The sequence below is a fragment of the Terribacillus aidingensis genome (assembly GCF_900215625.1).
Classification (GTDB): Bacteria; Bacillota; Bacilli; order Bacillales; family Amphibacillaceae; genus Terribacillus; species Terribacillus aidingensis.
In genome coordinates this window covers 56,684-113,049 of the sequence record NZ_OBEK01000005.1, presented here as the reverse complement: position 1 = coordinate 113,049, position 56,366 = coordinate 56,684, and the positions used below count along the sequence as shown (strand labels likewise).

Annotated in this window: 63 protein-coding genes, 1 pseudogene and 4 riboswitches (1 of these 68 cut by a window edge); of the genes and pseudogenes, 47 read left to right on the top strand and 17 right to left on the bottom strand. The window is 44.0% G+C overall.

The window, feature by feature from the left end:
• Nucleotides 1-80: the start of a pyridoxamine 5'-phosphate oxidase family protein gene (locus CRO17_RS15005; RefSeq protein ID WP_097043293.1), read on the bottom strand. 343 nt of this gene lie to the left of the window's left edge; only the first 80 of its 423 coding nucleotides appear in the window; its start codon is at nt 78-80; the stop codon falls past the left edge of the window.
• A 128-nt stretch (nt 81-208) separates the two neighbouring features.
• Here CRO17_RS15005 and CRO17_RS15000 point away from each other — a divergent pair, with 128 nt between their 5' ends.
• Entirely contained in the window at nt 209-1,066 is an 858-nt protein-coding gene (locus tag CRO17_RS15000) for a dimethylarginine dimethylaminohydrolase family protein (protein WP_097043292.1), read from the top strand.
• 81 nt (nt 1,067-1,147) lie between these two features.
• Nucleotides 1,148-2,314: an iron-containing alcohol dehydrogenase gene (locus CRO17_RS14995; RefSeq protein ID WP_097043291.1), complete on the top strand. Its 1,167-nt coding sequence runs from the start codon at nt 1,148-1,150 to the stop codon at nt 2,312-2,314.
• Between the two features lie 41 nt (nt 2,315-2,355).
• Here the strand turns inward: CRO17_RS14995 and CRO17_RS14990 are convergent, their stop codons facing one another.
• Nucleotides 2,356-3,258: an SDR family oxidoreductase gene (locus CRO17_RS14990; protein WP_097043290.1), complete on the bottom strand. Its 903-nt coding sequence runs from the start codon at nt 3,256-3,258 to the stop codon at nt 2,356-2,358.
• Nucleotides 3,259-3,400: 142 nt separating this feature from the next.
• Between CRO17_RS14990 and CRO17_RS14985 the strand changes: the two genes are divergently transcribed.
• The 7 genes from CRO17_RS14985 (at nt 3,401) to CRO17_RS14955 (ending at nt 8,900) form a co-directional block, all read left to right on the top strand.
• Nucleotides 3,401-4,510, top strand: coding sequence for a glycerol dehydrogenase (locus CRO17_RS14985; RefSeq protein ID WP_097043289.1), 1,110 nt, complete (start codon nt 3,401-3,403; stop codon nt 4,508-4,510).
• Nucleotides 4,511-4,631: 121 nt separating this feature from the next.
• Nucleotides 4,632-5,417, top strand: a complete 786-nt coding sequence (locus CRO17_RS14980) for a hypothetical protein (RefSeq protein ID WP_097043288.1) — start codon at nt 4,632-4,634, stop codon at nt 5,415-5,417.
• Between the two features lie 3 nt (nt 5,418-5,420).
• Nucleotides 5,421-5,798: a GntR family transcriptional regulator gene (locus CRO17_RS14975; RefSeq protein WP_097043287.1), complete on the top strand. Its 378-nt coding sequence runs from the start codon at nt 5,421-5,423 to the stop codon at nt 5,796-5,798.
• The gene (locus tag CRO17_RS14970) at nt 5,791-6,480 is read left to right on the top strand and encodes an ABC transporter ATP-binding protein (RefSeq protein WP_097043286.1); all 690 of its coding nucleotides are present in this window, start codon (nt 5,791-5,793) and stop codon (nt 6,478-6,480) included. Before CRO17_RS14975 ends, CRO17_RS14970 begins: the two co-directional genes overlap by 8 nt.
• 43 nt (nt 6,481-6,523) lie before the next feature.
• The gene (locus CRO17_RS14965; protein WP_097043390.1) at nt 6,524-7,444 is read left to right on the top strand and encodes an ABC transporter ATP-binding protein; all 921 of its coding nucleotides are present in this window, start codon (nt 6,524-6,526) and stop codon (nt 7,442-7,444) included.
• Nucleotides 7,437-8,384 carry an ABC transporter permease gene (locus CRO17_RS14960; protein WP_097043285.1) on the top strand — a complete coding sequence of 316 codons (948 nt, stop codon included), beginning with the start codon at nt 7,437-7,439 and terminating at the stop codon, nt 8,382-8,384. The genes CRO17_RS14965 and CRO17_RS14960 overlap by 8 nt, the downstream gene beginning before the upstream one ends.
• Before the next feature lie 99 nt (nt 8,385-8,483).
• Nucleotides 8,484-8,900 carry an organic hydroperoxide resistance protein gene (locus tag CRO17_RS14955; protein WP_097043284.1) on the top strand — a complete coding sequence of 139 codons (417 nt, stop codon included), beginning with the start codon at nt 8,484-8,486 and terminating at the stop codon, nt 8,898-8,900.
• A gap of 51 nt (nt 8,901-8,951) precedes the next feature.
• Here the strand turns inward: CRO17_RS14955 and yidC are convergent, their stop codons facing one another.
• A complete protein-coding gene (yidC, locus tag CRO17_RS14950; RefSeq protein ID WP_097043283.1) occupies nt 8,952-9,734 on the bottom strand; it encodes a membrane protein insertase YidC in 783 nt (260 codons plus the stop codon).
• On the bottom strand, nt 9,683-10,063 hold the full coding sequence (locus tag CRO17_RS14945) for a hypothetical protein (RefSeq protein ID WP_097043282.1): 381 nt from the start codon (nt 10,061-10,063) through the stop codon (nt 9,683-9,685). Before CRO17_RS14945 ends, yidC begins: the two co-directional genes overlap by 52 nt.
• Nucleotides 10,064-10,229: 166 nt before the next feature.
• Here CRO17_RS14945 and CRO17_RS14940 point away from each other — a divergent pair, with 166 nt between their 5' ends.
• From CRO17_RS14940 to CRO17_RS14910, 7 genes are all read left to right on the top strand, one after another.
• The gene (locus CRO17_RS14940; protein WP_097043281.1) at nt 10,230-10,736 is read left to right on the top strand and encodes a GNAT family N-acetyltransferase; all 507 of its coding nucleotides are present in this window, start codon (nt 10,230-10,232) and stop codon (nt 10,734-10,736) included.
• Between the two features lie 143 nt (nt 10,737-10,879).
• Nucleotides 10,880-12,247 (top strand): processed acidic surface protein, encoded by a 1,368-nt coding sequence (locus CRO17_RS14935; protein ID WP_097043280.1) that lies wholly within the window; start codon nt 10,880-10,882, stop codon nt 12,245-12,247.
• Nucleotides 12,248-12,370: 123 nt separating this feature from the next.
• Nucleotides 12,371-13,297, top strand: a complete 927-nt coding sequence (locus CRO17_RS14930; protein ID WP_097043279.1) for an ABC transporter ATP-binding protein — start codon at nt 12,371-12,373, stop codon at nt 13,295-13,297.
• Nucleotides 13,290-14,216 carry an ABC transporter permease gene (locus tag CRO17_RS14925; protein ID WP_245864811.1) on the top strand — a complete coding sequence of 309 codons (927 nt, stop codon included), beginning with the start codon at nt 13,290-13,292 and terminating at the stop codon, nt 14,214-14,216. Before CRO17_RS14930 ends, CRO17_RS14925 begins: the two co-directional genes overlap by 8 nt.
• Nucleotides 14,217-14,240: 24 nt before the next feature.
• Nucleotides 14,241-14,666, top strand: a complete 426-nt coding sequence (locus CRO17_RS14920) for a DUF4064 domain-containing protein (protein WP_097043277.1) — start codon at nt 14,241-14,243, stop codon at nt 14,664-14,666.
• A gap of 27 nt (nt 14,667-14,693) precedes the next feature.
• Nucleotides 14,694-15,104 (top strand): DUF4064 domain-containing protein, encoded by a 411-nt coding sequence (locus CRO17_RS14915; protein ID WP_097043276.1) that lies wholly within the window; start codon nt 14,694-14,696, stop codon nt 15,102-15,104.
• Nucleotides 15,105-15,126: 22 nt separating this feature from the next.
• Entirely contained in the window at nt 15,127-15,564 is a 438-nt protein-coding gene (locus CRO17_RS14910) for a DUF4064 domain-containing protein (protein WP_097043275.1), read from the top strand.
• A 36-nt stretch (nt 15,565-15,600) separates the two neighbouring features.
• On the opposite strand, the gene CRO17_RS14905 is transcribed toward CRO17_RS14910, so the two are convergent.
• Nucleotides 15,601-15,945 carry a fluoride efflux transporter FluC gene (locus CRO17_RS14905; protein WP_097043274.1) on the bottom strand — a complete coding sequence of 115 codons (345 nt, stop codon included), beginning with the start codon at nt 15,943-15,945 and terminating at the stop codon, nt 15,601-15,603.
• Nucleotides 15,942-16,334, bottom strand: coding sequence for a fluoride efflux transporter FluC (locus CRO17_RS14900; RefSeq protein WP_097043273.1), 393 nt, complete (start codon nt 16,332-16,334; stop codon nt 15,942-15,944). The genes CRO17_RS14905 and CRO17_RS14900 overlap by 4 nt, the downstream gene beginning before the upstream one ends.
• Nucleotides 16,335-16,430: 96 nt before the next feature.
• Here CRO17_RS14900 and CRO17_RS14895 point away from each other — a divergent pair, with 96 nt between their 5' ends.
• From CRO17_RS14895 to thiM, 10 genes are all read left to right on the top strand, one after another.
• Nucleotides 16,431-16,634 (top strand): hypothetical protein, encoded by a 204-nt coding sequence (locus CRO17_RS14895; RefSeq protein ID WP_097043272.1) that lies wholly within the window; start codon nt 16,431-16,433, stop codon nt 16,632-16,634.
• Between the two features lie 77 nt (nt 16,635-16,711).
• Complete coding sequence (locus CRO17_RS14890; RefSeq protein WP_097043389.1) at nt 16,712-17,176, top strand: flavodoxin; 465 nt, start codon at nt 16,712-16,714, stop codon at nt 17,174-17,176.
• A 139-nt stretch (nt 17,177-17,315) separates the two neighbouring features.
• Nucleotides 17,316-17,729: a secondary thiamine-phosphate synthase enzyme YjbQ gene (locus CRO17_RS14885; protein ID WP_097043271.1), complete on the top strand. Its 414-nt coding sequence runs from the start codon at nt 17,316-17,318 to the stop codon at nt 17,727-17,729.
• Nucleotides 17,729-18,754 (top strand): EAL domain-containing protein, encoded by a 1,026-nt coding sequence (locus tag CRO17_RS14880; RefSeq protein WP_245864810.1) that lies wholly within the window; start codon nt 17,729-17,731, stop codon nt 18,752-18,754. The genes CRO17_RS14885 and CRO17_RS14880 overlap by 1 nt, the downstream gene beginning before the upstream one ends.
• A gap of 233 nt (nt 18,755-18,987) precedes the next feature.
• A complete protein-coding gene (locus CRO17_RS14875; RefSeq protein WP_097043270.1) occupies nt 18,988-20,700 on the top strand; it encodes a methyl-accepting chemotaxis protein in 1,713 nt (570 codons plus the stop codon).
• Nucleotides 20,701-20,892: 192 nt separating this feature from the next.
• Nucleotides 20,893-21,138, top strand: a complete 246-nt coding sequence (locus tag CRO17_RS14870) for a transcriptional regulator SplA domain-containing protein (RefSeq protein ID WP_077305298.1) — start codon at nt 20,893-20,895, stop codon at nt 21,136-21,138.
• Nucleotides 21,131-22,159 carry a spore photoproduct lyase gene (splB, locus tag CRO17_RS14865; RefSeq protein WP_097043269.1) on the top strand — a complete coding sequence of 343 codons (1,029 nt, stop codon included), beginning with the start codon at nt 21,131-21,133 and terminating at the stop codon, nt 22,157-22,159. The genes CRO17_RS14870 and splB overlap by 8 nt, the downstream gene beginning before the upstream one ends.
• Nucleotides 22,160-22,219: 60 nt before the next feature.
• Nucleotides 22,220-22,320, top strand: a riboswitch (TPP riboswitch).
• Between the two features lie 119 nt (nt 22,321-22,439).
• Nucleotides 22,440-23,138 carry a thiaminase II gene (gene tenA / locus CRO17_RS14860; protein ID WP_097043268.1) on the top strand — a complete coding sequence of 233 codons (699 nt, stop codon included), beginning with the start codon at nt 22,440-22,442 and terminating at the stop codon, nt 23,136-23,138.
• Entirely contained in the window at nt 23,131-23,967 is an 837-nt protein-coding gene (gene thiD, locus CRO17_RS14855; protein ID WP_097043267.1) for a bifunctional hydroxymethylpyrimidine kinase/phosphomethylpyrimidine kinase, read from the top strand. Before tenA ends, thiD begins: the two co-directional genes overlap by 8 nt.
• Entirely contained in the window at nt 23,951-24,742 is a 792-nt protein-coding gene (thiM, locus tag CRO17_RS14850; RefSeq protein ID WP_425444472.1) for a hydroxyethylthiazole kinase, read from the top strand. The genes thiD and thiM overlap by 17 nt, the downstream gene beginning before the upstream one ends.
• A gap of 37 nt (nt 24,743-24,779) precedes the next feature.
• Here thiM and CRO17_RS14845 read toward each other — a convergent pair whose 3' ends face one another.
• Nucleotides 24,780-25,103: a YckD family protein gene (locus tag CRO17_RS14845; RefSeq protein WP_179637115.1), complete on the bottom strand. Its 324-nt coding sequence runs from the start codon at nt 25,101-25,103 to the stop codon at nt 24,780-24,782.
• A gap of 146 nt (nt 25,104-25,249) precedes the next feature.
• Between CRO17_RS14845 and thiE the strand changes: the two genes are divergently transcribed.
• The 3 genes from thiE to CRO17_RS14830 all read left to right on the top strand — a co-directional run bounded on the left by thiE (nt 25,250) and on the right by CRO17_RS14830 (nt 28,696).
• Nucleotides 25,250-25,873 (top strand): thiamine phosphate synthase, encoded by a 624-nt coding sequence (thiE, locus tag CRO17_RS14840; protein ID WP_097043264.1) that lies wholly within the window; start codon nt 25,250-25,252, stop codon nt 25,871-25,873.
• Nucleotides 25,874-26,124: 251 nt separating this feature from the next.
• Nucleotides 26,125-27,189 (top strand): copper resistance D family protein, encoded by a 1,065-nt coding sequence (locus CRO17_RS14835; RefSeq protein WP_097043263.1) that lies wholly within the window; start codon nt 26,125-26,127, stop codon nt 27,187-27,189.
• A gap of 244 nt (nt 27,190-27,433) precedes the next feature.
• On the top strand, nt 27,434-28,696 hold the full coding sequence (locus CRO17_RS14830) for a S8 family peptidase (protein ID WP_245864809.1): 1,263 nt from the start codon (nt 27,434-27,436) through the stop codon (nt 28,694-28,696).
• A gap of 39 nt (nt 28,697-28,735) precedes the next feature.
• Here the strand turns inward: CRO17_RS14830 and CRO17_RS14825 are convergent, their stop codons facing one another.
• A complete protein-coding gene (locus CRO17_RS14825; RefSeq protein ID WP_097043262.1) occupies nt 28,736-29,932 on the bottom strand; it encodes an MFS transporter in 1,197 nt (398 codons plus the stop codon).
• A gap of 5 nt (nt 29,933-29,937) precedes the next feature.
• A complete protein-coding gene (locus tag CRO17_RS14820) occupies nt 29,938-30,981 on the bottom strand; it encodes an ArsR/SmtB family transcription factor (protein ID WP_097043261.1) in 1,044 nt (347 codons plus the stop codon).
• 72 nt (nt 30,982-31,053) lie between these two features.
• Between CRO17_RS14820 and CRO17_RS14815 the strand changes: the two genes are divergently transcribed.
• The 4 genes from CRO17_RS14815 (at nt 31,054) to CRO17_RS14800 (ending at nt 33,643) form a co-directional block, all read left to right on the top strand.
• Nucleotides 31,054-31,536, top strand: coding sequence for an NUDIX hydrolase (locus tag CRO17_RS14815; RefSeq protein ID WP_097043260.1), 483 nt, complete (start codon nt 31,054-31,056; stop codon nt 31,534-31,536).
• 47 nt (nt 31,537-31,583) lie between these two features.
• Nucleotides 31,584-31,946, top strand: a complete 363-nt coding sequence (locus tag CRO17_RS14810) for a DoxX family protein (RefSeq protein WP_097043259.1) — start codon at nt 31,584-31,586, stop codon at nt 31,944-31,946.
• 68 nt (nt 31,947-32,014) lie between these two features.
• Nucleotides 32,015-33,091, top strand: a complete 1,077-nt coding sequence (locus CRO17_RS14805; protein ID WP_097043258.1) for a tetratricopeptide repeat-containing glycosyltransferase family 2 protein — start codon at nt 32,015-32,017, stop codon at nt 33,089-33,091.
• Between the two features lie 63 nt (nt 33,092-33,154).
• Nucleotides 33,155-33,643: a DUF456 domain-containing protein gene (locus tag CRO17_RS14800; protein WP_245864808.1), complete on the top strand. Its 489-nt coding sequence runs from the start codon at nt 33,155-33,157 to the stop codon at nt 33,641-33,643.
• 31 nt (nt 33,644-33,674) lie between these two features.
• Here the strand turns inward: CRO17_RS14800 and CRO17_RS14795 are convergent, their stop codons facing one another.
• The 3 genes from CRO17_RS14795 to CRO17_RS14785 all read right to left on the bottom strand — a co-directional run bounded on the left by CRO17_RS14795 (nt 33,675) and on the right by CRO17_RS14785 (nt 35,936).
• Nucleotides 33,675-33,968: a DUF3817 domain-containing protein gene (locus CRO17_RS14795; protein WP_097043256.1), complete on the bottom strand. Its 294-nt coding sequence runs from the start codon at nt 33,966-33,968 to the stop codon at nt 33,675-33,677.
• Between the two features lie 91 nt (nt 33,969-34,059).
• Nucleotides 34,060-34,845: a carbon-nitrogen family hydrolase gene (locus CRO17_RS14790; protein ID WP_097043255.1), complete on the bottom strand. Its 786-nt coding sequence runs from the start codon at nt 34,843-34,845 to the stop codon at nt 34,060-34,062.
• Nucleotides 34,842-35,936, bottom strand: coding sequence for an iron-containing alcohol dehydrogenase family protein (locus tag CRO17_RS14785; RefSeq protein ID WP_097043254.1), 1,095 nt, complete (start codon nt 35,934-35,936; stop codon nt 34,842-34,844). Before CRO17_RS14785 ends, CRO17_RS14790 begins: the two co-directional genes overlap by 4 nt.
• Nucleotides 35,937-36,014: 78 nt before the next feature.
• A riboswitch (SAM riboswitch) is annotated at nt 36,015-36,116 on the bottom strand.
• A gap of 103 nt (nt 36,117-36,219) precedes the next feature.
• On the opposite strand from CRO17_RS14785, the gene CRO17_RS14780 reads away from it, so the two are divergent.
• The gene (locus tag CRO17_RS14780) at nt 36,220-37,398 is read left to right on the top strand and encodes a pyridoxal phosphate-dependent aminotransferase (protein WP_097043253.1); all 1,179 of its coding nucleotides are present in this window, start codon (nt 36,220-36,222) and stop codon (nt 37,396-37,398) included.
• 42 nt (nt 37,399-37,440) lie between these two features.
• Here CRO17_RS14780 and CRO17_RS14775 read toward each other — a convergent pair whose 3' ends face one another.
• From CRO17_RS14775 to CRO17_RS14765, 3 genes are read right to left on the bottom strand one after another with little or no spacing between them, the layout of a single operon-like run.
• Complete coding sequence (locus CRO17_RS14775; RefSeq protein ID WP_097043252.1) at nt 37,441-38,571, bottom strand: MBL fold metallo-hydrolase; 1,131 nt, start codon at nt 38,569-38,571, stop codon at nt 37,441-37,443.
• Between the two features lie 13 nt (nt 38,572-38,584).
• Complete coding sequence (locus CRO17_RS14770) at nt 38,585-39,211, bottom strand: metal-dependent hydrolase (RefSeq protein ID WP_097043251.1); 627 nt, start codon at nt 39,209-39,211, stop codon at nt 38,585-38,587.
• Between the two features lie 58 nt (nt 39,212-39,269).
• Nucleotides 39,270-39,719 (bottom strand): DUF4385 domain-containing protein, encoded by a 450-nt coding sequence (locus CRO17_RS14765; RefSeq protein WP_097043250.1) that lies wholly within the window; start codon nt 39,717-39,719, stop codon nt 39,270-39,272.
• Nucleotides 39,720-39,865: 146 nt separating this feature from the next.
• Here CRO17_RS14765 and ddlA point away from each other — a divergent pair, with 146 nt between their 5' ends.
• From ddlA to CRO17_RS14715, 10 genes are all read left to right on the top strand, one after another.
• The gene (ddlA, locus tag CRO17_RS14760) at nt 39,866-40,972 is read left to right on the top strand and encodes a D-alanine--D-alanine ligase (protein WP_097043249.1); all 1,107 of its coding nucleotides are present in this window, start codon (nt 39,866-39,868) and stop codon (nt 40,970-40,972) included.
• A gap of 143 nt (nt 40,973-41,115) precedes the next feature.
• Nucleotides 41,116-41,160: riboswitch (PreQ1 riboswitch) on the top strand.
• 105 nt (nt 41,161-41,265) lie between these two features.
• The gene (gene queC, locus CRO17_RS14755; protein ID WP_097043248.1) at nt 41,266-41,925 is read left to right on the top strand and encodes a 7-cyano-7-deazaguanine synthase QueC; all 660 of its coding nucleotides are present in this window, start codon (nt 41,266-41,268) and stop codon (nt 41,923-41,925) included.
• Nucleotides 41,922-42,359 (top strand): 6-carboxytetrahydropterin synthase QueD, encoded by a 438-nt coding sequence (gene queD, locus CRO17_RS14750; protein ID WP_097043247.1) that lies wholly within the window; start codon nt 41,922-41,924, stop codon nt 42,357-42,359. Before queC ends, queD begins: the two co-directional genes overlap by 4 nt.
• On the top strand, nt 42,349-43,080 hold the full coding sequence (queE, locus tag CRO17_RS14745) for a 7-carboxy-7-deazaguanine synthase QueE (RefSeq protein ID WP_097043246.1): 732 nt from the start codon (nt 42,349-42,351) through the stop codon (nt 43,078-43,080). Before queD ends, queE begins: the two co-directional genes overlap by 11 nt.
• Before the next feature lie 189 nt (nt 43,081-43,269).
• Complete coding sequence (locus tag CRO17_RS14740; RefSeq protein WP_097043245.1) at nt 43,270-44,529, top strand: argininosuccinate synthase; 1,260 nt, start codon at nt 43,270-43,272, stop codon at nt 44,527-44,529.
• Nucleotides 44,526-45,941: an argininosuccinate lyase gene (argH, locus tag CRO17_RS14735; RefSeq protein WP_097043244.1), complete on the top strand. Its 1,416-nt coding sequence runs from the start codon at nt 44,526-44,528 to the stop codon at nt 45,939-45,941. The genes CRO17_RS14740 and argH overlap by 4 nt, the downstream gene beginning before the upstream one ends.
• Nucleotides 45,942-46,030: 89 nt before the next feature.
• Nucleotides 46,031-47,116: a carbamoyl phosphate synthase small subunit gene (locus CRO17_RS14730; protein ID WP_097043243.1), complete on the top strand. Its 1,086-nt coding sequence runs from the start codon at nt 46,031-46,033 to the stop codon at nt 47,114-47,116.
• A complete protein-coding gene (gene carB / locus CRO17_RS14725; RefSeq protein WP_097043242.1) occupies nt 47,109-50,309 on the top strand; it encodes a carbamoyl-phosphate synthase (glutamine-hydrolyzing) large subunit in 3,201 nt (1,066 codons plus the stop codon). Before CRO17_RS14730 ends, carB begins: the two co-directional genes overlap by 8 nt.
• On the top strand, nt 50,309-51,259 hold the full coding sequence (gene argF, locus CRO17_RS14720; RefSeq protein ID WP_097043241.1) for an ornithine carbamoyltransferase: 951 nt from the start codon (nt 50,309-50,311) through the stop codon (nt 51,257-51,259). The genes carB and argF overlap by 1 nt, the downstream gene beginning before the upstream one ends.
• A 146-nt stretch (nt 51,260-51,405) precedes the next feature.
• Nucleotides 51,406-51,978, top strand: coding sequence for a VanZ family protein (locus CRO17_RS14715; RefSeq protein ID WP_097043240.1), 573 nt, complete (start codon nt 51,406-51,408; stop codon nt 51,976-51,978).
• On the opposite strand, the gene CRO17_RS14710 is transcribed toward CRO17_RS14715, so the two are convergent.
• A complete protein-coding gene (locus CRO17_RS14710; protein ID WP_097043239.1) occupies nt 51,979-53,247 on the bottom strand; it encodes an MFS transporter in 1,269 nt (422 codons plus the stop codon). It abuts the gene before it with no gap.
• Between the two features lie 5 nt (nt 53,248-53,252).
• Nucleotides 53,253-53,873: an ArsR/SmtB family transcription factor gene (locus CRO17_RS14705; RefSeq protein ID WP_097043238.1), complete on the bottom strand. Its 621-nt coding sequence runs from the start codon at nt 53,871-53,873 to the stop codon at nt 53,253-53,255.
• A gap of 155 nt (nt 53,874-54,028) precedes the next feature.
• Nucleotides 54,029-54,169, top strand: a riboswitch (FMN riboswitch).
• A 321-nt stretch (nt 54,170-54,490) separates the two neighbouring features.
• Here CRO17_RS14705 and ribE point away from each other — a divergent pair.
• The 3 genes and pseudogenes from ribE (at nt 54,491) to ribH (ending at nt 56,286) form a co-directional block, all read left to right on the top strand.
• Nucleotides 54,491-55,138 (top strand): riboflavin synthase, encoded by a 648-nt coding sequence (ribE, locus tag CRO17_RS14700; RefSeq protein WP_097043237.1) that lies wholly within the window; start codon nt 54,491-54,493, stop codon nt 55,136-55,138.
• 14 nt (nt 55,139-55,152) lie between these two features.
• Nucleotides 55,153-55,764: pseudogene (gene ribB, locus CRO17_RS14695) on the top strand (3,4-dihydroxy-2-butanone-4-phosphate synthase); the annotation flags it as partial.
• Nucleotides 55,765-55,821: 57 nt separating this feature from the next.
• A complete protein-coding gene (gene ribH, locus CRO17_RS14690) occupies nt 55,822-56,286 on the top strand; it encodes a 6,7-dimethyl-8-ribityllumazine synthase (protein ID WP_097043235.1) in 465 nt (154 codons plus the stop codon).
• The last annotated feature ends 80 nt before the right edge of the window (nt 56,287-56,366 follow it).

The following is a 56,366-nucleotide window of genomic DNA, read 5'->3' as shown; positions in this document are numbered from 1 at the left end:
TCTTGTACAGTGGCAAGCGTTCCGATCTTTTGTTTATCCAAAATCTGTTCCACATGTTTTTTGACTTCTGCTTGTTCCATTTCGCTCTCCTCCTTCACTTTCTACAGGTAGTATCCCTTTTTTGGCAGCTTATTAAACCCGAAAACAGGGAATGGTAAAGAGTGCAGATGAGATATGGACTTAAAAGCCAACCACTGGAGGGAATTAAATGACCAAGATACAAGAAGAGCATAAACCGCAAACTAGGTGTCAGTCAGAATTCGGACATCTGAAACACGTTGTTGTGTGTCCGCCAGCATATATGGAAATTCGAAAAGTGATTAACGAAACACAAAAGCATTATTTGAACCATAACATTGACCGGGAATTGGCAATGGCGCAGCACACTGATTTTGTCACGGCCCTTCGGGATCATGGAGTAGATGTTATGTCTTTACCGGCACATGAGCCATTCAATGAACAAGTGTATACACGTGATATCGGTTTTTGTATAGGAGATTCGTTATTTATGTCGAATATGGAAGATGAGATCCGCAAGGGTGAAACAAAAGTATTGCGTGAGTGGCTTGAGAATCAGGAGCTTACATACAAAGACATCACCGATGGAACAATTGAAGGCGGCGATGTGGTAGTAGACGGAAAACGTGTGTGGATTGGGCTGAGTAAACGGACAGAGGAAAAAGCTGTTCAGCAAGTGCAAAACCTGCTTCCGGCTTACGAGGTTCTGCCGGTGAAAATACGCGAGGATATTCTGCACTTAGATTGCGTCTTCAATCTCGTGCGTGAAGATTTGGCTATCCTTTACCCGGATGCTTTTGAACAGAAGGATTTGGAACGATTCCGTCAGCTGTACAAGACAATCGAAATCTCAGAGGAAGATCAGTTTTATATGGGGACAAATGTTCTTTCCTTTGCTCCAGATAAACTGTTAAGTCTGCCTACTAATAAGCGAGTAAATGAAGCGCTGCGAAACGAAGGCATCACAGTTGTAGAAGTCAACTTCTCGGAAATCATAAAATCCGGCGGGTCGTTCCGCTGCTGTTCAATGCCGCTTGAGCGAGCATAACTAAATTCTAATTACGCGGATGAGCGAATTGCTTTACTCTGTTTCAACCCTTTAGCATAATAAACTATGGAGGCGATCAGATTGGATAATTTTACATTTTATAACCCAACGAAGTTGATTTTTGGTAAAGACCAATTAGATAAACTAAAAGAAGAAATACCTGCTTACGGCAAGAAAGTATTGCTAGTATATGGCGGCGGCAGCATTAAGCGCAGCGGTCTGTACGACAATGTGCTAAAAGAATTAGCAGAAATTGATGCAGAAGTATTTGAACTAGCTGGTGTGGAGCCAAACCCGCGTGTTACAACAGCACGTAAGGGTGTTGAAATTTGTAAGAATGAAGACATCGATGTACTGCTGGCGGTCGGAGGCGGAAGTGTGATCGACTGTACGAAAGCCATTGCGGCAGGTGCTAAGTATGACGGAGATGTATGGGATATCGTAACGAAGAAAGCGTCTGCTGACGACGCCCTTCCATTCGGTACTGTACTGACACTTGCAGCAACAGGCTCCGAGATGAATTCTGGTTCTGTTATTACAAACTGGGAAACAAACGAGAAGTACGGCTGGGGAAGTGCGCATACATTCCCGAAATTCTCGATACTGGACCCGCAAAATACGTTTACGGTGCCGCGTGATCAGACGATCTATGGTATCGTCGACATGATGTCCCACGTTTTGGAGCATTATTTCCATACGACAACCAATACAGAACTGCAAGATCGTTTCTGTGAATCCTTGTTGCGTACAGTCATGGAAACAGGTCCAAAACTGCTTGAGGACTTGGAAAACTACGAGTACCGTGCAACAATTCTTTACAGCGGCACGATGGCACTGAACGGCGTATTAAACATGGGCTACCGCGGCGACTGGGCAACACATAACTTGGAGCATGCAGTTTCTGCTGTGCATGATATTCCGCATGGCGGCGGTTTGGCAATTTTGTTCCCGAACTGGATGAAGCATGTACTGGACGACGAATCCGCTCCTCGCTTTAAGCAGCTTGCGGAACGCGTATTCGGAGTCGATTCAGCTGGTAAGTCTGATAAAGAAGCAGCACTGGAAGGAATCGATGCATTGCGCGCATTCTGGAATAGCATTGATGCTCCAGCTACACTTCGTGATTATGATATTTCTGACGACAGTCTGGAGCTTATGGCTGAAAAAGCTTATGCAAACGGCGAGTTCGGCGGATATCGTACGTTGAATAAAGAAGATTCACTTGAAATTTACAAAGCATCTTATTAAGAACAGGAAAGACCCTGCGCTGGCTCAGCGCAGGGTCTTTTTTAGGAGCTTACCATTGTTCCGCCGTTTACATGGATAATCTGACCGGTCACATAAGACGAATCTTCGGAAGCAAGGTAAACATAAGCCGGAGCGAGCTCATATGGCTGACCGGCACGCTTCATCGGAACATCCTGCCCAAATGTAGCTACTTGCTCGGCTGAAAAACTGGATGGAATAAGCGGTGTCCAAATAGGTCCTGGAGCCACGCCGTTCACGCGAATACCTTTGGTGGCAAGATTTTGAGATAGTGCGCGAGTAAAACCGACGATGGCCGCTTTGGTGCTTACATAATCAATCAAGTCGGGTCTGCCTTCATACGCAGTCACAGATGTTGTGTTGACAATCGTGCTGCCATCCTTCAGATGCGGCAGCGCAGCTTTTGTCAGATAGAAGAAGGCAAAGATATTTGTATGAAATGTGGCGTCCCATTGAGCCGTGGCAATATCGGTCAATGCATGCTGCGGAAATTGAACACCGTGATTGTTCACTAAAATATCCAGCTTTCCGTACGTTTTAATCGTATGAGTAACAACAGCACGGCAATGTTCTTCACTGCGCAAGTCGCCTACAATCAGTGTACAGCGACGGCCAAGCTGCTCAATTCGGTTTTTTGTTCGTTTGGCATCTTCATTTTCATATTCGTAATAATAAGGAATCACAACATCGGCGCCTTCTTTAGCAAAAGCTATTGCAACAGCTGCGCCGATACCGCTGTCTCCACCGGTGATAATCGCTGTTCTTCCTTTTAGTTTGCCTGATCCTTTATAGCTATCTGACTCAATGATTGGTTTCGGCTGCATGAGTCCTTCAATACCAGGCTGCTGGTCCTGATGCTGAGGCGGAAAATAAAAATTCGTTCCAGGCTGAACCGGCCGGTATTTCGCATTTGGCTGCTGTGTCAATGATTGGCCTCCTCTTCGTTACTAGCTCCATTTGAAATATATGCGGGAAGTATTGCATATTTGCATTGATTTTCATGTTAGTTAGATATGGAAACGGGGTAATAGACTAGGTAAGCAAATTTAAGTGATGGAGGGGTCAACGATGGAAAAAGTATTTACCAGTCCGAGTCGATATGTACAAGGTAAAGATGTATTGCTAAAAGCAGGCGAGTACGTGAAGAAAATTGGTGATAACGCGCTTGTGCTAGCTGATGACTTTGTTTGGGATTTAGCCGGTAATACGGTTCTTGATAATCTGGAGAACGCAGGTGTGAAATCTACAAAAGTCGTATTCGGCGGTGAAGCATCTACAGAGGAGATTCAGCGCATTGCAGGCGAAGGAAAAGACAGCAATGTTGTAATCGGTATTGGCGGCGGTAAAACGCTGGATACTGCTAAAGCAGTTGCCGATGAACTGCAGGTTGGCGTTGTTATCATGCCGACGACAGCATCCACAGATGCGCCGACAAGCGGCTTGAGTGTTATCTACTCTGCTGAAGGGACATTTGAAAGCTACAAATTCTACGACAAAAACCCAGACCTGGTATTAGTAGATACGAAAATCATTGCACAAGCCCCGCCTCGCTTCCTAGCTTCCGGTATTGCTGACGCAATGGCAACATGGGTGGAAGCACGTGCTTCTATCGAAGGCAGAGGAACTACTATGGCAGGCGGACAAGCTACACTAGCTGGTCAAGCAATTGCTCAAAAAGCAGAAGAAGTACTATTTGAGTATGGTCTGCTTGCATACGAATCTAACAAACGAAAAATTGTAACACCTGCTTTAGATGCAGTAATTGAAGCAAACACACTGCTCAGCGGTCTTGGCTTTGAAAGTGGCGGACTTGCAGGAGCGCATGCAATCCATAATGGATTCACAGCACTGCATGGTGACATTCACAGCCTGACACATGGGGAGAAGGTAGCCTTTGGTACACTCGTACAGCTTGCATTAGAAGACCGTACATTAGATGAAATCAACACATACGTTGATTTCTATCTGGCACTCGGACTTCCAGTTACACTAGAAGACATCAAGCTAAAAGATGTTTCCGACGAAGATCTGCAGAAAGTAGCTGAACAAGCAGTACAAGAAGGCGAATCCATTCATAACATGCCTGGCGTCGTCACAGCTGATCAAGTGGTTGATGCCATTAAAGCTGCTGATGCTTATTCCAAGGCTTATAAAGAAACAATCGGATTTGAAGACTAAAATAAAGCAAAAGCTGGAACAAGTAAAATTGTTCCAGCTTTTTTTCTTTGCCTATTGACGTGTACTTCTGTACTAGTGTACTATCTAATTAATACAGCAGTACATCAGGAGGGTTTAGTTCATGCAAGCTTGGTCATCATTAGTGAAGAAAGAGTTTCGTGTCGGGGTACCCGTCTTTCTTTTAGCAGTTATTTTATATATTGTTGCATTGTTGATTGTTGGCATAACAGGTTATAGATTCGGCTATACCATGGATGCAATTGGTATTATGAGTCTTTTTTGGGGAGCAGGGCATTTTTTCTTTATTGCGGTTTACATGCTTTACAGTCTTGGTGTTGAGAGGAAAAGATTGCATCTTTGGCTTCACAACCCCATGCATGCAGGAGGATTACTTACTGCAAAGCTAGTGACAGCTACAGCATATTTAATCATTTCTTTGCTGCTAGTTAGTATTACAGCCTATATAGGTGGGCTGAACTTTATCGAAATGCCAGAGGGAACATGGTTTAAGTTAGGTATGTTAGCGTTCATTCATATTGTATTAGCTTCCATCGACTTTTCTGTCTACATTATCCTTGCTTATTGCATTTTTCTCTTTCTAGAAAGATATATGGCTTCCTTCCTGAGTGGTACGGTCGTTTTTATTGGCTCTTGGCTATTTATTTATCTCTTTTTCTGGTTATTTGGCCAGTCAGAAGTTTATATGGCGATAACGGAGTGGGGAAGTATCGACCTTGGTTATGTTGCACAGGCATTGAACTTTGACATAAATACAAGAGAATTCGCTGCAAGTTTGCAAGGAACAGAAACGCAAATCTACATTGGTTATTATGTTACAGAGCTTGTTACAGTTTCTATCATCTTTTTCATCGCATCATGGCTATTAGACAAAAAAGTAGAGGTGTAGAGAATGGCCGATACATTTCAATCATCCCAGCCAATTTATCTGCAGCTGGCAGATCGGCTGAACAGGCAGATTGTCAGCGGCGAATTGAAGCCTGGTGACAAGCTGCCTTCCGTTCGGGAAATGGCGGTTTCATCAAAAGTTAATCCGAATACGGTACAGCGAACGTACCGCGAACTGGAGGCGTCAGGTATCGTGGAATCACGCAGAGGACAAGGAACATTCGTAACAGAGAATGAAGACATCTTATTCTCCACTCGTGAGAAATTGAAAAATGATCAAATTGAAAACTTCATCCAAGTCATGCATGACATGGGATATGAGAATGAGGAGATCCAAGCAGGGCTGCGGTTGTATCTTGAAGGAGGCGGGCATAATGATTGAATTCAAACATGTGACAAAGCGATATATGTCGAAGACAGCATTACGAGATGCAAATCTGAAGCTCGATCAAGGCAAAATCATAGGACTTGTCGGGTTAAATGGAGCGGGAAAATCTACGGCGATGAAGTTAATTGCCGGACTGGTTACACCAACAAAAGGGTCAATCGAGATTGACGGTGAGAAAGTGACACGCCGAATCGCTTCGAAGGTCAGTTATTTATCAGAGCTGGATGAGTATTACGCCTTTTATACTGTCCAGCAGACGATTGATTTCTTTGCAACACAATTCAAAGATTTTAACAAACAGAAAGCAGAAGAAATTCGGGCGTATATGAATTTGGACACCAATACGAAGGTAAAACATCTTTCCAAAGGAAACCGCGGACGTTTAAAGATCATCTTAACTTTATCAAGAGAGGTGCCTGTCCTGCTGATGGATGAGCCGCTCTCAGGTCTGGACCCGCTAGTTCGTGATTCTATTGTAAAAGGGCTGATTACATTCGTGGATACGGAAAAGCAAACTGTCTTGCTGTCCACACATCAGATTATGGAAGTAGAGATGATACTCGATGAAGTTCTCGCTATAAAGGATGGAGAGATTGTAGATCATCGTAACGTTGAAGATCTTCGTTATGATGAGCAGCAGGGCATTTTGGAATGGATGAGTGCGATTTATGAGTAAAGAAGCCTTAGAGCTATTAAAAAAAGCAAAGGAGCGAAAAAGCATGCAAAAACAGCCAGCAGTTGAAATTAAGCAGGTTACCAAGGTCATCCGCGGCCGCAAGATTATTGATAACATCAATTTCTCTATTTATCCCGGGGAGGTGTTCGGCTTTCTTGGACCGAACGGAGCTGGTAAAACAACGACAATCAGAATGATTGTCGGGCTAATGGGAATTACAGATGGAGAGATACTTATTAAGGGCAATAGCATTAAGACATCTCATGGTGCCGCCATGAAACATATCGGGGCAATCGTTGAGAATCCGGAGATGTATAAGTATTTGTCTGGATATCTGAATCTTGTGCATTTTGCGAGAATGAGTGACAACGTTGATAAAAAACGAATTGATGAAGTAATTGAGCTAGTTGGTCTGAAAAATCGAATTCAAGACAAAGTGAAGACCTATTCTCTAGGAATGCGGCAGCGTCTTGGTATCGCGCAAGCATTGCTGCACAGTCCGGATGTTCTTATCCTCGATGAACCAACAAACGGACTTGACCCAGCAGGTATTCGCGAGATGCGTCATTATATCCGGAATTTAGCAGAAAAAGAAGGGCTTGCAGTTATTGTATCGAGCCACTTGTTAAGTGAAATGGAATTGATGTGTGACCGAATCGGTGTTCTTCAGCACGGTAAGATGCTTGGGGTGCAGCAAGTGCATGAATTGTCTAGTGAACAAACACAAATGGTCAGCTTCCAAGTTGAACCAGCAGAACAAGCAGCCATCATACTTCGTGATATGGGCAGTAAGAAACCGCAAATGAAAGATGACAAAGTCTTGATTGAACTGACACGTGACGAAATACCAGTCGCTGCAGCTAAGCTGACCAAGGAAGCCATTAATATCTACGGAATCCAAGCAGAAACAAAAACATTAGAAGATACATTCTTGGAATTGACTGGAGGGAAGGAAATTGTCTAAGTTTATTGGGTTGGTACGAAATGAACATATGAAAACATTCCGCCGTTTGTCGACGTGGATCTTGTTGGGCATTCTGCTTGGAATGTTCATCTTGATTGCCGGGATTACGAAATACTATGCAGAAGATGGGGGAAACTGGCGCCAAAGTAGTGAACAGCAGGTTGCTGAATTGCAGAAGCAAGCAGAGCAAACAGAAGACCCGGTGTATGCTGCTTCACTTCAAGAAGATATGGCGGTACTGCAGTATCAGCTGGACAATGATATCGCGCCCATTCAAACGGACTCTGTACTAGGGTTTATGTTGGATGCACTCCTAAACTGCGGACCATTCCTGATTATGTTTATTGCGATCATTGCTGGCGGGATGGTATCTAATGAATTTAGCACAGGAACTATTAAGCTGTTGCTGACAAAAACACCAAGCAGATTTAGTGTCTTAACTTCTAAGTATGTGAGTATGCTCTTTACAACATTCCTTTTCACGGTCGCATTTCTATTATTCTCCTTTATTGTTGGCGTCATCTTCTTTGGTTTTGACGGTCTAACTGCAAGTCGAGTTGTGCTCGATAATGGAGAAATCGTTAAAGAAAGCGGACTAGGCGCGTTATCCCGGGATATTGGATATGGATTTATTCAAGTAGCTTTCTATGGCACTATTGCATTTGCATTGTCTACGTTGTTCCGTAACTCAGCTCTTGCAATTGGGTTCTCTATATTTATTGCATTGTTCTTCCCGACAATCAGCTATCTGATTGCTCGTTATGACTGGTCCAAATACATTTTGTTTAATAATTTGGATTTGAGTGCTTACACTCCAGGTAATACACCAATAGTCGATGGAATGACACTAGGCTTCTCTGTCGTTGTCATGCTCGTGTATTTCATTATTATCACAGCTATCACGTGGTTGAGTTTTATCAAAAGAGATGTAACTGCGTAAGCACATCAGTTGCAAAATGTTTAAAATATCTGTAAAAAGGAAGTAGTAACACTGTATGCAGTTTTTTTAAACTAATAAACGAAATAGGAGTGAATTAACATGAGTGACGTATTATTTACATCTCACGCAAAAGCAACTGGTGGACGTGAAGGGCATGTTAAATCTGATGATGGTTTGATCGATCTTGATCTTGTCCAGCCGGGCAGCAAGAAAGATCAGCAAGGTTCTAATCCGGAACAGCTATTCGCAGCAGGCTATTCTGCATGCTTCGACGGCGCATTCAACCACGTTGCGCGTCAAGAGCGTAAGAGCGTTGAGACAGAAACCTCTGTTGATGTAAGCCTATTAAAAGATGGTGACGGTTTTAAAATTGCTGCTGCTATCACAGTAGACGTGAAAGGTGTTTCCCAGGAAGAAGCAGAAGATCTTTTAGAAAAAACGCATCAGTTCTGTCCTTATTCCAAAGCAACTCGCGGCAACATCGATGTAGATTTGAAAGTAAACGTTGTACAATAAGTAAAAGCAAAAAAACCACTTCTCCAGATTGGAGAGGTGGTTTTTTCTATGTCATTTTTTCTTTTGGAATAGTTTTTTGGCCAGCATTGTCTGACAAATGACGAATATACCGCCAACTGCCCAATACAAAGGCAGTACAGCTGGAGAGCTGAACGAAATAAACCCAATCATCAGTGGTGAAATGATACCGATCAGACGCGTTTGCTGCCGTCTGGCTGGATCAACACCAATCTGAGAAACGCGGTACTGAAGCCAATAAATAGCCATTGCAAGAATGGTAAGACTGATATCGGCTGTACCGAGATTGAACCATAGGAAATCATGTGTTGCAATCTCTGGCGTACTGCGAATTGCAGAATAAAAACCGAATAAAAACGGCATTTGAATCAGCAGGGGCAGACAGCCCATGGCAGAGAATGGATTCATGCCGTGCTTGCGATACAATAGCATCATTTCCTGCTGCTGTTTCTGACGCGATTCGGCGTCTGTCTTATTTTTATATTTTGCCTGCAATTCATCCAATTCAGGTTTGAATTGCTTCATTTTTTCCTGTGTTTCATAACTTTTCTTCTGCTGCATCAGCATGAAGGGCATCAGGATAAGGCGAACAGCTAATGTAATTAAGATGATGCTGATTCCATAATCATCATGGATATAGCTGGCAATTAATTTAATCAAGTAAGAAAAGGGATCTACAAAATAATGATTGAACCAGCCGCCATCAGTTGGCGTCCCGTTTTCTCCTTGGCATCCCGCCAGTAAGATAATGAAGGTGAGGGAGCTTAAGATAATACCGTACTTTTTATAGAAAGTGGATACAGATGTGCGTTGCAAATTTGGTTTCCTCCTTGTTGTATCGAATGATTTTTCTTTACATACAACAAGGACTCCGCTTCACTATCATCATCTGGACCATCTTTTCGCATCGTTATGCGAATCAGCCAATGGATAATTGGCCTGCTGTGGGCAATATGCTCCGGCATACGATAGGGCCGGTTATCTATTGGACAAACATATTGCCAATGCATTGACTCAGAAGAACGGAAATGGCTGGCCACACTAGTTGTCGTCTTGTGTGCCAGGATAACAGTCATTGTCAGACCAATATAGAAAACCAATGAAGTAAAATCTTCAGCGAATACGTTCCAAAAAGCGTACAACATCTGTATACACCTCCTTTCATTCATTCCTTCTATTTTCTTACATACGCAGAAACTTGTCAAAGTGGCGCAGGGATTATTCCTTCTCGTGGAGAAAGGGCTTATATGAAGCGTTTTCTCTGCTGGAGGCAGTTTATTTTAATTAGTTTTATGACGGAGGGGGACGAACATGATAAACTGGTTAACGAGACTACAAGCTGCAGAGGTGAAGCCTATGTTTAAGATACGCGAAGCTAAGTTATCAGATTATGAGCAAATCGCAATTCTTTACAAGGAATTATATAACACACATTATGAGCATCAGCCGGAGTATTTCGCCAAGAAGGCAGAACCGCTGGATCAGCATGTGTTCGAGAGTAATATATACTTAGATAACAAGAAAGTATTTCTCGTAGAAAAAGCGAGAGAAGTTATGGCTTTTGCTACTATACGGATTACGAGCGAAACAGTTTCACATAAGGCCCATATTTTTATCGAGGAATTTTGTGTTCGCTCCGATATGCGCGGTAAAGGAATCGGCGGGCATTTATTTGAAAAAATCAAACGTCACGGTAAAAAGATAGGCGCTGCCGAGATTGAATTGAACGTATGGAATTTCAATAACCGAGCAGAAGATTTCTATGTGAAAATGGGGATGCAAGTCCGGTCAAAACGCATGGGTATATCCTTGAAATAATTGTCGAAAAACCCCTTTCCGAAGGGGTTTTTCAATATTTAGAGGAATACTTCGGATTTTGCAAAAATAAATGTAGCCAAGCTGCCGTCTCGAGATTATAATTATCTGGAATTACATAAATATATTTCCAGGAGGAAACGTACGTGACAAAGAAGCTATTGGTTGGAATAATCATGGTTTTGCTTTGCTTGCAAGCAGTGGCACCGCAGACAGCGTTTGCTGCCATTAACAAAAAAGAGCTTGAAGCCTATGCGGCTGAGCTTGGAACAGATGCAGAAAGTTTGAACCGGTACTTAATTGATTTTGAGTGGGGCGGCATGGAAGAATATGGAGCTAGTTCAGTGAACGAACTGCGGGAATGGTTAGGAGAGCCTGTCACAGAAGAAAACCTTCAGAGTTTCTTGGATGAATCAGGTTATACAAAGGAAGATATAATGAAAGCGCTGACAGAAAAGGGTTTGGCCGATAAAGGATACACTGCGGCTGATATTCTGCTTTACTCTGACTTGAACTGGTTATTGGGAGACCCTGCAACCTCTGAAAATCTTCAAGAGTTAGCAGAAGAACTCGGATTAACGGAGAAGGAACTTGCGGATCTGTTTGCAGCTAACGGGCTGGACTTGTACAGCTATATGAGCATGGATAACTTATATGAACTGATTTACAACGAAGTCAATGACTTGTCTCTGCACTTCCTTCTGCAGGAAACCGAACTGACACAGGAAGAATTCAATCAGCTATTAGCTGAAAATAAAAAAACGCTAGATGACTTCCAAAGCTATGAAGAACTTGCTGAATTTGTATACGAAGCAACAGGTTACGGCGAAATCTCAATGGATGATTATTGGGAAATGGCTGGTCCGTTTCTTGATTTAATCGGCATAAGTAAAGAGGAGTTCTTCCGAGCATTTACGTATATGGAAGAAGTAGTGTTGCATGATCCGGAAGCCTTTATTACAGGTTTGGAGGATATTGCTGCACGTGCAGAAGCTCTCGGAAACTTCGAGACTTCCACAGAATTGACGGAAGCTCAAGGACAAGAGCTCATTGCAATATGGGATGACCTGATGGGTATCTTCCAAATGAAAGCGGCTTTCTACTTGGTGGATGGCGATACAAAAACGCCAGTAACCATGGAAGAATTAATGAAAGTGACAGATTTAGAGAATCGAGTCCTGCTAGTAGATTTGTTTGATGCGCAAGGAAATCATTTGCTTAATTTCACTATTACAGGCGAGCTATTTGGTTCTGAATTGGTAGCAAAGGCACCAGTATTGGAAGCTCCAGAGTCTGAAGCGCCAGCAGAGCCTGCGTACAAACACGAAGCTCCTGTCAAAGAAAAGGCAGTGACAGCGCCAGTGAAAATAGCTGCTGAAACGGTAAAACAAGAAGGTAAGCGTCTGCCAGATACCGCTTCTCCAATTGGTAATCTTCTTGCTGCGGGCACTGCATTGCTGGCAGCAGGAGCAGCTCTTTATGTATGGAATCGACGTAAAAAACATAGTAATTAATACGTACAGCGCCATGAATCATATGATTCATGGTGTTTTTTTATAAAAAAGTGAAACAATCGGCCAACGTGCTCCGTACATATTATGGAAAGGTGACAAAATTGTTACAGGAAGGGTGAAAAAATGGCAGAACCGGCCATGCAGCTGATTGGCTTGAAAAAGCAAATTGGTTCGAAATTAATTGTAAAAGGTTTGGACTTTGATATTCGGCCAGGTGAAGTGTTTGGTTTTCTAGGACCGAACGGAGCAGGTAAGACAACGACAATCCGTATGATGGTAGGTTTGATTCGTATCTCAGAGGGAGATGTACGAATTCAAGGAAAAAGCATCAAATCAGATTTTAAAGGTGCTATCGGGCATGTGGGGGCAATTGTAGAGAATCCAGAATTGTACGGATTTATGTCTGGTTACAAGAATTTGCTTGTCTTTTCCCGTATGATTCCTGGCATAACGAGAGATCGAATTGATGAAGTCGTGAAGCTCGTTGGTTTGGAAAAAACCATCAACCAGAAAGTAAAGCGGTATTCGTTAGGAATGCGGCAGCGTCTCGGTATTGCACAGGCATTATTACATAGACCTTCCATTTTAATACTGGATGAGCCGACGAATGGATTGGATCCATCCGGCATCCGTGAAATTCGCCATTATATTCGCAAGTTAGCTGAAGAAGAGAATGTGGCAGTAATTGTTTCCAGCCACTTGCTCTCAGAAATGGAACTAATGTGTGACCGTATTGGCATATTAAAGAACGGTGAACTTATCTCTATTCAAGAAGTCCATAGTACGGACGGAGACGTGCCAGAAGAAATGGTGAAGATTGATTGTGCAGCTGCACAGATTGAAACGGCCAAACAGCTGCTTCAAGAGCAGTTTGGTATTGCAGCGGTTGACAATAACGATCAGCTGTTATTCCCGATCTCTCGTGATCAGATGCCGCCGATTATTAAGGCGTTAGCTGTCGCGGATATTGAGATGTATGGCGTTGCAGTGGAGCGGAAGACATTAGAAGATAAATTCTTACACGTGATTGGAGAGAATGTCATTGAGTAGTAACTTTTTCCAACTGGTGCGGAATGAGCAGACAAAACTTTACAGTCAGGTAGCAACCTGGATTATGCTTGGCATACTTGTAGTTGTCGTATTGGGGTTTGCACTCATTGTGCGGACAGCAGATGGATTTGTCACAAATTACGATGATGCAACTTGGAAGCAGGATCTGCAGCAGGAAAATCAGGACTTGGCAGAATATGATGCTACAGGCACACAGATTTTAATTAACAACTACCGAATAGAAAATGATTTGAAACCCGAAGGAACAACAGCTTGGGATTTCCTTTATCAGAGTAATTTTATGACTAGTGTGCTCAGCTTGCTGACGATTATCGTTGCAGGCGGTATAATTGCTAATGAATTTCGTTGGGGTACTATTAAACTATTATTAATACGTCCTGCATCAAGGACAAAGATTTTCTTTGCAAAATATACAAGTGTGCTCCTGTTTGCTTTAACTGCGCTGATTGTATTATTCATCTTTTCTTGGTTATTCGGCATGCTGTTCTTCGGTCTCGGTGGAGACGGAGTCATGCTCCAAGTGAAGGACGGAGAAGTTGTCGAAACATCTGTCTGGGTTCGAATTGCACAAGACTACGGATTGCAGCTAGTGAAGCTGGTTGTATGGGCAACATTCGCCTTTATGATTTCTGCCGCTTTGCGCAATGGGGCATTAGCCATTGGAACAGCAATTTTCCTAATGTTTGTCGGAAGCTCCGTTGTTCCGTTTATTTCCGATAAAGCTTTCGGAAAATATGTTTTATTCTCGAATCTTGACTTAACTCAATTTACAACCGGGTATAAGCTTATTGAGGATCTGACCCTTACATTCTCGGTAGTGACAATTATTGTGTATTATCTGATCTTCCTTGTAATAGGCTGGATATTGTTCACGAAACGCGATGTAGCGGGCCATTAATTTAATTTTGAAAGGGGAATTTTTATGGTAAAAAGAACAGCGGAAAAAGTGTTAGTTATTATCGGAGCAGTTTTATTCTTAATCGTTGGTGGTTGGACAGCGTTAGGGTTAGGTTCTTCAGAAGAGACCACGACAAATCAGCTTACAAACCAAGGTGATATAACACAAGATCAAGCGGAAGCGTTGTCAGGTCTTATGAGTGGGGTATCTATATGGATGATCATTGTATTCGTTATTTGTGCAATCCTTGGTTTTGTTTCTCTGACGATGCTGAAAAATAATAAACCGGCAAAGGGTGCAGGTATTCTGCTTATCATAACAGCAGTACTTGGAACTGTTTTATCTATCTTTACAGGTTTTATCAGCGGTGTACTTTATTTGATTGCTGGCATCATGGCGATTGTGCGTAAGCCAGTTGAGCAATATAATGATAGAGGAGAAACATATTAAGAAGTAATTGCAGAAAGGAGGAGGAACATGCTAAGACGTACAGCGGAGAAGGTACTTGCCACCATTGGTGCGGTAGTCTTCCTTTATACTGCAATCTCGACTTGGATTCGTGTAGCTGCATACGACCCGGAAGCAGCCCGCCAGGAAATTCTGGATAGTGGAATAGATCAGCCAGTTGATTCTGGAACAATTGCAGATATGGCAAATGTTTTTGGTATCCTTGTTATTGCCGTAGCCTTAATTTGTGCGATTCTCGGTATTGTTGCAGCGGTTAAGTTAAAAGCTGATAGCAAGCAAACAGGCTTAGGGATTATGTTAATCATCGTATCTCTAGTAGGATCTATTGCAACATTACTAGCAGGATTCATCGGGGGAATGTTGTATCTTATTGCTGGAGTTCTGGTATTGGCTAGAAGACCAGCACAACCTATCGAATAGATGAAAATGGAGGAGAATTTGCATGATTAAACGTACCGCAGAAAAGGTTCTTGGAATTATAGGTGTTGTTCTTAATGCATTAGGTGCTATCTTAACTGGTATCTTTATTGGCGTAGCCGGAGATGAAATATCGCAGGAATTATACAATGACCCTACAATTACAACGGAAGATGCAGATATTATGAGCAGTTTCTTTGGCGGGTTAGGGTGGTATTTCGTTGTTGTTAGTGCAATTTCAGCTATTCTAGGTATCGTTGGTATTGTTTTGTTACGCCGTAACAGCAAATCAACAGCTGCTGGTGTAGTATTTATTGTGACAGCGGTGCTGTCAGCAATATTAACTTTGTTTGGATCGTTTGTAACGTCCATTCTTTACCTAGTTGCAGGTATCATGGCAATCGTCCGAAAACCGATAAATCAGCACAACACGCAAGACAGCAACACAATAGACAGTTACTAAACACAAAAGGGACACTGCCAAGTGCAGTGTCCCTTTTTACATGGATAAGCCAATTATTGCTAGTGCTATACCGAGTGCATAACTGCTTAGTACATAACTGATAGCTGCAGCAATCTTTCTTTTACTCCCTAACTGTACAAGCTCCAGATGAAAAGTGGAGAAAGTTGTAAAGGATCCCAGGAAGCAGACGGCAAAAAAGTTTTGCCATTCTGCACCCCAACTTAACTGGTACACAAGCCCAAGCAAAAAGGAACCAGCTGTATTCGTCAGCAGGGTTGGGAGCGGGAAGTCCTTCTTCCAGATACGTTGTCCTTGCCTGCTTAGCTCGTAGCGCGCAATAGCACCCAGCCACCCTCCAAGGAGCACAAAGATAATATTCATGCTGACCGCCTCCCTTTTGATGGATTCGGTGCTAGCCGCAAGCCAAGCACAAGCGCTGCTAACCCGGCTGCGGAACTGATTATCAAATAAGTTAGTGCGACACTTCCCATATTTCCCTGTATAAGCAAAGCTGCTTCCAGACTGACTGTCGAGAAAGTCGTGAAAGCACCGACCATGCCAGTAGTCAGCGCCTTTGCCAGCGCTTGTTTTTGAGCAAAGTAACGCTGCTTGACGAAGTTAGTCAAATATCCCATAAGCAAGCAGCCGATGGTATTAATGATAAGTGTACTGATGGGGAAATTTCCTGTTTGCGGAATAACTATTCCGGCAAGGTAGCGAAGCAATGCCCCAATGCTGCCGCCACATCCGATTGCAAGATACATCTTCATGAACAAACCTTCTCTTTCCGCATATATTGCTGTATCCTGTATTATACCCCAGAACCTGTGTTACGCTAGTAGCATGGATTCATAAGGAAAGGTAGTATGAATATGATGAAAAACGCAGCGATTTTGAGTGAGGAATATTTCTTATCCTACTTACGCCTGCTGCTGAATACCCGCGGCTGTACTGTCGAGGAAGCTTATCAGCTAACAGTCGATCAAATTTTTGAAGGAGATCTTGATCTCTTTGGTGAAGATACCAAAAAGAATTTCAAGCTTGCTTACCAATCCATCAAAGGAAGCTGAAACTCTCTAAGCGCTCGATTTGACATTGAGAATGGTTATCAATTAAAATGAGAGCAGATGAAGGGGAGTGAATGAAGGTGGCAAGTGTTCTGATTGCATTCACCAGTATGTCAGGCAATACGGAAGAAATGGCTGACATTATGGAACAGACGTTAGAAGAGCAAGGGGCTGACGTAACGAAACTCCAGATTGATATAGATGAGGTCGATGTATTTTCATTGACGGATTATGATGGCATCTTAATGGGCACTTACACGTGGGGAGATGGAGACATTCCATATGAAATCGAGGATTTCTATGATGAATTGGATGATATCGACCTTGAAGGCAAGCCAGTTGCACTTTTTGGTTCTTGTGATTCCATTTATACAAGCTTTGGTGCCGCTATCGACACGTTTAAAGAGAAGTTTAAAGAGCGCGGAGCGGAGATTGTTTCTGAGAGCTTAAAGGTGGACCTTTCACCTGAAGACGAAGATATACGCAACTGTCAGGAATTCGCCGCGTCGTTCGCTGCCATTCTCGATAAACAGCGCAGTTTATAAAAGCAGTCTGCTAATGCGGACTGCTTTTTCTTATGATTACGCAACGGCCAAATTAAAAACACTTTTTTAAATGGAAGAAGGATTTTGTAGAAGAATGTCGAATAGATTCGGGTAAATAGATAGATTAGGAGGCAGAGCTATGAACATTTTCCCTTTGGAAACAAACCATCACGACGAGATGATCGACATTACGGACTCTATTCAGCGTTATATTCAATCTATTGGCATCAAGGAGGGAATCGTACATATCTCTTCTATGCATACCACTGCGGGCATTACAGTCAATGAGAATGCAGATCCAGATGTGAAAGTTGATTTCCTGCGCCGGCTTGATGAGGTGTATCCTTGGAAACATCCTAGGGACCTGCATATGGAGGGGAACACAGCAGCCCATTTGAAGACAAGTACTGTCGGTCACGCCCAAGTTCTATCAATTTCAGAAGGTAAGCTTGTCCTCGGTACATGGCAAGGCATTTATTTTTGTGAGTTTGACGGACCTAGAAATCGTAAGTATGCTGTACAGGTTATAGCAAGCGAAAAGAGTGAAGCGTAATGGAGCAATCTTATACATGCGCAACGTGCGGAACTGTCCTGCATATCCCCCATGCTGGGGAATTGCTGCTGAAGCTGCCTGGTACAAATAAAAATCTATCAATTGGAAATCCGCACAAACAAACAGATACATATTCTATTTTTCCATACTTCACATTGCAGCAGCTGGAACAAATGCTACTTACGCTGCGTCACCAGAATGTGAATGGTGCAGTATGTACGGTGGCTGAAAAAGTAACCCATTCATATCCCATGATTTCTGTCGAGGAGCTGCTTCATCGTATCTCTTATCCGCAATTCACAGAGATTATCTATCAACAGGCGTTCCATTCTTATGTACAGCCTATAATTTCGATAGAAAATGAGAAAATTTATGGTTATGAACATCTTTTGCGTACGGATAAGCCGGAAGTGTCTCCCGCTGCACTGTTTGCTTTTGCTTCAGAAGCAGGCCTCACTTCTATGCTGGACCAGCGTGCGAGACAGACAGCAGTAAATAAAAGAGCAGAAGAAGGGATTGCGAAAGGGATAAAGAGTTTTATCAACTTTCTTCCGTCCACCATTTATAATCCTGACTCTTGTTTGAGACAAACTTTTCAGGCTGTTGACAAGTATCATATAGATCCAAGAGATCTTGTATTTGAAGTGGTGGAAACGGAAAAGGTGGAGGATGTTGCTCGTTTGAAACGTATATTTAAACGGTACAAGCAAGAAGGTATGCTCGTGGCTTTGGATGACGTTGGAGCCGGATATGCGACACTCGATCTTTTCAAAGAGCTGGAACCAGACTTCGTTAAAATTGACAGAACATACATATCTTATTGTGATAGCGATATACAAAAACAGGAATTTCTGTATAAGGTAATTGAGGTTGCAAGAGAACTTGGAACGAAAGTGCTTGCAGAAGGTATTGAGAGACAGGAAGAATTAAACTATTGTAAGCAGATAGGTATTGATTTAGCGCAAGGATATTTCATTGGCAGGCCCAGCCCCAATACTGCTTTTGATTATTTCCTATCTCCCTAAGTATGGGCAATTAGAGAAAGAAACCCCTCCTAAAAAGCGATTAGATAATTCGCTTTTTAGGAGGGGTTTCTTACATAAAAGGAAAAGTTTGCGGTTACATTTAAAGGGGATGCAGAATGTTTTTAAAAAACTTCGAAAAGGGCTTCACCTCGCACGATGGATGCCGATATATTGAAAGTCATTATACAGACTTAGGGGATGTGTAATAGCTAATATCGAGGGAGATAGAGTTTATGAAAGTAATAAGGAATATGAAAATCAGGACAAAGATGCTAGTACTAATCTTGGTTGGAGTTATGGCACTAAGCGGAGTCGGTTTGTCTGGTATTATATATATGCAAAAGGTAGCTAGTGATGCGAGAGGTATCTATGAGGACAAACTGGTACCTAATCTATTCCTAAGTGAAATAAGAATTAGTAATCGTTCGAATGATAGTTATATATTAGCGTTAATGCTTACTTCTGATAACGAGCAGAATAAAGAACTTAATGATAAACTGACTGCTTCTATGGAGGGGATTGGAGAGTCGGTAAATAACTTAGAGAAAAGTAACTTATCTGACGAAGGAAAGAAGCTGCTCGAGCAGTATAAAACAGAGCGAGGGAACCTGAAGGAAATACGGGAAAATGTCCTAGAGCTTACATTAGAAAATCAGAATAGTGAAGCATTTACATTATACGCAGAGAAGCAAGTACCGCAGCGTAATGTAGTTAATGGTATTTTAGAGGACCTTCAAACAGTCAATACAAAGGAAGCTGAAGAAACATATCAACAAGCAATTGATGATGCCAGAAACGCCACATTCGTCATGGTAGGTATTATTATAGTTGCATTTACAATGCTAGTCGGTCTAGGTTTAATCATCACCAAATTGATTAGCAATCCACTTCAGGAGATGCGTAATTTATTAGGGAAAGCAGCGGATGGGGACTTTACTTCAAGCAGCACCTATCAATCACGGGATGAATTAGGGCAGCTAATGCAATCCTATGAGACAATGGCAGATGGGATGCGTTCCATTATTCGTGTAGTTCATGACACATCGCAGCAAGTAGCTGCCTCTTCGGAGGAACTAAGTGCAAGTGCTGAGCAAAGCAGTACATCATCCGACCATGTTGCTAAAACGATGCAGGAGCTGGCAGAAGGTTCAGGTCAGCAGCTGGAACTCATAACGGTAACTGCTGCAACAATGGGTGATATGAAACAGCATACGAATAAACTGGTCATCAATTCGCAAAACGTAGAAACAGCAGTTGAAAAAACATCCGAGCTGTCAGTCGAGGGCGGCCGTGCAATAAAAGATGTAAACCGGCAAATGAACACAATTACATCTCATGTACAGGACCTGTCAGAATCGATTGAGAGCTTGAGTAAGCGCTCCAAGGAAATAAGTGATATTACAGGAGTGATTACGGACATTTCCGCACAGACGAATTTGCTTGCATTGAATGCTACGATTGAAGCGGCTCGTGCTGGTGAGCATGGAAAAGGATTCGCGGTCGTTGCGGATGAAGTACGGAAACTTGCGGAAGAGACGAATGGAGCAGCGGCACAGATTGCTTTGCTAGTAAGCTATATTCAGCGAGATACGACAAAAACCAACGGACTTATGCAGCATGCAGCCGATGAAGTGACAGCGGGTACACGCGTTGTTGATCAAGCTGGTCGTTCTTTTACACAAATTGAGACAGCAGTCGCGAGTTTGGTGGAAGATTTCCAAGAAGTTGGCGCAGCATTGAAAGGGCTCATAGGTGGTTCGGAAACTGTCGATCGTTCACTTATGGAAGTAAATGGGGTAGCACAAGAAGGAGCTGCATCAACGGAAAGTGTGTCAGCAGCTACCGAGGAGCAGCTGGCAGCCATGCAGGAGATTGCAGCTTCTTCCAGTTCGCTTGCATTCTTGGCGGAAGAATTGCAAACTTCTATGGCCCGTTTTCGCGTATAAATTAATTGGTTAGCAAATAATAACCAATAAAAGATAAGATTAGTAACAAAAAAATAGCTATCAAGCTTTTCACATTTGAACCCTCCTCTAAGAAGTAGACGAATTCTTCTTGAAAAGGGTTCTTTTTTTTTTACATGTTTTGCAGCCTTTGTGTGCAAGCTAGTTACAGTATGTACAAAGGAGGCAATTGGAATGGATACTTTTCAAGCAGGTGAAGTTGTATATGTGATCATCCGCAATCCCCATGCACAGGGAGTTGCCAATATACAGGAAGCGGCGGTTGTTCATAATCCAGAGAAACCTGGTGAACTGGCTTTGTTTGTTTATGAAACTTACTATCCGCTAACCGATGAAGTGGCGGTCTATCAAGATCTTGGTGAAGCGGAAGAAGCGTATGTGTCTGCTTTCGGTTTGTCCGAAGGTGGTTATTATGGTTAAGCCATTTGTACCGCAGCTTGTTTACATAGAACCGAGGGCATTGGAATATCCGCTCGGTGTAAAGCTGCGAGACAAGTTCAAAGATATGGGAGTAGAGATACGCGAAACAACCTCCCATAATCAGGTTCGCAACCTGCCTGGTGATAATGATTTCCAAAAATACAGGACAGCGAAATCAACATTAGTTGTTGGAGTGCGAAAAACATTGAAATTCGATACATCCAAACCATCAGCAGAATATGCAATTCCGTTTGCGACAGGCTGTATGGGGCATTGTCATTATTGTTACCTGCAGACTACGATGGGATCCAAACCGTATATTCGCACGTATGTAAATACAGAAGAGATATTTGATGCCGCTGAGCAGTATATGAAGGAAAGAGCACCGGAGGAAACACGATTCGAGGCTTCTTGTACTTCTGATATTGTTGGCATTGATCATCTAACCCACACCCTCAAGCATGCCATTGAATATTTTGGCCGTTCGGAACATGGCCAGCTGCGTTTTGTGACCAAGTTTGCGCATGTTGATCATTTGCTTGATGCAGATCACAAAGGCCGGACAAGATTCCGTTTCAGTATTAATGACGATTATGTTATCAAGTATTTCGAACCAGGTACTTCCCGCTTGAAGGATCGAATTGAGGCGGCAGTGAAGGTAGCGGAAGCTGGTTATCCGTTGGGTTTTATTGTAGCGCCGATTTATCTGCATGAAGGCTGGCAGCAAGGGTATCCGGAAATGCTGGAGCATCTCGAAGCAGCGCTACCCGCTCATGCCAAAAAGAATTTGACCTTTGAATTGATTCAGCATCGTTTCACGAAGCCGGCAAAACGTGTAATTCAGAAGAACTATCCGATGTCGAAGCTGGAGCTGGATGAAAATAAGCGGAAGTACAAGTGGGGCCGCTATGGTATTGGGAAGTATGTGTATCAAAATGAAGAACAAGAAGAAATCAAAGACGTGATTGGCAGCACGATTTACAAAATGTTTCCGCAGTCACGAATTGAATATTTCACCTGATACATCAGTTGACAATCTTATCCATGCATGTGATAGTAAAGGAGACAATTGAATTTCGAGGAAGTCCACTAGGGGTGCCGTTAGGCTGAGATAAGAGTAATCTTAATCCCTTTGAACCTGATCTGGTTAACACCAGCGTAGGGAAGTGGAGCCGGATTCGTGTATCTTACATACTATTACAATGTAAACGAGTCGCTCCATACTTCTGGAGCGGCTTTTTGTATAGTCCCGGCGCCAATCACCCGAAACAGGGCTTTCTCCAATTAAGGAGGAGAATTATATGTTTTCTGCACAGTTGAGAGAAGAAGCAAACCCGGTTTTCGAAGCGATTTATCAGCATCCTTTTGTTGAAGGGGTGGCGAATGGACAGGTGCCGCGCGAGGCATTAATTCATTACGTGAAGGCAGATTATGAGTACTTGACTGCATTTGCCCGAATTTATGGCTTGGCAGTTAGTAAATGTGAGACAAGAGAAGAGATGACATTCTTTCAATCACAAATCCACTTTGTTCTGCACAGTGAAATTCATCCGCACAATGTCTTTTGTAAAGTGGCAGGCGTGCAATATGAGGACTTGCAGAAGATGACACCGCCTCCAGCAGCCGATCACTATATTGCGCATATGATGAACAGCGCTGTACAAGGTGATATGGGAGAACTGATGGCTGCGCTTTTACCTTGTCCATGGACGTACCAGGCATTGGCAGCTCATATTATTGAAACAAAAGCGCCGGACCAAAGTAATCCATTTTTAGAGTGGATCATGTTTTATGCAAATAAAGAAGAAGGAATGCCAGATGTGACAGCTGAACTTTGCAAACGATTGGATAAATGGGCCGAAACGGCTGGTTCTGCTGCTAAGGAACGTGCCCGGAAAGCGTTCTTGAAGAGCTGTATGCTGGAACATAGTTTTTGGGAGATGGCCACCACAGAGCAAGACTGGATGGTGCCGCTCAAGAAAGGTGCTGCCCATGTCTAACGTGAAAAGTGCATTAACGATAGCAGGAACGGATCCTTCAGGCGGCGCGGGAATACAGGCGGATTTAAAAACATTTCAAGAGCGCGAGGTATACGGCATGAGTGTCGTAACCTCCGTTGTTGCACAAAACACGACAGGTGTGCAGGCAGTTCACCACATTCCTGTACCATTTATTGAACAACAGCTGGAATCTGTTTTCTCAGACATTGAGCCATATGCGGTAAAAACGGGCATGATTGCTTCTGAAGAAATGATGCGTGTCATAGCCAGAGTGCTGGAAAAAACAGCAGCAGCTTATGTAATGGATCCGGTCATGTATGCCAAAAGCGGGCATGCACTTATGGGTGAGCATTCAAGAGATGCATTGAAGACATACCTTGTGCCGTTGGCAGCTCTCATTACTCCGAATGTGCCAGAAGCCGAAGAACTGACTGGTATGACAATAGAGGATGAAACTGCTATGAAGCAAGCAGCCAAAAGGATTGTCCAAGAATACGGAGCGAAAGCTGTCCTCCTAAAAGGCGGCCATATGGAAGGGCATGAAGCAGCAGATTGGCTGTACGATGGCAACAGCTTCACCTCCTACAAAGCGGAGCGCATTCCAACAAAGCATACACACGGAACAGGCTGTACGTACTCAGCAGCAATTACGGCAGAGCTGGCAAAAGGAAGATCTCTGCAGGAAGCCGTGCAAGTTGGAAAAGAGTATGTAACAGCAGCGATCAAATATTCACTGCAGCTAGGAAGCGGAAATGGCCCGACGAATCACTGGGGTTACCGGCTGCAAAGTGTACCAGCACAGGGGGAGCTGCATAATGGGATTTACTGATGTAATAAAAGAAGTCAGAGAAACAAGTCCGTTGGTTCACTGTATAACAAATAATGTTGTCATCAATTTTACAGCAAACGGTTTAATTGCACTTGGTGCTTCGCCGGTGATGGCATCGGCGAAGGAAGAAGCTTCGCAAATGGTACAGCACGCCAAGGCGCTGTTGCTGAATATCGGAACACTGGCTGCTGCAGACGTAGAAGCAATGATTCTTGCTGGCAAAGAGGCAAATAGACTTGGCATCCCTGTTATATTTGATCCTGTCGGCGTCGGAGCAACAGCTTATCGTACCGAAACAGCCCGCCGTATCTTGGCGGAAGTAAATGTCACGGTTATTCGCGGGAATGCAGGCGAAATCGCTGTTCTAGGCGGAACATCTGCCCAAGTGAAAGGGGTAGATGGAAACAAGGAAGGTATCTCGCATAATCAGGTGCAGCAAATTGCGGACGACTTGCAAGCAGTTGTCATTGCAACAGGCGAAGTAGATATTCTGTCTGATGGCAAGCGGACATTCAGCGTAGCAAACGGTCATCACATGTTAACGAAAATTACGGGTTCCGGCTGTTTGCTGGGAGCAGTAGTGGCAGCATGTGCAGGGGCGTCGGAAAATGTATTAGAAGCATGCATCGGGGCGCTTACTTTCTATGGAATTGCATCTGAAAAAGCAGCCGAACGAGCAATTGCTCCGGGAAGCTTCCAGGCTGCCTTTTTAGATCAGCTGTATTTGCTGCAGGATGAAGCGGGAGTTTTAGAACAGGTAAACCAGCTGGCATAATAAAAAATCAGCAGGAAAACCTGCTGATTAGCGTGTATTACTTGTTCGGGTGGAGAGGACGCCCATGCGGGTGTGGCTTTGGAACAAATCCATCCTTTTCAAGCTGTGCAAAGCGGTCATCCAGATGCTTTATAATTTGGTCGGCTTTCTTTTCGGAGAAAACGCCAAATTCCACGTACTTTTGGATGATCTCTTTTTCCTGTTCTAAAGCTTCCTTTTGCAGCGAAGCTATTTCCTGTTTCTGCTCAGCTGTCAGCACGTCCGCCACAGCTTTGTCAGCAGCGAAAGACGCAGCGGGATTGCATACAACCAAACCGCAGCATAGCGCAATAACAATTGCCCCAGCTTTTATCCATTTCAACATTATCATCTCCTTTATAATAAAAAGCTTGCATTTACTTTGCGCAGTTTGGATTGTAGTATCCGTATTTCACACTTTTTCCTAATTTGGGAGCTGCGCTGCAAGGAGCCGCAGAAGAATAGTGGGCGAGGAGAAAGGAGCAGACAATGAAAGATAAATTAGCATTATATTTTATTATGGGAAGTCAAAACTGCCCGCGTAAAGATCCGGAAGAGATATTGGAACAGGCGCTGGATGCAGGTATCACTATGTTTCAGTTTCGGGAAAAAGGTGAAGCAGCGCTAATCGGTCATGAAAAAAGACAGCTGGCCGAACGGCTTCAGGATAGATGCCAGGCATACAGTGTCCCCTTCATTGTGAACGATGACGTGGACCTGGCCATCACCATTGGAGCAGACGGTGTACATATCGGACAAGGTGATGAATCGATGCAGCAGGTGAAGAAACGTTGTCCAGCACATTTTATCATTGGAGTGAGCGCAACAAATGCAGCGGAAGCCAATAAAGCAATCCAAGATGGCGCTAATTATGTCGGTGTTGGACCGATTGCAGCAACGCGTACGAAGATTGATGCCAAATGTCCAATCGGTTTATCAGGTCTTCGGGAAATACGTGAGCAGCTTGGCGACTTCCCAATCGTAGCCATCGGCGGAATTAATCATAAAAATGCAAAGGCTGTTCGGGAAGCCGGAGCGGATGGGATTTCCTTCATCTCCGTTTTAACGAAAGCTACAGATATTCAAGAGGCAGTAAATATGCTGAAGCTATAAAGATTAGAAAGGTGCACAAATGCGTGCACCTTTTTATATTAAAAGTGAACAATAGAGGATAAGAAATAGGCAGGGCCTTCCCTTTAATAAAGCCTGTCTTTTTACTTTGGAAATTAAATGTTCGGATTTAGTCACAATTGCTTCTATACGCTCGAGTGATTCTTTAATACGATGGAAGAGAAATGTAGAAAATTGGAGTTGTGGATCATGAAGCTGCAGACATTATTCTTATATAAAAGGACTAATTTAGCATGATTCTTGTTCCGTTAATGGAATTGCTATCGTATATTGCATTCTCTTTTGTCGCTGGTTATCTCGTGTTTCGTCTTATTCGCAAACAAGAAGCGGCAGTTCAGACACCGCGAAGTGATGTCTTAGCTGGTGCGGCGTCCGCTGCACTTGTCACAAGCGGTCCAGTGATTAACTTGGTTTCTGTAATCGGGGCGCAGAACGGTTATGGAAAAGCGTTGTTAACCGTATTATTTCAGACAGCTGCTGGTCATGTATGGCTTGGTATTTTTTTATTGGCTATTTGTGTTTGGGTACTGTTGTATGTGAATAAACTGCCAATGGTTACGCTCGTTCTCTTTCTTAGTATGCTGTTTCTTCGAGCCTATGGGAGTCATCCGGACGAAGGTATAATGAATACTTTTGCTCACCTTATACATTTAAGTGCCGCTGTTTTTTGGGTAGGTGTGCTGGTACATGCGTGTTTTTATACAGATGAACGCTTTAATTGGGAAAGTTTCCTGAAATGGTTTTCTCCATTTACAGCCGTGCTTGTAATGGCAGTGATAGGAAGCGGCGTCGTCACCATGTCGTTTGCTATGGATATGCGGGATTACGGCAATGTATTAATGCTGACGTATGGACAGATGTTACTCATCAAGCATATCGTGTTTATTCCTGTGCTTGTTTTTACTGTTATTAACATGTTTTTGGTAAAACAAGTACGGCAGCATTCTCACTTTCAGCCGCTGAATTGGATCCGGGCAGAGGCGTTCCTTTTGGCTATTGTGTTTGCTTGTTCAGCGCTGCTGAAATCATCTGCAGCACCCGCCAATATTGCAGAAGCGTTAAGCAATGCTGGGGCGGCACCGATATTCGGCAGCATATTTCAACGTGTGACAGCTACAAGTGTCGCAACCTGGTATATGAGCATAACTGGAATTGTCTGCTTTGCTGGAGCTGGATTATTTTTAGTGAGCATCCTTTATTTTTTCAAAAAAAGAGCGAAGGCAGGCTTTGCCTTAGCAGCTGCATGTGCTGCTTCGGGACTTTTGTACGCTGCAATCATGACTAGTTTGCGATTCTAAACTACCGATAAAAAGACATTATTCCACCTTAACTCACAGAAGATGGCTCCTAAGCAAATATTCTGCTGAGAGAAGGAAATAAACACGGGAATGATGTCTTTTTCTGTATGCTTATGTTGCCTGATTTCCCAATACATTTTCATGGAAGCTTATGCTAGATTTACTGTAATAGTTTCTGAGAGTCACAGACAGAGAGGGACGAAACTTATCTCAGTGGCTATAAAAACTAGCGAGGTGATTTGAATTGAGAAGAAAACTTGCAAGTGTCGCTGCAGTGGCCATATTGGGATTAGCTGCTTTCCAGCCGTTACAAGCTTCCGCTGCACCAGACCAAACGGCAAAGCATAATGAAGTACGAGTACTGGTAAAGCAGAAGGACGGTGTATTCACAACGCAAGCTACGGATAAAGTGAAGCAGGAGCACGGTGTTCGAAACAGCTTTGGCAATCAGGGTTTTACCACGGAAGTATCCAAAAAAGAGCTCAAAGAACTGAAAGCTAATAAAGCTTTGGAAGTCACAGAAGTGAGTGTATATACCAAACAGGAAGTGACGAAACAGCGAGATGTCTCGGCCCAGGCGGTATCCGATCGCACGCCTTGGGGTATACAAGCAATTTATAACAATCCATCTATCACCCGTACGTCTGGCGGAAATAATATCAATATTGCCGTTTTGGATACAGGAACTTCCGTTAATCACCCTGACCTTGCAGCCAACGTGGAGCAATGCATTGACTTTACGCAATATAACAGCGGACAAGTGAACGGCAGCTGTATTGACCGTGATGGTCATGGTACACATGTTTCGGGAAGTGCACTTGCTAACGGCGGCAATGGATCTGGAATTTACGGTGTAGCACCAGAAGCTGATCTTTGGGCGTATAAAGTACTTGGCGATGATGGCCGTGGATATTCCGATGATATAGCTAACGCGATTCAAAAAGCTGCTGATGAAGGGGCGAACCGAGGTGAAAGAGTCATCATCTCGATGTCACTTGGCGGCGGTCAGGATTCCCTTATAGCAAGTGCTGTGCGTTATGCGAACAGCAGAGGCGCATTAGTAGTTGCTGCAACAGGTAACTCCGGTCCTTATGAAGGATCAATTAATTATCCAGGTGGATTGTCGGAAGCAGTCGGTGTTGCCAACCTTGAAAATCGCCAGCAAAACGGTACATACCGTGTGGCTGATTCTTCTTCCAGAGGATACAGCCGAACAGACGGTGATTATAGAATCCAGCAAGGCGATGTGGAAGTATCAGCACCTGGATCGGCTATTCTTTCAACTTTCCCTGGAAATACGTATGCATCTCTAACAGGTACATCAATGGCGACACCGCATATTTCCGGATTGGCTGCAAAGATTTGGTCTGAAAATACAAGCTTAAGCAACTCACAAGTGCGACAAACATTGCAAGCACGCGCGCAATCCAACGATATACTTGGCGGTTATGGAGCAGCGCGAGGCGATGACTATGCGTCAGGTTTCGGTTTCCCGCTTGTTCAATAACATATTTTTATGGTGAAGGCCCTGTTATGGGCCTTCTTTTTATAGCCTGAGGGGTAATTTCCAAACAAAAATAACGGAGAGAGTGGCGATACACCCGCCGAGCATAATAGTTGATTCCATACCAATCCACTCTGACAGCAAACCGCCGCAAATAGAGGCGACTGGCAGTAAAGTAAATGTGATGAACCGGGATGATGTTTGGACACGGCCTAATAAATGCTGTGGTGTATATTGCTGCCGTATCGTTTTAATGATTGGATTAATTGCTCCGGCAGATGCTGTCCCAATTAAGTTGAGGACAGCTGTCAGCCAGATGTTGTCTGACAGGCTAATGAAGATAATGGTTAAGCCGCCAACTAACTTGGCTGTAAATAATATCTGTCTGTAAGTACCTACTCGATCTGCATAAAATCCGAGCACTGTGCCTAATATGGCACCGATACCGCCGGAAGATAAGACGATACCAATGAGCAGCGGATTATGTGTTAGCTTGTCCACATAAATGACAAGCAAGACGATAAGAAATTGAATACCAAAATTGGAGATCATTAAAATCAAATTTGTGTACCAGATTTCTTTTTTGCGGTATATGAATGCAAAGCCTTCCTTTAATTCTTGTGTGTAAACAGAGAGCGAAAACGGTTTGGCACTAGCAGTTATTTGCTGGCTGGGCAGCAGAAAAATCAGCCAAACCGCGAAAAAAGCAAGAGTACTCATGACGATTAAGCTAGACTGCTTGTGGAAGAATAAGAGAACAATCCCGCCGATACTGGGACCGATAACAATACTCAGCTGATAAAGAGCGCTTTCGAGGCTGTTAGCAAAATGAAGCTGTCTGGCAGAGACAATAAATGGAATGGAGGTAAATTGTGCTCCTTGATAAAAAATAGCAGCAAATCCAATGACAAAAGAAAGCACGAATAACAACAAAAACGACAAGTGACCTGACGCAGCCAACGCACTGAGAAGTAGAAAACAAGCAAGTCGAACAATGTCAGCTAGCAGCAGTATACTTTTCCAATTGGCTCTGTCTAAAATAGGTCCTGCGAAAGGCTGCAGCACCATCGATGCCCGTTCAGCAGCAACGGTGGCCGTAACAGCGATGGGAGAAGATGTCACTTCCAGCACGAGCAGCGGAAGAAGGATGCTGTACACTTGTCCGGCCATATTCGCTATCGTCGTACTCATCAGCAAGCGGGATAGCGGATGGGTGAAGGTGATGCGACGTTCTGTCATCTGACCTACTCCTTCAGAAAGTGGTGCAATTCACTATCCAAGGATGCAATTCTGTGTTTATTTACATAGTAAACTTGTTTATCGGAACCTATTAGTCCTGCAGATTTCAACATCTTCAAATGATGATGCAGTGTTGATTTAGCTGCAGGCATTTGCTCTGCCAGCTGCTGCAGTGTTTGTTCGCTTTCAGCTAGTTTTTTCAGTAAATGAAGGCGCATGGTATCACCGAGCGCCTTATATTTACGTACAAGCATCGTATCCGGATTATATCTGTTTTCTGGATCGATGCTATTCGCATGGATCGGATAGTAAAACACTTTTGTACCTGGCAAGTCAGCGGTTATTGTCCATGGTCTGTAGCTGTATTGCGGAATGAATAGAACGGTATGAATAGAGTCATCTGGTTTAAAGCTTGGACTGTTTATGATCCAGTGCATGAAATCCAGCTTATCCATCGTCTCCAGCTTGCGTTTTTTATCTGCCTCATCACGTGTCAGCATATTCTGTAATTGTTCCTCACGCGGTTGTATCACTTCCTGGAACCAGTCTGTCATGACAGAGAGCAAATGCTCTTTTAGAAACTGACTGTCTGTTTGTGCAATAAAGCCGATATAGTCTGGGAAGAAAGGATTATCAGCAGTTACTTCTTGAAGCTTGGCGATGCTATGCTTATTTCCAGAAGCAGCTTCTTTTCGAATTTCTTCGAACGCACGGCCGATATATGGCAGGCATTGCTCCCGCAACATGGTATCAGGCAATTTTTTCATTTCTTCTGTCCAATCTGCTAAACTAGCTGACTTAGAATAGTGAAGTAATTGGAGCAGCGCTTTCCATGTATTCCGCTCATGTACAAGCTGCAGCGAGCATTGAAGCTGATTTGAAAAGCCGTTTTCTGGGTTATCCCACATTTTCTCAATATGCTCCAAAGTGCCAGCGAGCGATGCGTTCGTAATCGCTGCAATACCTAAAGCTGCTTCCCATAGTAACGATGATTCAAAATGAATGGTATAATCATTGTTTGCTTTAAATCCCGACTGAATTATCTGCATACTTATCACCTCAATAATATTCTATATTATCGGAATATTATATTCAATATAATTCGAACGGAGTGAAAGGAAATGTTATGTCATCGTGCATTTGGTGTATATGCTGTTATCTATAAAGAGGGAAATTTGCTCGTCATTCATAAAGGAAGAGAACCTTATCGCAACAGATATGATTTGCCTGGAGGCAGTCTGAAAGAAGGGGAAGGATTGCTGGAGGCTGTTATTCGTGAAGTAAAAGAAGAAACTGGCTTGTCAGCAGCAATTTCTGAGCAAATTGGAACCGCTGACTTTATGCTTCCGTGGAAGTGGAAGAACTTTACCCATGTGCATCATACAGCTGTTTTGTATGTCGCGGAGGCGACAGGAAACTTGCAGGTTCCCGAGCAGTTTGCCGGGCAAGATGCAAAAGAGGCTGCTTGGATACCAATTGAACAGTTAGCTGCCGCAAACAGCTCTCCTTTAGTAACACAAGCAGTAAAGTGGCTGAGCTCGGCTGAACTGCCGCTGGAAACGGTTTGCTATTCAGATTGGGAAGTGAAGGAGGGGTGTTTTTAAGCTGCTTCTCAGGGTATTACATAAGGAAAAAGAAGGTGTCGCTTGCAATGAAGAAATTAGGTCTTTATCTATTCAGTATGATGTTTATCGTAGCTGGCATTTTGCACTTTTTATTGGATGACGGTTTTGTTGCAATGGTACCGGATTACATACCGCTGCGCTATACGTTGATTTATGTAACTGGTGTTGCGGAGTTCCTAATGGCAATTGGGTTGCTAGTACCTAAAACAAGAAAATTTACTGCTGTCGTAACAGTCATTTACTTGATTGTTATTTTCCCTGCCAATGCTTTCGGTGCTGTCTATGATATTCCAATACCTGGGATGGAGGAGACAAATCAAGCAGTTCTTTATGCGCGCTTGCTGCTTCAGCCTGTTATGATTTGGTGGTTATGGAAGGTCACTAGATAATAGCTCAGAGCAATATGATAAGTCATCTTCGCATAGGTTAGAATATCAACAAAATATCGAGGTGACTTATGTTATCCATTAGTCTCTGTATGATCGTTAAAGATGAAGAAGAAGTGTTAGCTGGCTGCTTGGAGAGTGTACAGAATTTGGTAGATGAAATCATTATTGTCGATACTGGTTCAACAGATAAGACAAAGGAAATCGCTTCCCGGTTCACTAGCAGTATTTATGATTTTGAATGGGTCAATGATTTTTCTGCCGCTAGAAATTACAGCTTCAGCAAAGCGACTTGTGACTATATTATGTGGCTGGATGCAGATGATGTACTTTTGCCAAAAGATCAAGCAGCGCTGCGTGATTTATGGAGCGGAATAGGTGATGATGTGGATGTGGTGTCTATGTATTACCACACAGCCTTGGATGAAGCGGGGCGTCCCTTATTTTTGTATAGACGCAACCGGATTGTGAAGCGCAGCAAGAACTTTCGCTGGCGCGGGGCAGTGCACGAGTACTTGGAATTTGGAGGGAACATTGTAGCATCAGAAATAGCAGTCACACATCGAAAAAGTGAAAAGTCCCATATACTCTCTGACCGTAATTTGCGTATCTATGAATCTTACGTTGCCTCTGGCAGAGAGCTGACGCCGAGAGATATGTTTTATTATGCAAATGAGCTGAAAGACCATGGAAAGCTTGAAAAGGCGAAGTCTTATTATATGGATTTTCTTCGTTCAAAACAGGGCTGGGTAGAAGATAATATTCGCGCCTGTCAGTATTTAGCGGATTGCTGTAAAGCGACAGGAGATACAGAAGCTTATCGTATGCATCTGTTTCGATCCTTTCAATATGACCGTCCGCGACCGGAATTTTGCTGCTTTATTGGTGACTTTTTTACGGAAGAAGAAAATTATGATGCCGGTGTGTATTGGTACCGCCAAGCATTAGATTATGAAGGAAAAGAACTGCCAGGCTTCAGTGTACCTGCGTATACGACATGGTATCCGTATGTGCAGCTGACACTTTGCTATTCTCGGCTGGGCCTGATGGAACAAGCAAAGGCAGCTCATTCTCAAGCTGTTACTTATCACCCAGATCATCCAAGCGTCCAGCACAATGCAGCGTTCTTTGAAAAGCTGAGGCTTTAATTTTCTTTTCCTCTGCGGTATGTCATAATACGAACTATCAAGGAAAGATATGGAGGATTAGTTGTGGCATTAGATATAATTGCGTGGATTATTATTGGGCTAGCATTCATTGCTAGTTTCGCGGGAATCATATACCCTGTTATCCCGTCTCCGCTTATGCTCTGGATTGGCTTCCTCGTGTTCCAATTCATGCTAAGTGATGGGGATTTGTCGGTATTTTTCTGGATTGCAATGGTTATCCTGACGGTAATTCTTATCATCTCGGATATTATTGCGAACAGTTACTTTGTGAAGAAGTTCGGCGGCAGCAAATGGGGAGAGCGGATTGCAGCGATTGGTGTTATTGCTGGTTCCTTTATCTTCCCGCCGATCGGGATTATCGTCGTGCCGTTTATTGCTGTCCTGGTGACAGAGTTGGTCCAAAGAAGGTCACCGAAGGAAGCATTGTATTCTTCAATCGGATCGTTGCTAGGTTTCCTCGGGGGATCAATAGCCAAGATTGTCATTCAGCTTATTATGATTATTTGGTTCTTTATCGCAGCATTTGTCTAATGAAAAAAGCGAGCATCTCTGCTCGCTTTTTTTATGCATATTCTGTTTTCTGCAGTCGCATATCGAAAATATAATAACCAAAAGGAATAACCGATGCAATCAAGGCGAAGAAGGCCCATTTTAATCCCCAGCCGACTTTCAATGTTGTGTAGCCAGTCCAGGCCACATACAGAACGAATAATCCGCCGTGGATGGCACCGATATATGTTACGAAGATTGGTATGTCCATCATGTATTTCAACGGCATTGCTACGATTAGCAGCAGAAGCAAAGACGTTCCTTCCAAAAAACCGATTGTCCGGAACCATTTTAATGTCGCTTCCATGAAAGCCCTCCCAGAAACTGTTTGTTAATAGTATAAGCAAGCTTGCCCATCTTTACCACTCTTCGGGAGAACTTGTCATAAGTTTGTCAAATTATTTTTGCACGTCGTAAATTGTTGGTCGTCTGTCCTGGAATACGGGGATTTGGCTGCGCACATCATCCACATGCCCTAGATTGACCTCACCATATAGGATTGTCGCTTCTTCGCCTGCTTCTGCAATTATTTCTCCCCAAGGGCCAATGATGATACTATGGCCGGCGAACGCATTAGCAGGATCACTGCCGGCACGATTACACGCAACAACAAAACATTGATTTTCAATAGCACGGCTTAACAGAAGGGCGCGCCAATGGTCCAGCCGCGGCTTTGGCCATTCTGCGACGACAAACAGCATTTGCTGTCCGTTAATCATATGTGTGCGAATGAATTCAGGAAAGCGGATATCATAACAAATGACGCCGGCAGCTTGTACTGTTCCTAAAGAGAAGGATGCTGTTTTGTCTCCTTGATGGAGATACTTTTCCTCATCCATCAAACGAAATAGATGTGCCTTATCATATTCGTGCAGCAGGTCACCAGTTGGGCCATAAACAAGCATCGTATTATACATGCCGGATTCTGTTTGTTTCGCAATGCTGCCAGCTACAATGTGTACCTTATACGCCTTCGCCAAATCACTTATAAAGTGCTTTGTTGTTTCGCCTTGCGTATCACTAATTTCATCAAGTCTTGTCAAATCATACCCCGTTGTCCACAGCTCTGGAAGTACGATTACGTCGGCATTTTTCTGCGCTTCTATTATTAACGCTTCGACTTGCTCGTAATTTGTATCAGGATCGCCAAAAACGACATTGTGCTGTACAAGCGCTAGTTTCATTGTGTCACTCCTTGATTTTCTGCTATGAATGATTCCAAACGCTGCATTGCTTCTGCTACTTGAACGGAAGAGGAGACATGCATAAAGTGAATCGATTCCCCGGGAGCAACTGCGCCGTCAGCAACAGTTTTCATCGCAGTTTTTATATGATCTTTAATACCAAGCTCTCTTAGCACAGTAGGCAATCCCAGCCTGCGGTACGTAGGAAGCAGCACTAAAATTTCATCAAATTTCTCTTCCAAGGCCAGCTGTACAAGAATGCCATAAGCGACTTTATTGCCGTGCAGCTGTGCATGTGTTTCTGCAACTCGTGTCAAACCATTATGAATAGAATGAGCACCTGCAATGCGGCCGTATTCGTCCCCAAATCCGCCGACCATACCGCCGGCCATAATAACAGTTTCGGCAACGCGGAGAAATGCGCTGTCTGCGCGTTGATTTTGCAGCGAGCAAATCGCTGCATCTCCTTCTGCAATCAAAATATCACGGCATAATTTAGCCGCACTGCGGGAGATTTGGACAGCAAGCGGCTGATCAGTCATGTTTTCCGTAAGGGCATCTGCTTCATACCACTTTGCTAATGTATCGCCAATTCCCGCAATCAGATAAGGAGCAGGTGTTGTGAGCAGCAGCTTGGGTTCAACGAGCAGCATAAACGTACTGCGAGGGAAGATGGTATATTCAACAAAGTTTCCTGCTTCATCATAGAAAACGCTAAGAGAGGCCCATGGTGAACAGTTAGAGACAATTGTTGGAATTAAGATAACTGGCAGGTCTGCTTCATTCGCTGCCGCTTTTGCTGTATCCAACACCTTTCCTCCGCCTACACCGATTATGAATTGTACACGTTCACTTTGAGCCGCTTCTGCGAGTCGTGCTGCTTCTGCATGTGTGCACTGCCCATTATAGGCAATGCGTGTAACTGGCAAATCAATTGGATCAAGAAACGGAGCTGCGGATTTCCACGATGCATCTCCATGTATAAGCAATCCGCTTGTCCAAGCCATTTCAGCTAGTTTTGCAGGCAGGCTTTCTAATATATTTTCTTCACAGGCGTAATAGTTGGGAGCACCTTTTATTTGAATTGTCATGTTATCACCTCGGTCATTTTTCGCACAAAAAAACTCTTCCAAGCGACATGGAAGAGGGGAAAGGTCGTGTCATTTCTCCCCTTATCCCTCAGCTTGCTGCTGTTGGAATTAGCACCGTATGCTGCTGCACCGGTTGCCGGGCTTCATTGGGCCAGTCCCTCCGCCTTCTCTTGATAAGAGTGTGTGATTGCTGTATGATTTGTTCATTATCGCACTCTATTTGCAACACTGTCAAGATTGGTAATAGTCAGAATAGAGGCGTAACAACAGGAGCGTGAGTAACATGGATTTCCCATTTTCGGATGCATTAAAACGACTGCCAGAACAATTTTTTGCCGGCTTGGTACATAAAGTAAGTCTGCTGGAGCAGGAAGGGCACGATATCATTAAATTGGGACAAGGGAATCCTGATTTGCCGACCCCGCAGCATATCGTGGACAAGCTGAAAGAAGCTTCCGATAATCCGGCTTACCATAAATACTCGCCATTCCGAGGGTTTGACTTTCTTAGACAAGCTGTCTGTGACTTTTATGCGCGGGAGTATAAGGTGGAATTGGATCCAGAGACGGAAGTGGCAATTATGTTCGGGTCGAAGACAGGTTTGGTGGAAATTAGCCAATGCTTGCTGAATCCAGGAGATTTGGCGCTGCTTCCGGATCCGGGATACCCGGATTACATGTCTGGCATAGAGCTGGCACAAGCGCGCACATCGCTGATGCCTTTAACCGCTGCCCTTGATTTTCTGCCAGATTATACTGCAATCACTGATGAGGATCTGGAGGAGGCAAAGCTGCTGTTTCTTAACTATCCAAACAATCCGACTGCAGCAACTGCAAATCAGGCATTCTTCGATAAAACAGTAGAGCTGGCAAAGAAGCATCAAATATGTGTGCTGCACGATTTTGCATACGGTGCGCTTGGATATGACGGGAAGAAGCCGCAAAGCTTTTTGCAGTCTGAAGGCAGCAAGGAAGTCGGCATTGAAATGTACACGTTGTCGAAAACGTATAACATGGCAGGCTGGCGCATCGCCTTCGCGGTTGGCAATGCGTCTGTTATCGAAAGTATTAATTTGATCCAAGATCACGTTTATGTAAGTTTATTTGGTGCGATGCAGGAAGCGGCTGCTTATGCGCTGACATCGGATCAGATTTGCGTAGAGGAGCTTCTTCAAACATATGAATTGAGAAGGGATGCTTTCCTTGGCCATCTCCGTGCGATTGGCTGGGAGGTGCCAGAACCAAAAGGAACTTTCTTTGTGTGGCTGCCGGTTCCAAAAGGATATACTTCTGAAGCATTTGCTGATCTTTTGCTGGAAGAAGCGCATGTGGCCGTTGCACCTGGGAACGGATTTGGTGCATACGGGGAAGGCTATGTACGTGCGGGACTGCTGGATTCAGAAGAAAGACTATTGGAAGCTGCGAAGCGGATTGAAAAGCTTGGCATTTTCTCAAAAACATAAAAAAAGAAACCAGTCCTTAAAGGAGCTGGCTTCTGTCGTATGTTAGCTGTTAACGGCACATCGATTCGGACCGGATTCCACATCAGCTTCTTCAGAGCCCGCAATCGTCTCCTTTCCTTGATTGGATTCTCTGATCAACTGATAGCTATTCGGCTGCTGAGCAGGGATACTGCCAAGAACAGAAGCGATGAATTCACCCGCATCCTGCAGCTGGAGACGTGGATTTTTCCGATACAGGTCTTCCATTCTTGCTTGGACAGTTCCGTCTGGGCCGATTTCCGACAGCTCGGAAAAATGCGAAGGCAGGACAATTAAATCCAGCGACAACAATGGATACTTTTCATATAAAGTAGTGTGCAGATCTTGCACCCACTGTTCGGCTTGGCCGGCTAAGTCGGGGCGGCCGATAGATTCGGTAAACAAGATATCGCCGGACAGCAAGTACGTATCATCCACAACAAAACTAATGCTTCCTTCTGTGTGACCAGGTGAGGCAATGCAGCGCATGCCTTCTTCTTGCTGCCCAAATGGAATTCTTATACCGTCCTCAAGCGGAGAGAACGCAAAAGCCGCTTCTTTGCCATCACGAGTAGGGAACCAATAAGCTGCGCCTGTTTCCTCTGCCAATTTCCTGCCGCCGGAAAGATGATCCGCATGCAGGTGGGTATCTAACACATGTTTGATTTGCCAGCCATTTTCGTTCGCAAAAGAGGTGTAAACTTCTGTGAACCTAGCTGGGTCAACGATAGCTGCTTCTCCATTTGAGACGATCATGTAAGACAGACAGCCTTTCCCGATGCGCATAAATTGATAAATCGCTCCCCCATAAGTAAGGTCGCCAATTTTTCGCGGACTCATTGTTTCTCCCCACGCTTGCATACCGCCAACGACATGCACAACCTCCTCCATTCCTGCTGCCTCTAGCAGAGAGACGGCTGTTTGTGCGGATTTGCCTTTGTAGCACATGACATAAACAGGATCGTTTTTGGGCAATTGGTTCCGCGCCTTCGCCGGATTTGCCTTGATCTCAGCGAAAGGAATATCGTAGCGGATAACATTCTCAGCACCGATTGCCCAATCCTGGATATCCGCTTCCTGTCTAATATCCAGCAGATGGACGGTTTCCTTCGCTTTCACTTTGTCTGCCAATTCTGCTGTGTGCAATGGGTTCATGCAATCGTCTCCTTTAAAATTCTTTATTTATTATAGGAAGGAGTAATTTTACTCCTCTCTTATTTACCGGGAATATACGGCTGTCCGCCAGCAAATGACTTGCATATCCAGCTGTGCCAGCAAGCTGTGTTCCGAAAAGGGCTGTCTCTTGTTCAAAAAATGTCATCATTATGTAGAAGTAGAGCAGTCCAATTAAAGAATGCGTGTAAGAACGGTGGGAAAGAAAGGATGCAACGCCAATATAACTGCCGCTCATCACTATCCAAGTATGCCCTGCGTACAGCCCGGTTAAGCATACGGCAATGCCGGTAATCAGAAGCATGAACTTCTTGTTTATTACGCGGGAAAGGAGCATAATTCCTGCTCCAATCGCCAAACCGATATAGCGATCTTGACCGTAAAGATTCCACATACTATAAAAAATGAGCAATAAACCAATAAAAATAGTAATATTGCGAATCGCTTTATGTGAGAATGTGATGCGGTTTGAGAGAAGTCCGCCTGTGTCTAAATCAGGTACCAGCGCGGCAACTGCTGCCGTACAAGTCATCGTGACGGTGACAGCGCCATCAGCATCCAAAGCGGTTGCGCTGGCGAAACCGGCGCCAGCACCTATTAATAAATGTGTAATTCCTTTCATTCTAGCTGTGCCTCCAAAAGTTAGTCTTTAAAAGCATACTAGAATCTTTAGATGATGGCTATCCGTATTGTTTCTGATGCGCCTTTTTTCGAGCAAGGTAATTTTCATCTTCTCTGATTGCATCCCACTTACGCTTGAATATCTGTGCCGAAGCAGCTTTCTCTTCATCAATTTGGCGCTCGTTTATTTCTTTCTTTTCTTTATCCTTATATTTTATGCCGCCTTTATAATTGGCATACCGTCTGGCTCTCGTATAACCCATTTGGATATATTTGCGTGCCATATCCATTCCGACAAAATCATCCTGCTTTCGGTATTCCTCAAACATCTCTGAAAGCTTACGGCAGGATTCCTCGGCTATTTTTGGTGTCTTGAAACGCCAATGGGGAAGGAGCTCGCTTTTATAAGGTTCAACCATCAGAACACCTTGCTCGCCGCGTCCTACGCGATACTTCTCAGGATGCTGACGATAATCAATGGATTCATCAAAATGATCGTAATAGCCCATTTCCTTCCCCCTGTCTCTGTTGTTAGTGTATATAGTTACCGAAAGTAATGCCGATGAAACCGATTTTTATATTGGACATAGAGGCAGTTTTACACGTTTGTGATAAAATAAAAGCAATGGTCTCACGTTAGAAAGGAATGATACAGATGGGGAAAACAAAAGTAGGTATCGTCTTTGGCGGTAAATCCGCAGAACACGAAGTATCCTTACAATCTGCAAAAAATATTGCTGATGCAATCGATAAAGATAAATATGATGTCGTTTTAATTGGAATTGATAAAGAAGGTAAATGGCAGCTGAATGATAAGGCAGACTATTTGCTCAATGCGCAAGATCCAAAGCACATTGAATTAAAGCCTTCCGAGCAAGGTATCGCAGTTGTACCTGGGCTTAAAGAGAAGCAGCTTGTCAGCCCGAGCCAAGGTGCAGTGCTGGATCAAGTAGATGTGATTTTCAGTATCCTGCATGGCACACTCGGTGAAGACGGCAGCATGCAAGGAATGCTGCGGATAGCGAACCTTCCATATGTAGGTCCGAATGTATTAAGTTCGGCAGTTTGCATGGATAAAGATATTGCGAAGCGTTTATTAAAAGAGGCAGGAATACGAGTTGCAAATGGCTTTACATTCAAGAAGCGTCAGCTAGCTTCTATCCGCTACGAAGAAGTCGCTGCAGCATTAGGCAGCACAGTATTCATCAAACCTGCCAACCAAGGTTCTTCTGTTGGCGTAAGCAAAGCGAAGAACGAAGCAGAATTTTATAAAGGTTTGGAAGAAGCTTTTCGCTATGACACGAAAGTACTCGTGGAGGAAGCGATTGTTGGCCGTGAAATTGAAGTCGCAGTATTAGGAAATGAAGAACCAATGGCTTCTCTGCCGGGCGAGATCCTTCCGCAAACAGAGTTTTATTCGTATGAATCCAAATACATTGATGAATCTGGCGCCGAACTCGCAATCCCGGCACCTCTTTCCGAGGACGTTACCGAACAAGCAAGAAAACTTGCTGTCGATGTGTTTCAAACACTGGATGTCGAAGGACTTGCACGTGTTGACTTCTTCCTGACAGAAGATGGCGAATTCGTTGTAAACGAAGTAAACACACTGCCAGGATTTACAAAAATCAGTATGTATCCAAAACTCTGGGACATCACAGGAATCTCCTACCCAGACCTTATCGATCGCCTCATCCAGCTTGCTATGGAGCGTCATAAACGCGACAACGAGTTAAGCAACGCAGCGTTTGAACAGCTTTAATCAAGTTAAATCCAATCTTATGCCTTGGACGCATAGGGTTGGATTTTTTTGTTTGCTGCGGAACCAGTTGAGTAATTTCTGTATGCAAAATAATGCAGCTATGATACAATAATCAGCAGAATAAAATAAAAATCCAGGCCAACCTGGGAGAGGTTCTAGAACAACCCTCTATAAAAAACTAAGGAACTATATCCTTGGGTATAGTCTTTTTTATTTTTTATGGATAATTGTCAGCCTCTTTCCAACCGAAAGAGGTTTTTTTTAATGGGTAAGTCTGGAAAAGGAGCATACAAATGAAGAAAGAGAAAGCGATTGTCGTATTCAGCGGCGGTCAAGACAGCACAACTTGTCTGTTTTGGGCGATGCAGCAATACGAAGAAGTGGAAGCAGTTACGTTCAATTACAACCAGCGCCACAGCTTGGAAATCGAAGTTGCAGAACAAATAGCCAAGGAACAAGGAATCAAACATCATGTGTTGGACATGTCCTTGCTTAACCAGCTGGCACCAAATGCGTTGACAAGAGATGATATTGAGATTGAAGAACAGGAAGGAGAGCTTCCTTCTACGTTCGTACCTGGACGAAATCTTGTGTTCTTGTCTTTCGCTGCAATTTTAGCGCATCAAGTAGGTGCAAAGCATCTTGTAACAGGTGTATGTGAAACAGACTTCAGCGGCTATCCGGATTGCCGCGATGTTTTTGTAAAATCTTTGAATGTTTCTCTGAATCTATCAATGGATAAAGATTTCGTCATTCATACACCACTTATGTGGCTGGATAAAGCCGAAACGTGGGAATTGGCAGATCAGCTCGGTCAATTGGATTATGTGAAGGAAAATACACTAACTTGCTACAACGGTGTTATTGCGGAAGGCTGCGGCGAATGCCCAGCATGTAAGCTGCGTCAAAACGGATTAGATCAGTATGAAGCGAAAAAGGCGGCACAAGTATGATTCAGCAAATCTACCCGCAAGTACCGCATGACTTTAGTTATGAATTGAATAAAGATTTGCATTTTGCCGCTGCGCATAGCATCCAGCATCCAGATGCTGGCAAGTGCCAGCAAGTTCACGGGCACACGTATTTTGCCAATATCACGATTGCAGGAGATGAATTGGATGACAGCGGATTTTTATTCAATTTCTCTACCATCAAAGCTCTGATTCATAAAAAATTCGATCACACGTATTTGAATGACCATACAGATATATTGAAAGAAAACGACTTTCCGACAACAGAAGTAATGGCTCGGAAAATCTATGAATTGATTCAAAACGAGCTTGATCAGCTGCCTCATCAGCCGAAGTGCTTGCAAGTTTTCTTGCGCGAGACACCTACTAGCTACTGCATATATCGACCAAAGCGAGGAATAGAAAATGGCAAGTAAATTTCCGGTTTTAGAAGTATTCGGTCCTACCGTACAAGGAGAAGGAATGGTCGTCGGACAAAAGACGATGTTTGTCCGCACAGCTGGCTGTGATTACAGCTGCAGCTGGTGTGACTCTTCCTTTACATGGGATGGTTCAGCTAAAGAAGACATTCGGCAGTTAACAGCCGAGCAAATTTGGGATGAGCTGCAGGAAACCGGCGGTGATCGTTTCCGTCATGTGACAATTTCTGGCGGTAACCCAGCATTGTTAAAAAACCTTGGCGAGTTCACCCAGTTTTTAAAACAAAAGGATATTCGCATTGCTTTGGAAACACAAGGCAGCAGATACCAGCCGTGGTTCCTGGAGATTGATGATCTAACTATCTCTCCAAAACCGCCAAGCTCATTAATGAAAACAGACTTTCACCGTCTTGATGAAATAATTGAAATTCTAAGAGAAGCAGGCCGCTTATCTCATGTAAGCTTGAAGGTTGTCATTTTTGATGAAGCAGATTTGCGTTATGCGACAGATGTGCATAAACGTTATCCAGATGTGGATTTTTATGTACAAGTCGGTAATGATGATACGACAACCTATGACGATGCTGCATTGAAGGATGCACTGCTGGCGAAGTATGAATGGCTGATTGATCAAGTATCAGCATCAAGTGAATTGAATCATGTCCGTGTATTGCCGCAGCTTCATACACTTGTATGGGGTAACAAACGCGGTGTATAAACCGAAGACGAGTCCTTTGACTCGTCTTTTTTTTATGGACAAAAGAGGGCAGGCACTTGCTGTGGATGAAGGTAATAGGATACCAAGTCGGAAAATTAACAAAATAATGCTTGAATTTATATTAGTGTTATTGCATAATAATTCACATAGATAAATCGAGCATACAGCACGGAGAGGGAGATATAAAAAATGGCAAAAGATAAAATCGTACTCGCATATTCTGGTGGTTTAGATACTTCTGTAGCAATCAAATGGCTGCAGGATAAATATAATTATGACGTTATCGCTGTTGGCTTGGACGTCGGTGAAGGCAAGAATTTGGATTTCGTTCAAGAAAAAGCCTTGCAAGTTGGAGCCATCAAATCTTATACAGTAGATGCAAAAGCTGCTTATGCAGAAGAATACGTTCTTCCAGCATTGAAAGCGAACTTGCTTTATGAAGGTAAATATCCGCTTGTTTCCGCACTTAGCCGTCCATTAATCGCTAAAGTTCTTGTCGATATAGCGAAAGAAGAAGGCGCTGTTGCTGTAGCACATGGCTGTACAGGAAAAGGAAACGACCAAGTACGTTTTGACGTCAGCTTTACAGCACTAGACCCGGATTTGAAGATTGTTGCTCCTGTTCGTGAGTGGGCAATGAGCCGTGATGAAGAGATTGAATATGCTCAGCAGCATAATATTCCAGTTCCAGTAGGCAAAGAGAGCCCATACAGCGTTGACCAAAATCTTTGGGGCCGTTCGAATGAGTGCGGTATCCTTGAAGATCCATGGGAGCAGCCGCCAAGTGATGCTTTCGGATTGACTGTCAATCCAGAGGATGCTCCAGATGAAGCGCAAATCGTAACAATCAGCTTTGAAAGAGGAAAACCAGTCGCAATTGATGGAGAAGCGTATCCATTGGATGAACTTATTCTGAAACTAAATAATATCGCTGGCAAACATGGCGTCGGCCGTATTGATCATGTGGAAAATAGATTAGTCGGTATCAAGTCTCGTGAAATTTACGAATGCCCAGCTGCTGTCACTTTAATTGCTGCTCATCAGGAGCTTGAAGCGTTGACAATGACACGTGAAATTTCTCAATTCAAGCCGATTGTCGAACAAAAGCTGGCACAGACAATTTATGACGGTCTATGGTATTCACCACTTACTAAAGCATTGCAGGCATTTATTGAAGAGACACAGCAGACAGTTTCCGGTAATGTAAAAGTGAAGTTGTACAAAGGACACGCGTTGGTTGTCGGCCGTGAATCTGCTGAATCTTTATACAGCTTTGACTTGGCGACATACAAACCAGAGGATAAGTTCGACCATGATGCAGCGCTTGGATTTATTCAGCTTTGGGGTCTTCCGACAAAAGTGCAAGCAGAGGTAGCTCGTCAGCAGACAGCTGCACCAGAAGCATCTGCATTGCTGAAAATTGATAAAAAAGAAGCTGTGAAACAATGAAGCTGTGGGGAGGAAGATTTACGAAGCCGACCAATGAATTAGTAGACGCCTACACTTCCTCCATCGGCTTTGATCAGAAACTAGCAAAATATGATATTCAAGGCAGTTTGGCGCATGTAGCAATGCTAGGCCAATGCGGCATCATCTCACAAGATGATGCCGGTGTTATTGCGGATGGTTTGAAGCAAGTGCTGAATAAAATCCAAGCAGGCGAAGCGACACTCTCCGAAGCGGATGAAGATATTCATATGAATGTGGAACGACTGCTGATTGAACATATCGGTCCTGTAGGCGGCAAATTGCATACTGGTCGAAGCCGCAATGATCAAGTGGCATTGGATATGCGTTTGTATTTGCGAGAAGCAATTGTCGACATAATCGGCTTGCTTGGAGCTGTGCAAACAGCGCTGACAAAACAGGCGAAGCAGCATTTGGATACAATCCTGCCTGGATATACACATCTGCAGCGTGCGCAGCCGGTGCTGTTTGGACACCATATGATGGCATACGCTTATATGCTGCAGCGTGATGTGGAAAGGCTGCAAGACAGCTGGAAGCGTGTGAACAAAATGCCATTGGGAGCCGGAGCTTTAGCGGGTACAACTTTCCCGATTGATCGGCAGTTTGTAGCAAAACAGCTCCATTTTGACGATATTACTGAGAATAGTCTGGACAGTGTAAGTGATCGTGATTTTGTAGTGGAATTCTTATCCGCTGCCAGTCTGATCAGTATGCATCTTTCCCGGCTTTCGGAGGAATTGGTGCAATGGTCTAGTGCGGAATTCAATTTCATAGAATTGGATGATGCCTTTTCAACTGGAAGCAGTATGATGCCGCAGAAGAAAAATCCTGATGTAGCAGAGCTGGTTCGAGGGAAATCAGGCCGTGTTTTTGGTCATTTAATGGGAATGCTCACAACGTTGAAGGGATTGCCGCTTGCGTATAACAAAGATATGCAGGAAGACAAAGAAGGCATGTTTGATACGGTTGAGACATTAAAAGGTGCGCTTGGGCTTTTCGCCCCAATGATCGAGACGATGCATGTGAAGCAGGATAATATGTACCAAGCTGTCCGCAATGATTTTTCCAATGCGACGGATCTTGCTGATTATCTAGTAGAAAAAGGGATGGCTTTTCGGGAATCACATGCAGTTGTCGGGCATGCGGTTCTGTACAGCATTGAACAAGGCAAGTACTTATTGGATTTGAAACTAGAAGAGCTGCAGCAGTTTTCTGATTTAATCGAAGAAGATATTTATCAGGCACTTGCCCCGGAAACGGTCGTAGCAGCCAGAAATATACCTGGGGGAACTGCGAAGGAAAGGGTGCAGGAGCAGGTGGACAATATAGAAGCCTTGCTTGCAGCAAATAAAAATTGGACAGAAGAGCAGGCTGCCAAACTCGAAGGGTGAGCAGCTGCTCACTCTTTCTTTGCATGTTAATGCATAATTATTAACTTGGTAGAATAAACATAACTCCGTTTCCGAAAGGAGCAGCATAAATGGAAGAGACAAAAGGCTACTTGATGCTAAGCACTGGAGATGTTCTGGAAGGTGTCTGGCTTGGAAAGACAACAGAATCTGATGGGGAATTGGTATTTAACACAGCGATGACAGGCTATCAAGAAGTAATGACAGATCCTTCTTACGCAGGTCAGATTGTAACGATGACATACCCGTTGATTGGGAATTACGGATTTAATACACAAGATAAGGAAAGCCACAGTCCGTCTATTCATGGACTTATTATCTCTACACCGTGTGAGACACCATCTCACTATCAAGCAACGCAGACATTACAGGATATTGCCAATACGCATAACTTTCCAATCCTGGCGCAAGTAGATACACGCAAGCTGACAAAGATTATCCGCAAGCATGGAGATGTGTACGGAAAGATGACCAAAACACCAGGAAATATCCCGGCACAAGCAAAAGTATCAGAGAAAATCGTAGAAAGGGTGTCTGTGAAAGAAGCGCAGTACTATCCTGCAAATGAGTCGAAGACAGCGCATGTAGCCATTATTGATTATGGATATAAACATTCCATCCGGGAGATGCTGCTGCAAAACGGCTGCAGTGTTACCGTGTTTCCATTTGATGTAAAGCTGGAATCATTGCAGGAAGCAGACATAGATGGTGTCTTGCTTTCAAATGGTCCTGGAGATCCGAAATCTTTAGGTTACCTTGCTGATGAAATTAAGCGGATAGCAGAGCATTATCCGACATTAGGTATTTGTCTCGGACATCAGCTGCTGGCGCTTGCATTCGGCGGCAATACAATGCGCCTTCCTTATGGCCATCGCGGAAGCAATCATCCTGTACAGCATGTGCCGAGCGGGAAAGTATCCATTACTTCTCAAAATCATGGATATGTAGTCGATGAAACGTCTATTTCTGAGTCCTTATGGAATATCCTATATAACAATGTAAATGACGGGTCCATAGAAGGTTTGCAGCACTGTTCCAAGCCGATAATGAGTGTCCAATTCCATCCGGAAGCACATCCCGGCCCGAGCGATACGTACGATGTATTTGAACAATTCTTGAATTCGGTTCGGAACGGAGGAGTGACAACGTATGCCTAAAGATTTACAAATTAAGAAGGTCCTTGTGATTGGTTCTGGTCCGATTGTTATTGGGCAGGCGGCAGAATTCGATTACGCAGGGACGCAAGCTTGTCTCGCATTAAAGGAAGAAGGCGTCGAGGTCATTCTCGTTAATAACAATCCGGCAACAATAATGACTGACCAAGCTTTTGCCGATCAAGTATACCTGGAGCCGCTAACTTGCGAGTCAGTGACGAACATTATTGAGAAGGAGCGGCCAGATGGGCTGCTGCCGACATTAGGCGGGCAGACTGGACTTAATCTTGCTGTCAGTCTGGATCAAGCAGGTGTTTTGGAAGAATATAACGTTACGTTATTAGGTACACCGCTAGATGCCATTCAGCGCGGAGAAGACCGGGAGCTATTCAAACAGATGATGCAGGATATAAATGAGCCTGTACCAGAAAGTCTTCCAATCACCTCCATAGCCGAGGCCAAATCTTTCGCTGAACAGACAGGTTTTCCGATTATTATTCGTCCTGCTTATACACTGGGCGGAGCGGGCGGCGGTATTGCGAATGATTTGCCAGAGCTTTTGCGCTATGTGAAAAGCGGTATTCAGGCGAGCCCAATCAACCAGGTACTTATCGAGCAAAGTGTGAAAGGCTGGAAGGAAATTGAGTATGAAGTGATGCGGGATAGCAATGATACGTGCATCATTGTTTGCAATATGGAAAATATCGACCCTGTTGGGATACATACAGGAGACAGCATTGTTGTTGCTCCTTCCCAGACCCTGACAGATAGGCAGTACCAAATGCTGCGAACTGTTTCTTGTAAAGTTATTCGTGAGTTAGGTGTTGTTGGCGGCTGTAATATTCAGTTTGCGCTGAACCCGGATAGTGATGAATATGTAATTATCGAAGTGAATCCGCGTGTTAGCCGTTCGAGTGCACTGGCTTCGAAAGCAACAGGCTATCCAATTGCCCGTATCGCAGCCAAGCTGGCACTTGGCTATCATTTACATGAGGTGCCGAACCCAATTACTGGTGATACATTTGCTAGCTTTGAACCAGCTATCGACTACGTTGCAGTAAAAATCCCGCGCTGGCCATTTGATAAGTTCACCCAAGCGGACCGGCTGCTTGGCACACAAATGAAAGCGACAGGTGAAGTGATGGCGCTGTCGCGTAATCTTCCGGCAGGCTTGCACAAAGCCATTCGTTCTTTAGAAATAGGCTTGGAAGAATTTCGTCTGCCGTCTGCAGAAGCATTGTCAGATGCAGAGCTGGAGCATGGGTTAAAAGCGGCAGATGATCGCAGACTATTTTTGCTCGCTGAAGCGTTTCGCCGCCGAATAAGTATTGAAACGATTCATGCATGGACTGAAATCACCACGTTTTTCCTTCATGAGATGAAACGTATTATCGATGCAGAGCAAGCGTTGCGCAGCGGAGGCTGGCAGCCAGATCCGGAACTTCTCCGACATGCGAAAATTCTTGGTTTCAGTAATGTTGCGTTAGCACGGATAGTTGAGCAGCCGTTAGCAGCTGTGGAAGGCTTAATCAAAGAACAGGAGCTCAAGCCATCTTATATGATGGTGGATACGTGTGCAGCAGAGTTTTCTGCGCAAACACCATATTTCTATTCGAGCTGGACAGAAGAAGATGAGGTGGATCCATTACCAGCAGCTGATAAAAAGGTTGTAGTGCTTGGATCAGGTCCAATTCGAATCGGGCAGGGCGTGGAGTTTGATTTTTGTTCTGTGCAGTCCGCTTTGTCTTTACGCGAACAAGGCATTCGTTCGATTGTCATTAATAATAATCCCGAAACGGTCAGTACTGATTTCAACACAGCAGATCATCTATACTTTGAGCCGCTTACGAAAGAAGATGTACTCCATATCATCGAAAAAGAGCAGGCGGATGAGGTGCTTGTTCAATTTGGCGGGCAGACTGCGATCAATTTGGCTGCGGAGCTGGAGGAAGCAGGCGTTACGATTGCCGGAACAAGTACAGCATCTATTGATCGAGTAGAAAACAGGGAAGCTTTTTATGCATTGCTTCATAACTTAAACATTCCGCATATTCCTGGTACAACTGTGATGGATACAGCAACCTTACACGAAGAAGCTCGTTTGATCGGCTATCCGATTTTAATTCGCCCATCCTATGTAATCGGCGGGCAAGGGATGGTTATTCTGTATTCCGAAGATATGCTGAATACTTACTTAGAAGATTTAGAGCAGCAAATTCACCCATCCCGCTTATTCCCGCTGCTTCTGGATAAATATGTGCCAGGTATGGAAGTGGAAGTGGATGTTGTGTGCGATGGTGCGGACATTCTTATTCCAGGAATCTATGAACATATTGAGCCGGCAGGTATTCATAGCGGAGATAGTACAGCTGTCTTCCCAGCACCAAGCTTGAAAGAAGCAGAGAAGGAACAAATTGCCTCCTGCGCCCAAAAGATTTCAGCCGCTCTGAATATGAAGGGCATCATGAACATTCAATTCGTATTTAGTGAAAATCGGGAGCTGCTGTATGTACTGGAAGTGAACCCGCGTGCGTCGCGTACAGTTCCGATTTCCAGCAAAGTAACGGGTATCCCGTTAGTGGATTTAGCGACAAAAATCCAAATGGGCGAGAGCCTGCAAAATCTTGGCTACCCGCTGGGATTACAACAGGAAATGCCATTTTATGCGGTAAAACTGCCCGTTTTCTCAACGACAAAGTTAGCAGGTGTTGATCCGCTTCTCGGTCCGGATATGCAATCAACAGGAGAGGCAATCGGTATCGGCGAGTCCGTTGCAGAAGCACTTCATAAAGCGTTTGGCTGGAAAGAGAAGACACTCCGTCAGCTTTCAGCAGAGACGCAAGTGCTGCTAGACTTAGACGCTTCGGATATACCAAAGCTTGAAAGTCTTTTAGAGCAACTGCAGGCAAATGTTGTACTGACGCATGAGACAGCTGCGCTTCTGCCAGGCAGTAAAGCCTATGAGGCTGTGTCGTATGAGCAAGCAATCACGTTGATTGAAGATCAAAAGATAACAGCAGTATGCAGCACTCGGAAAGGTTTCCAAGGTATTCGCGAAGCGGCTTGGAAGACAGAAACACCGTGTATCACAAGTCTTGCTACGATGGAGAGTTATTGGCTGGCAAGTCAAGATGATTTGGCTGCATGTAGGTCGATGTCGGACTATTTGGAGCAAGCGAAGAAGGAGCGTGTTTGATGAAACAGTTAGCGGATTATCACACATTGGCAGGGAAGAGTCTTCTATCTCTTCAAGACTTAACGAAGGAAGAAATCCTATCCATCCTAGAGCTTGCAGCAGAGCTGAAGAGCCAGCATCAAAAAGGCGAGCTGAGCCAGCCGCTGGCGGGAAAAACGCTCGGGATGATTTTCGAAAAATCATCCACACGTACCCGCGTTTCCTTTGAAACAGGTATTTATCAGCTTGGCGGAATGGGGCTTTACTTAAATGCAAATGACCTGCAGCTGGGGCGCGGGGAACCGGTAGCTGATACTGCGAAGGTACTTTCGGGTTATCTGGATGCAATCATGATTCGTGCCAATTCACATAAGATGGTGGAGGAATTGGCTGCTCACGCGACAATTCCAGTCATTAATGGTCTGACAGATTTATATCATCCGTGTCAGGCGCTGGCAGATTTGCAGACAATTATGGAACATAAGGGCACGCTGGAAGGTGTCAAACTTGCTTATATTGGAGACGCCAATAATGTGGCTAACAGTCTGATGATTGCTGCGGCAAAGACGGGCATGCAAATTCGTATTGCATCGCCTGCTGGTTATCAGCCGATCCCAGAAGTTGAAGAAAAAGCAAAAGCGATCAGTGCGGACCCAGAGTTCCTGATCATTACCGAAAGTCCGGAAGAAGCGGCTGCTGGTGCGGATGTTATTTACACGGATGTCTGGACTAGTATGGGGCAGGAGCAGGAGAAGCAGGCTAGATTAAGTGCCTTCCAAGGCTACCAGGTAAATGAGGCACTTATGCAAGCGGCTGATTCTGCTGCCATCTTCTTGCATTGCCTCCCGGCGCACCGAGGTGAAGAAGTGACAGCGGCTGTTATTGATGGCCCGCAATCGGCAGTCTTTCAGGAAGCTGAGAATAGACTTCATGCTCAAAAAGCGCTTATGCTTGCTGTGATGAAGAAATAAGCAGAAACAAGAGAAACCGCCCTTAAAAGGCGGTTTCTTTTCTGTATCTATTCGTTCACAATATACACAAAATCATGTAGACTAAAGAGTACATGTCCACTTACTCCACGTAAGGGACTTTTAGGATACAGGAGAGAATAACTACTATGTTAAATTACGTAGCGCCAGCTATATTTCTGGCGTTTGTCTATTTATTGTCTATCATTCCGTTTCACCAGACATTTGGTATTACCAAGAAACAGCATTTATTAATGGCATCGTTCGCAATCTATTTGATTGCTGTCATTTGTCTTACCTTTTTCCCGCTGCCTGTCGATCAAAATCTTATTGAAGAGAACCAACAGCTTGAAACGAGCTATCGATGGAATACATCACCGCTTGCTTCTATCATGCAAATTTGGCATACAACGCAAATCGACGGCTTTGGTTATGGATTAGCGCTTAAAAATCTAGGAGGAAATATTCTATTGTTTGCTCCGCTCGGCTTCTATTTGCCGCTGCTTATTCGGAAAACGAGATCCTTCTTTGTGGTGGTTTTCTGCGGCTTGCTTTTCAGTATGACCATTGAATCCACGCAAGGCTTATTAAACTATTTTGTCGGCTATAATTATCGATCGGTTGATATTGATGATGTAATTTTAAATGTGTTAGGCGCGATGTTAGGTTATGCATTTTACTGGGTGGCGCTGCGTCCAGTGCTTCGAAGAAACAAGCTGTAATCAGCTTGTTTCCTTCTCCTTATAATCTTTGAAACCAAGCAATTCAGGTGAAAGAGAGGCTAGTGGTCCCAGTCTGCGTAACTTTGGGTGAAATAGCCATGTCACGGAAAGCAGCGCTACACCAATCCCTGCACAGCAAAATACCCAGACGACCGGAATTAAGGTGGCAGCGTAGCCGCCGGCCAAGGAACCGATAGGCATGGCGATGGTGCTGAAGCTTGCACTGGCACTCGTAACCCGGCCAATTAGCGAAACAGGGAGCAAGGTCTGTATGATAGTGGCAAAGGTTACATTAATACAGCCGATTGGCACCCAGGCCAGACCGTAAAGGGTGATGCTGAGCCACGTCCATGGAACGAAAGCAGCAGCAGCCCAGCTTGCAGATGCTAATAATACGGTTATGATTGTGGCTTTTCCGATTGGGAGCTTGCTAAAGGAAGAAGCGAGTAATGCCCCAATTAACGCACCGCAGGACATCGCTGCTAGATAAAAGCCATAGACAGCCGCTCCTTGCCGTTCGTCTGCAAAAGCTGGCATAACTGCCAATGCTGCCCCAATTGCTAAGTTGCAAAGAATAGCACCAACTAGCGTGGCAGCCATGATTGTACGAAATAAAATAGACAAGCCTTCTTTTAATTCTGCAAAGTAGGTGTGTAAAACAGTACGCGCATGTTTGGTATTTTCTGATTGCGTTTTTTGGTGTGGGATTCTAAGGAAGCTGAACAAAAGGAAAGCAATACAAAAGGTGAAAGAATCGATGATGAATAATAAAGCGGCGCCAAAAGCGGCGGTCAGTAAACCGGCTATAGCATTGAAGATTAGGTCTACACCTTGATACGCAAAAGAGAATAAAGCATTTCCCGAAGGAAGCTCTTCTTTTTTTAAGACCATTGGCAAAGCTTTTAGTTCTGTCGGATAAGCAAAGGCATCGATGCAAGTTAGTATTGGCATGACGATGAGAACGAGGGTGACAGATAGAAAATCAAACCAAGCAGCAAGCGGAATCAGCAGGACAAGGACAGCTTGGAGTGCCTGAGTCCACAGCAGGGTCGCGCGTATCGGCCAGCGGTCGACGAGCGGACCAATCAAAAATTGCAGCACATTCGGGATTTGTGTTAGAAATCCAGCCAGCCCGGTGTAAAAAGCACTGCCGCTCAGTTCATAGACAAGCCACATGGCGGCAATAAAGTAGATGCTGTCACCGATATTCGTGACAATTCTTCCAGAAAAGAGCAGACCATAGTTTCGTTGTTTCAAGATAGCGAGCATACCTCTTACTCCTCCTCGTTTAGATCTACCTGATCGAATGACGGTTCATCAATTTCAAATCCAAAGGCAGAAAAATAATAAAGCTTCCCATTGGGGTCTTTTTCGGCTGCATCACTTTTTTGACGAAGCTTTTGCATTAAATCAAATAAGCCTTGCGTGAACGCTTTAAAATCCGCTTCTGTAGCGCTGATTTCCCAAATGCTGCCGATTGCTTCCCAATCTTTTGGGTCAGTAGATCCAGCTGCTTTGGCAAAGGTAGATTCCGGGGCACTTAGAATTGCTGTTTTTGTTTTATTCGCCATTTGGACAAATAGCTGCCGCGTAGACTCACTCAATACTTCTGCATACGGAAGCAGCTTCTCTGATGGATAAAAGCCTCTGGCTGTCGCTCGATAGAATTTCTGTACGATGCCATTTTTCTCCTCGGTGCGAATAACCTCAATTAAGCTATTCTTCTCTAGTTCTTTCAAGTGGTAGTGGATTTTCGGGCGGCTGATTTCGAGCATAACAGCAAGCTGCTGCCCGGTATAAGAAGTTTCTACCAGCTTCATAATAATCTCTGCACGCAGCGGGTCGCTGATTGCTTTTAGCTGCTCATAGGTGGTCAATGCCATTACTTGCTTCATCGATACACTCCTCTGTAAACAAATTTTAAACGGTCAATATTATTTTACGGTATCAGTTTACTTATGTTTCCAACTAGAGTCAATATAATTTTCAGATAACCTTTTCTCTGTACAACACGATAAAAAATATGTTAATGTTGTAAGCAATCGAATAGGTTTTCTCTTGGGGCAGGGTGAAATTCCCGACCGGCGGTGATAGACAGCTTAGCTGTCTTCAGTCCGTGACCCGTTATCATAACGGTGGATTTGGTGAGATTCCAAAGCCGACAGTATAGTCTGGATGGGAAAGAGGAAACGGCGTGCTATCCACATGCCAACATGAGCTTTGTCACATGACAATAGCTTTGTTTTCGCTATAACTTTTAAAGCCAAGCCCCAGAAGCAGTTATTCTGGGGCTTTTTATGTTAGCTAGTATGGTTAAGCGGTGTAAGTGAAATATGTGTGTGTTTGCCGACACCGACAACATCTTCATTAGAATTATATTAATGGAGATGGCTTACTCGTGTACCACCCCCAATAAACCGTCACATTGCCCCGAGACGGTCATATTCCCGTTCGTAAAGTCTTATAGATTGGTTTGTCCCTAGTCGGATGAGCAAAACGAGGAGGAGAATTCGTGTTTACTGGAATCATTCAAGAAGTAGGCAGCATGATTGCCGTGGAAAAACAAGGAGAGGCGATGCAGCTTACGATTGCCAGTGAGAAGCTCACCAAAGATATGCATATTGGAGACAGTATATCTGTTAACGGTGTGTGCCTCACCGTCACAACGTTTACCTCGCATAGCTTTCAAGTGGATGTGATGCCCGAAACATTCCGGTCCAGCACGCTGTCCGCTTTACGCAGCTTCGATGCAGTGAATTTGGAGCCCGCGCTGCAGCCTGCAGGCAGACTAGGCGGTCATTTTGTAAGTGGACATGTAGATACAAACGGAACAATTACTAGCATTCGCGAAGAAGCAAACGCTCGTTATATCGACATTTCAGTGGGGGAAGGTCTCCAGTATTTAATGACAAAAGGATCTGTCTCGGTAGATGGTGTGTCATTAACAGTTTTTGAGGTAGGAGAAAACATGTTTACGATTTCTCTAATTCCAGAGACAAGGCAGGCGACCATTTTAGGAGATAAGCAGGTAGGCGATTCCGTGAATCTCGAATTTGATCAGCTTGCCAAGTATATGGAACGGCTGCTGAATCATCAGAAAAGAGCGGAGCCTGCAGGGATTTCGAGAGAGACTTTGGAACAGAATGGATTCTTAGATTGAGGAGAGTTGCAAACATGAAAACGACTATCGAGCATGCATTGGAATACTTAAAAAGCGGCAAGCCGATTATTGTAACCGATGATGAGAACCGCGAGAATGAGGGAGATTTGCTTGCGTTAGCAGCATATGCCACTCCTGAGACAGTTAATTTCATGGCTTCTGTCGGAAAAGGTCTGATCTGTGCGCCTATTTCCCGGGAAATTGCTGAAAAATTGGACTTGCCCCCGATGGTAAATACCAATACAGATCCGCACGGAACAGCATTTACAGTAAGTGTTGACCATATTGATTCCACAACGGGTATTAGTGCATTTGAACGCGCTCATACGATTGCAAAGCTTGCTGATAAAGCGAGTAAACCGGCAGACTTCCAGCGACCTGGTCATATCTTTCCGCTTATTGCCAAATCAAACGGCGTACTGGAGCGACCAGGACATACAGAAGCAGCAGTTGATTTAGCAAAACTAGCAGGAGCAGCTGAAGCAGGCTATATCTGCGAAATTATGAAGGAAGATGGCTCCATGGCCCGCATGCCTGATTTAGAAAAGCTTGCAGCTGTGCATGAGCTGCCGTTAATTACAATTGAAGACTTAATTGCATATCGCCAGGGAAATAAAACAAAGGTTTTATAAAGAGAAATAAATAAAGGATAGTCACTATCCAAACAATAAAGGAGCATTTATATGGTAAACGTAATCGAAGGAAATGTAGTAGGTTCAGATTTGAAAATTGGTATTGTTGTAGGCAGATTCAATGAATTTATCACAAGCAAACTGCTTAGCGGCGCTATTGATACACTTAAGCGTCACGGTGTAGACGAAGCGAAAGTAGACGTTGTCTGGGTGCCGGGTGCATTTGAAATTCCGCTAGTAGCAGATAAACTTGCTAACACTGGAAAATACGATGCCGTTATTACATTAGGTACGGTTATTAAAGGCTCGACGCCTCACTTTGATTATGTCAGCAATGAAGTTGCAAAGGGTGTAGCAGGAGCAGCGAATAAAGCTGGCATCCCGATTATCTTTGGTGTCCTAACAACGAACACAATTGAACAAGCCATCGAACGTGCAGGCACAAAAGCGGGTAATAAAGGTGCAGAAGCAGCAGTATCAGCCATCGAAATGGCTAACTTGCTTAAACAAATTTAAGTCAGAGAGCAGAGGAAATCCTCTGCTCTTTTTTTGTTTCCGGAAAATACTGTATATTTTGATGAGGGGGTGTGTTTATG

Bases quoted from the DNA above. Each gene is read 5' to 3' on its own strand.
- CRO17_RS15000 (WP_097043292.1), top strand. From the start codon at position 209: ATGACCAAGATACAAGAAGAGCATAAACCGCAAACTAGGTGTCAGTCA.
- CRO17_RS14985 (WP_097043289.1), top strand. From the start codon at position 3,401: ATGGAAAAAGTATTTACCAGTCCGAGTCGATATGTACAAGGTAAAGAT.
- CRO17_RS14980 (WP_097043288.1), top strand. From the start codon at position 4,632: ATGCAAGCTTGGTCATCATTAGTGAAGAAAGAGTTTCGTGTCGGGGTA.
- CRO17_RS14975 (WP_097043287.1), top strand. From the start codon at position 5,421: ATGGCCGATACATTTCAATCATCCCAGCCAATTTATCTGCAGCTGGCA.
- CRO17_RS14970 (WP_097043286.1), top strand. From the start codon at position 5,791: ATGATTGAATTCAAACATGTGACAAAGCGATATATGTCGAAGACAGCA.
- CRO17_RS14965 (WP_097043390.1), top strand. From the start codon at position 6,524: ATGCAAAAACAGCCAGCAGTTGAAATTAAGCAGGTTACCAAGGTCATC.
- CRO17_RS14955 (WP_097043284.1), top strand. From the start codon at position 8,484: ATGAGTGACGTATTATTTACATCTCACGCAAAAGCAACTGGTGGACGT.
- CRO17_RS14945 (WP_097043282.1), bottom strand. From the start codon at position 10,063: ATGTTGTACGCTTTTTGGAACGTATTCGCTGAAGATTTTACTTCATTG.
- CRO17_RS14940 (WP_097043281.1), top strand. From the start codon at position 10,230: ATGATAAACTGGTTAACGAGACTACAAGCTGCAGAGGTGAAGCCTATG.
- CRO17_RS14930 (WP_097043279.1), top strand. From the start codon at position 12,371: ATGGCAGAACCGGCCATGCAGCTGATTGGCTTGAAAAAGCAAATTGGT.
- CRO17_RS14920 (WP_097043277.1), top strand. From the start codon at position 14,241: ATGGTAAAAAGAACAGCGGAAAAAGTGTTAGTTATTATCGGAGCAGTT.
- CRO17_RS14915 (WP_097043276.1), top strand. From the start codon at position 14,694: ATGCTAAGACGTACAGCGGAGAAGGTACTTGCCACCATTGGTGCGGTA.
- CRO17_RS14910 (WP_097043275.1), top strand. From the start codon at position 15,127: ATGATTAAACGTACCGCAGAAAAGGTTCTTGGAATTATAGGTGTTGTT.
- CRO17_RS14905 (WP_097043274.1), bottom strand. From the start codon at position 15,945: ATGAATATTATCTTTGTGCTCCTTGGAGGGTGGCTGGGTGCTATTGCG.
- CRO17_RS14900 (WP_097043273.1), bottom strand. From the start codon at position 16,334: ATGAAGATGTATCTTGCAATCGGATGTGGCGGCAGCATTGGGGCATTG.
- CRO17_RS14895 (WP_097043272.1), top strand. From the start codon at position 16,431: ATGAATATGATGAAAAACGCAGCGATTTTGAGTGAGGAATATTTCTTA.
- CRO17_RS14885 (WP_097043271.1), top strand. From the start codon at position 17,316: ATGAACATTTTCCCTTTGGAAACAAACCATCACGACGAGATGATCGAC.
- CRO17_RS14880 (WP_245864810.1), top strand. From the start codon at position 17,729: ATGGAGCAATCTTATACATGCGCAACGTGCGGAACTGTCCTGCATATC.
- CRO17_RS14875 (WP_097043270.1), top strand. From the start codon at position 18,988: ATGAAAGTAATAAGGAATATGAAAATCAGGACAAAGATGCTAGTACTA.
- CRO17_RS14870 (WP_077305298.1), top strand. From the start codon at position 20,893: ATGGATACTTTTCAAGCAGGTGAAGTTGTATATGTGATCATCCGCAAT.
- splB (WP_097043269.1), top strand. From the start codon at position 21,131: ATGGTTAAGCCATTTGTACCGCAGCTTGTTTACATAGAACCGAGGGCA.
- tenA (WP_097043268.1), top strand. From the start codon at position 22,440: ATGTTTTCTGCACAGTTGAGAGAAGAAGCAAACCCGGTTTTCGAAGCG.
- thiD (WP_097043267.1), top strand. From the start codon at position 23,131: ATGTCTAACGTGAAAAGTGCATTAACGATAGCAGGAACGGATCCTTCA.
- thiE (WP_097043264.1), top strand. From the start codon at position 25,250: ATGAAAGATAAATTAGCATTATATTTTATTATGGGAAGTCAAAACTGC.
- CRO17_RS14835 (WP_097043263.1), top strand. From the start codon at position 26,125: ATGATTCTTGTTCCGTTAATGGAATTGCTATCGTATATTGCATTCTCT.
- CRO17_RS14825 (WP_097043262.1), bottom strand. From the start codon at position 29,932: ATGACAGAACGTCGCATCACCTTCACCCATCCGCTATCCCGCTTGCTG.
- CRO17_RS14820 (WP_097043261.1), bottom strand. From the start codon at position 30,981: ATGCAGATAATTCAGTCGGGATTTAAAGCAAACAATGATTATACCATT.
- CRO17_RS14815 (WP_097043260.1), top strand. From the start codon at position 31,054: ATGTTATGTCATCGTGCATTTGGTGTATATGCTGTTATCTATAAAGAG.
- CRO17_RS14810 (WP_097043259.1), top strand. From the start codon at position 31,584: ATGAAGAAATTAGGTCTTTATCTATTCAGTATGATGTTTATCGTAGCT.
- CRO17_RS14805 (WP_097043258.1), top strand. From the start codon at position 32,015: ATGTTATCCATTAGTCTCTGTATGATCGTTAAAGATGAAGAAGAAGTG.
- CRO17_RS14795 (WP_097043256.1), bottom strand. From the start codon at position 33,968: ATGGAAGCGACATTAAAATGGTTCCGGACAATCGGTTTTTTGGAAGGA.
- CRO17_RS14790 (WP_097043255.1), bottom strand. From the start codon at position 34,845: ATGAAACTAGCGCTTGTACAGCACAATGTCGTTTTTGGCGATCCTGAT.
- CRO17_RS14785 (WP_097043254.1), bottom strand. From the start codon at position 35,936: ATGACAATTCAAATAAAAGGTGCTCCCAACTATTACGCCTGTGAAGAA.
- CRO17_RS14780 (WP_097043253.1), top strand. From the start codon at position 36,220: ATGGATTTCCCATTTTCGGATGCATTAAAACGACTGCCAGAACAATTT.
- CRO17_RS14775 (WP_097043252.1), bottom strand. From the start codon at position 38,571: ATGAACCCATTGCACACAGCAGAATTGGCAGACAAAGTGAAAGCGAAG.
- CRO17_RS14770 (WP_097043251.1), bottom strand. From the start codon at position 39,211: ATGAAAGGAATTACACATTTATTAATAGGTGCTGGCGCCGGTTTCGCC.
- CRO17_RS14765 (WP_097043250.1), bottom strand. From the start codon at position 39,719: ATGGGCTATTACGATCATTTTGATGAATCCATTGATTATCGTCAGCAT.
- ddlA (WP_097043249.1), top strand. From the start codon at position 39,866: ATGGGGAAAACAAAAGTAGGTATCGTCTTTGGCGGTAAATCCGCAGAA.
- queC (WP_097043248.1), top strand. From the start codon at position 41,266: ATGAAGAAAGAGAAAGCGATTGTCGTATTCAGCGGCGGTCAAGACAGC.
- queD (WP_097043247.1), top strand. From the start codon at position 41,922: ATGATTCAGCAAATCTACCCGCAAGTACCGCATGACTTTAGTTATGAA.
- queE (WP_097043246.1), top strand. From the start codon at position 42,349: ATGGCAAGTAAATTTCCGGTTTTAGAAGTATTCGGTCCTACCGTACAA.
- CRO17_RS14740 (WP_097043245.1), top strand. From the start codon at position 43,270: ATGGCAAAAGATAAAATCGTACTCGCATATTCTGGTGGTTTAGATACT.
- argH (WP_097043244.1), top strand. From the start codon at position 44,526: ATGAAGCTGTGGGGAGGAAGATTTACGAAGCCGACCAATGAATTAGTA.
- CRO17_RS14730 (WP_097043243.1), top strand. From the start codon at position 46,031: ATGGAAGAGACAAAAGGCTACTTGATGCTAAGCACTGGAGATGTTCTG.
- carB (WP_097043242.1), top strand. From the start codon at position 47,109: ATGCCTAAAGATTTACAAATTAAGAAGGTCCTTGTGATTGGTTCTGGT.
- argF (WP_097043241.1), top strand. From the start codon at position 50,309: ATGAAACAGTTAGCGGATTATCACACATTGGCAGGGAAGAGTCTTCTA.
- CRO17_RS14715 (WP_097043240.1), top strand. From the start codon at position 51,406: ATGTTAAATTACGTAGCGCCAGCTATATTTCTGGCGTTTGTCTATTTA.
- CRO17_RS14710 (WP_097043239.1), bottom strand. From the start codon at position 53,247: ATGCTCGCTATCTTGAAACAACGAAACTATGGTCTGCTCTTTTCTGGA.
- CRO17_RS14705 (WP_097043238.1), bottom strand. From the start codon at position 53,873: ATGAAGCAAGTAATGGCATTGACCACCTATGAGCAGCTAAAAGCAATC.
- ribH (WP_097043235.1), top strand. From the start codon at position 55,822: ATGGTAAACGTAATCGAAGGAAATGTAGTAGGTTCAGATTTGAAAATT.